Source organism: Clostridium boliviensis (assembly GCF_033342255.1).
Lineage (GTDB): Bacteria > Bacillota > Clostridia > Lachnospirales > Lachnospiraceae > Lacrimispora > Lacrimispora boliviensis.
In genome coordinates this window covers 1-57,671 of the sequence record NZ_JAWONS010000290.1, presented here as the reverse complement: position 1 = coordinate 57,671, position 57,671 = coordinate 1, and the positions used below count along the sequence as shown (strand labels likewise).

Annotated in this window: 52 protein-coding genes (1 of these 52 running past the window's edge); 44 read left to right on the top strand and 8 right to left on the bottom strand. The window is 41.1% G+C overall.

Annotated features, from left to right (window positions below; genetic code table 11):
• The 6 genes from nifS to RZO55_RS20620 form a co-directional block, all read left to right on the top strand.
• A protein-coding gene (gene nifS / locus RZO55_RS20645) for a cysteine desulfurase NifS (RefSeq protein ID WP_318066153.1) crosses the window boundary here: on the top strand, positions 1-1,122 show its 3' portion. 63 nt of this gene lie to the left of the window's left edge; only the last 1,122 of its 1,185 coding nucleotides appear in the window; its start codon lies off the left edge, out of view; its stop codon occupies positions 1,120-1,122.
• Between the two features lie 38 nt (positions 1,123-1,160).
• Positions 1,161-1,598, top strand: a complete 438-nt coding sequence (nifU, locus tag RZO55_RS20640) for a Fe-S cluster assembly scaffold protein NifU (RefSeq protein WP_318066152.1) — start codon at positions 1,161-1,163, stop codon at positions 1,596-1,598.
• A 15-nt stretch (positions 1,599-1,613) separates the two neighbouring features.
• Complete coding sequence (gene mnmA / locus RZO55_RS20635; protein ID WP_318066151.1) at positions 1,614-2,693, top strand: tRNA 2-thiouridine(34) synthase MnmA; 1,080 nt, start codon at positions 1,614-1,616, stop codon at positions 2,691-2,693.
• Entirely contained in the window at positions 2,690-3,811 is a 1,122-nt protein-coding gene (locus RZO55_RS20630) for an N-acetylmuramoyl-L-alanine amidase (RefSeq protein ID WP_318066150.1), read from the top strand. Before mnmA ends, RZO55_RS20630 begins: the two co-directional genes overlap by 4 nt.
• 174 nt (positions 3,812-3,985) lie before the next feature.
• A complete protein-coding gene (locus RZO55_RS20625) occupies positions 3,986-4,876 on the top strand; it encodes a patatin-like phospholipase family protein (RefSeq protein ID WP_318066149.1) in 891 nt (296 codons plus the stop codon).
• Positions 4,877-4,917: 41 nt separating this feature from the next.
• The gene (locus RZO55_RS20620) at positions 4,918-5,406 is read left to right on the top strand and encodes a GNAT family N-acetyltransferase (RefSeq protein WP_318066148.1); all 489 of its coding nucleotides are present in this window, start codon (positions 4,918-4,920) and stop codon (positions 5,404-5,406) included.
• Between the two features lie 57 nt (positions 5,407-5,463).
• On the opposite strand, the gene RZO55_RS20615 is transcribed toward RZO55_RS20620, so the two are convergent.
• Positions 5,464-7,545, bottom strand: coding sequence for a methyl-accepting chemotaxis protein (locus RZO55_RS20615; protein WP_318066147.1), 2,082 nt, complete (start codon positions 7,543-7,545; stop codon positions 5,464-5,466).
• A gap of 171 nt (positions 7,546-7,716) precedes the next feature.
• Positions 7,717-8,934: an argininosuccinate synthase gene (locus RZO55_RS20610; RefSeq protein WP_318066146.1), complete on the bottom strand. Its 1,218-nt coding sequence runs from the start codon at positions 8,932-8,934 to the stop codon at positions 7,717-7,719.
• 223 nt (positions 8,935-9,157) lie between these two features.
• Here RZO55_RS20610 and argC point away from each other — a divergent pair, with 223 nt between their 5' ends.
• Genes argC through RZO55_RS20580 form a run of 6 tightly spaced genes read left to right on the top strand, consistent with a single transcriptional unit; the run spans position 9,158 to position 14,439 of the window.
• Positions 9,158-10,198: an N-acetyl-gamma-glutamyl-phosphate reductase gene (argC, locus tag RZO55_RS20605; RefSeq protein ID WP_318066145.1), complete on the top strand. Its 1,041-nt coding sequence runs from the start codon at positions 9,158-9,160 to the stop codon at positions 10,196-10,198.
• Between the two features lie 32 nt (positions 10,199-10,230).
• Positions 10,231-10,677 (top strand): GNAT family N-acetyltransferase, encoded by a 447-nt coding sequence (locus RZO55_RS20600; RefSeq protein ID WP_318066144.1) that lies wholly within the window; start codon positions 10,231-10,233, stop codon positions 10,675-10,677.
• A 16-nt stretch (positions 10,678-10,693) separates the two neighbouring features.
• On the top strand, positions 10,694-11,086 hold the full coding sequence (locus tag RZO55_RS20595) for an ACT domain-containing protein (RefSeq protein ID WP_318066143.1): 393 nt from the start codon (positions 10,694-10,696) through the stop codon (positions 11,084-11,086).
• Between the two features lies 1 nt (position 11,087).
• Complete coding sequence (gene argJ / locus RZO55_RS20590) at positions 11,088-12,314, top strand: bifunctional glutamate N-acetyltransferase/amino-acid acetyltransferase ArgJ (RefSeq protein ID WP_318066142.1); 1,227 nt, start codon at positions 11,088-11,090, stop codon at positions 12,312-12,314.
• 39 nt (positions 12,315-12,353) lie between these two features.
• On the top strand, positions 12,354-13,250 hold the full coding sequence (argB, locus tag RZO55_RS20585) for an acetylglutamate kinase (protein ID WP_439100068.1): 897 nt from the start codon (positions 12,354-12,356) through the stop codon (positions 13,248-13,250).
• On the top strand, positions 13,243-14,439 hold the full coding sequence (locus RZO55_RS20580) for an aspartate aminotransferase family protein (RefSeq protein ID WP_369293246.1): 1,197 nt from the start codon (positions 13,243-13,245) through the stop codon (positions 14,437-14,439). Before argB ends, RZO55_RS20580 begins: the two co-directional genes overlap by 8 nt.
• An 84-nt stretch (positions 14,440-14,523) precedes the next feature.
• Here RZO55_RS20580 and RZO55_RS20575 read toward each other — a convergent pair whose 3' ends face one another.
• A complete protein-coding gene (locus RZO55_RS20575; RefSeq protein WP_318066140.1) occupies positions 14,524-14,757 on the bottom strand; it encodes a hypothetical protein in 234 nt (77 codons plus the stop codon).
• Between the two features lie 175 nt (positions 14,758-14,932).
• Here RZO55_RS20575 and RZO55_RS20570 point away from each other — a divergent pair, with 175 nt between their 5' ends.
• The 11 genes from RZO55_RS20570 (at position 14,933) to RZO55_RS20520 (ending at position 27,008) form a co-directional block, all read left to right on the top strand.
• Positions 14,933-15,841, top strand: coding sequence for an HD domain-containing protein (locus RZO55_RS20570; protein ID WP_318066139.1), 909 nt, complete (start codon positions 14,933-14,935; stop codon positions 15,839-15,841).
• Between the two features lie 108 nt (positions 15,842-15,949).
• Positions 15,950-16,621, top strand: coding sequence for an AroM family protein (locus RZO55_RS20565; RefSeq protein WP_318066138.1), 672 nt, complete (start codon positions 15,950-15,952; stop codon positions 16,619-16,621).
• Between the two features lie 138 nt (positions 16,622-16,759).
• Positions 16,760-17,929, top strand: a complete 1,170-nt coding sequence (locus RZO55_RS20560; protein ID WP_318066137.1) for a M20 metallopeptidase family protein — start codon at positions 16,760-16,762, stop codon at positions 17,927-17,929.
• A gap of 100 nt (positions 17,930-18,029) precedes the next feature.
• Positions 18,030-19,661: an ABC transporter substrate-binding protein gene (locus RZO55_RS20555; RefSeq protein WP_318066136.1), complete on the top strand. Its 1,632-nt coding sequence runs from the start codon at positions 18,030-18,032 to the stop codon at positions 19,659-19,661.
• Between the two features lie 63 nt (positions 19,662-19,724).
• The gene (locus RZO55_RS20550; RefSeq protein WP_318066135.1) at positions 19,725-20,678 is read left to right on the top strand and encodes an ABC transporter permease; all 954 of its coding nucleotides are present in this window, start codon (positions 19,725-19,727) and stop codon (positions 20,676-20,678) included.
• Positions 20,679-21,575 carry an ABC transporter permease gene (locus RZO55_RS20545; RefSeq protein ID WP_318066134.1) on the top strand — a complete coding sequence of 299 codons (897 nt, stop codon included), beginning with the start codon at positions 20,679-20,681 and terminating at the stop codon, positions 21,573-21,575. It abuts the gene before it with no gap.
• Between the two features lie 8 nt (positions 21,576-21,583).
• Positions 21,584-22,771, top strand: coding sequence for a M20 family metallopeptidase (locus tag RZO55_RS20540; RefSeq protein WP_318066133.1), 1,188 nt, complete (start codon positions 21,584-21,586; stop codon positions 22,769-22,771).
• On the top strand, positions 22,764-23,777 hold the full coding sequence (locus tag RZO55_RS20535) for an ABC transporter ATP-binding protein (RefSeq protein WP_318066132.1): 1,014 nt from the start codon (positions 22,764-22,766) through the stop codon (positions 23,775-23,777). Before RZO55_RS20540 ends, RZO55_RS20535 begins: the two co-directional genes overlap by 8 nt.
• A complete protein-coding gene (locus RZO55_RS20530; protein ID WP_318066131.1) occupies positions 23,770-24,774 on the top strand; it encodes an ABC transporter ATP-binding protein in 1,005 nt (334 codons plus the stop codon). The genes RZO55_RS20535 and RZO55_RS20530 overlap by 8 nt, the downstream gene beginning before the upstream one ends.
• Before the next feature lies 1 nt (position 24,775).
• Complete coding sequence (locus RZO55_RS20525; protein ID WP_318066130.1) at positions 24,776-26,029, top strand: M20 family metallopeptidase; 1,254 nt, start codon at positions 24,776-24,778, stop codon at positions 26,027-26,029.
• Between the two features lie 19 nt (positions 26,030-26,048).
• Positions 26,049-27,008: a DUF1177 domain-containing protein gene (locus tag RZO55_RS20520; protein WP_318066129.1), complete on the top strand. Its 960-nt coding sequence runs from the start codon at positions 26,049-26,051 to the stop codon at positions 27,006-27,008.
• A gap of 2 nt (positions 27,009-27,010) precedes the next feature.
• Here the strand turns inward: RZO55_RS20520 and RZO55_RS20515 are convergent, their stop codons facing one another.
• The gene (locus RZO55_RS20515) at positions 27,011-28,645 is read right to left on the bottom strand and encodes a PucR family transcriptional regulator (protein ID WP_318066128.1); all 1,635 of its coding nucleotides are present in this window, start codon (positions 28,643-28,645) and stop codon (positions 27,011-27,013) included.
• A 183-nt stretch (positions 28,646-28,828) separates the two neighbouring features.
• On the opposite strand from RZO55_RS20515, the gene RZO55_RS20510 reads away from it, so the two are divergent.
• The 16 genes from RZO55_RS20510 (at position 28,829) to mtnK (ending at position 45,364) form a co-directional block, all read left to right on the top strand.
• Positions 28,829-29,455: a cyclodeaminase/cyclohydrolase family protein gene (locus tag RZO55_RS20510; RefSeq protein ID WP_318066127.1), complete on the top strand. Its 627-nt coding sequence runs from the start codon at positions 28,829-28,831 to the stop codon at positions 29,453-29,455.
• Positions 29,456-30,167: 712 nt separating this feature from the next.
• Entirely contained in the window at positions 30,168-31,013 is an 846-nt protein-coding gene (locus RZO55_RS20505) for a bifunctional 5,10-methylenetetrahydrofolate dehydrogenase/5,10-methenyltetrahydrofolate cyclohydrolase (protein WP_318066126.1), read from the top strand.
• A 534-nt stretch (positions 31,014-31,547) separates the two neighbouring features.
• On the top strand, positions 31,548-32,282 hold the full coding sequence (locus tag RZO55_RS20500; RefSeq protein ID WP_318066125.1) for a sugar phosphate nucleotidyltransferase: 735 nt from the start codon (positions 31,548-31,550) through the stop codon (positions 32,280-32,282).
• Between the two features lie 677 nt (positions 32,283-32,959).
• Positions 32,960-33,874, top strand: a complete 915-nt coding sequence (locus RZO55_RS20495; RefSeq protein ID WP_318066124.1) for an ABC transporter ATP-binding protein — start codon at positions 32,960-32,962, stop codon at positions 33,872-33,874.
• Complete coding sequence (locus RZO55_RS20490; RefSeq protein ID WP_318066123.1) at positions 33,871-34,611, top strand: ABC transporter permease; 741 nt, start codon at positions 33,871-33,873, stop codon at positions 34,609-34,611. Before RZO55_RS20495 ends, RZO55_RS20490 begins: the two co-directional genes overlap by 4 nt.
• Positions 34,612-34,723: 112 nt before the next feature.
• Complete coding sequence (locus RZO55_RS20485; RefSeq protein ID WP_318066122.1) at positions 34,724-35,011, top strand: hypothetical protein; 288 nt, start codon at positions 34,724-34,726, stop codon at positions 35,009-35,011.
• Positions 35,011-35,637 (top strand): tetratricopeptide repeat protein, encoded by a 627-nt coding sequence (locus tag RZO55_RS20480; protein ID WP_318066121.1) that lies wholly within the window; start codon positions 35,011-35,013, stop codon positions 35,635-35,637. The genes RZO55_RS20485 and RZO55_RS20480 overlap by 1 nt, the downstream gene beginning before the upstream one ends.
• Before the next feature lie 47 nt (positions 35,638-35,684).
• Positions 35,685-36,932, top strand: a complete 1,248-nt coding sequence (locus tag RZO55_RS20475) for a DUF6365 family protein (RefSeq protein ID WP_318066120.1) — start codon at positions 35,685-35,687, stop codon at positions 36,930-36,932.
• A gap of 3 nt (positions 36,933-36,935) precedes the next feature.
• A complete protein-coding gene (locus RZO55_RS20470; protein WP_318066119.1) occupies positions 36,936-37,808 on the top strand; it encodes a hypothetical protein in 873 nt (290 codons plus the stop codon).
• Between the two features lie 202 nt (positions 37,809-38,010).
• Positions 38,011-38,865, top strand: a complete 855-nt coding sequence (locus RZO55_RS20465) for a sugar phosphate nucleotidyltransferase (RefSeq protein WP_318066118.1) — start codon at positions 38,011-38,013, stop codon at positions 38,863-38,865.
• A gap of 10 nt (positions 38,866-38,875) precedes the next feature.
• The gene (locus RZO55_RS20460; protein WP_318066117.1) at positions 38,876-39,772 is read left to right on the top strand and encodes a radical SAM protein; all 897 of its coding nucleotides are present in this window, start codon (positions 38,876-38,878) and stop codon (positions 39,770-39,772) included.
• Positions 39,773-39,847: 75 nt separating this feature from the next.
• On the top strand, positions 39,848-41,014 hold the full coding sequence (locus tag RZO55_RS20455) for a DUF6365 family protein (RefSeq protein WP_318066116.1): 1,167 nt from the start codon (positions 39,848-39,850) through the stop codon (positions 41,012-41,014).
• A gap of 78 nt (positions 41,015-41,092) precedes the next feature.
• Positions 41,093-42,790 carry a B12-binding domain-containing radical SAM protein gene (locus tag RZO55_RS20450; RefSeq protein WP_318066115.1) on the top strand — a complete coding sequence of 566 codons (1,698 nt, stop codon included), beginning with the start codon at positions 41,093-41,095 and terminating at the stop codon, positions 42,788-42,790.
• A 12-nt stretch (positions 42,791-42,802) separates the two neighbouring features.
• Complete coding sequence (locus RZO55_RS20445) at positions 42,803-43,987, top strand: polysaccharide pyruvyl transferase family protein (RefSeq protein WP_318066114.1); 1,185 nt, start codon at positions 42,803-42,805, stop codon at positions 43,985-43,987.
• A gap of 11 nt (positions 43,988-43,998) precedes the next feature.
• The gene (locus RZO55_RS20440; protein ID WP_318066113.1) at positions 43,999-44,172 is read left to right on the top strand and encodes a hypothetical protein; all 174 of its coding nucleotides are present in this window, start codon (positions 43,999-44,001) and stop codon (positions 44,170-44,172) included.
• 1 nt (position 44,173) lies between these two features.
• Positions 44,174-45,364, top strand: a complete 1,191-nt coding sequence (mtnK, locus tag RZO55_RS20435; RefSeq protein ID WP_318066112.1) for an S-methyl-5-thioribose kinase — start codon at positions 44,174-44,176, stop codon at positions 45,362-45,364.
• 173 nt (positions 45,365-45,537) lie between these two features.
• Here mtnK and RZO55_RS20430 read toward each other — a convergent pair whose 3' ends face one another.
• Entirely contained in the window at positions 45,538-46,737 is a 1,200-nt protein-coding gene (locus tag RZO55_RS20430; RefSeq protein ID WP_318066111.1) for a macrolide family glycosyltransferase, read from the bottom strand.
• 268 nt (positions 46,738-47,005) lie between these two features.
• Between RZO55_RS20430 and RZO55_RS20425 the strand changes: the two genes are divergently transcribed.
• Entirely contained in the window at positions 47,006-47,782 is a 777-nt protein-coding gene (locus tag RZO55_RS20425; RefSeq protein ID WP_318066110.1) for a MerR family transcriptional regulator, read from the top strand.
• A gap of 138 nt (positions 47,783-47,920) precedes the next feature.
• On the opposite strand, the gene RZO55_RS20420 is transcribed toward RZO55_RS20425, so the two are convergent.
• A complete protein-coding gene (locus tag RZO55_RS20420; protein ID WP_318066109.1) occupies positions 47,921-49,348 on the bottom strand; it encodes an amino acid permease in 1,428 nt (475 codons plus the stop codon).
• A gap of 97 nt (positions 49,349-49,445) precedes the next feature.
• Positions 49,446-50,168 (bottom strand): FadR/GntR family transcriptional regulator, encoded by a 723-nt coding sequence (locus RZO55_RS20415; protein ID WP_318066108.1) that lies wholly within the window; start codon positions 50,166-50,168, stop codon positions 49,446-49,448.
• 260 nt (positions 50,169-50,428) lie between these two features.
• Here RZO55_RS20415 and RZO55_RS20410 point away from each other — a divergent pair, with 260 nt between their 5' ends.
• Genes RZO55_RS20410 through RZO55_RS20400 form a run of 3 tightly spaced genes read left to right on the top strand, consistent with a single transcriptional unit; the run spans position 50,429 to position 54,207 of the window.
• A complete protein-coding gene (locus tag RZO55_RS20410; RefSeq protein WP_318066107.1) occupies positions 50,429-51,625 on the top strand; it encodes a mandelate racemase/muconate lactonizing enzyme family protein in 1,197 nt (398 codons plus the stop codon).
• Positions 51,626-51,652: 27 nt separating this feature from the next.
• Positions 51,653-53,002, top strand: a complete 1,350-nt coding sequence (locus RZO55_RS20405) for an APC family permease (protein ID WP_318066106.1) — start codon at positions 51,653-51,655, stop codon at positions 53,000-53,002.
• 17 nt (positions 53,003-53,019) lie between these two features.
• Complete coding sequence (locus tag RZO55_RS20400; protein WP_318066105.1) at positions 53,020-54,207, top strand: mandelate racemase/muconate lactonizing enzyme family protein; 1,188 nt, start codon at positions 53,020-53,022, stop codon at positions 54,205-54,207.
• Positions 54,208-54,265: 58 nt separating this feature from the next.
• Here the strand turns inward: RZO55_RS20400 and RZO55_RS20395 are convergent, their stop codons facing one another.
• The gene (locus RZO55_RS20395; RefSeq protein ID WP_318066104.1) at positions 54,266-55,807 is read right to left on the bottom strand and encodes a class I SAM-dependent methyltransferase; all 1,542 of its coding nucleotides are present in this window, start codon (positions 55,805-55,807) and stop codon (positions 54,266-54,268) included.
• Between the two features lie 263 nt (positions 55,808-56,070).
• On the opposite strand from RZO55_RS20395, the gene RZO55_RS20390 reads away from it, so the two are divergent.
• Positions 56,071-57,627, top strand: coding sequence for an SPFH domain-containing protein (locus RZO55_RS20390; RefSeq protein ID WP_318066103.1), 1,557 nt, complete (start codon positions 56,071-56,073; stop codon positions 57,625-57,627).
• Positions 57,628-57,671: the final 44 nt, after the last annotated feature.

Sequence of the window (57,671 nt, the reverse complement as noted above, 5' to 3'; positions counted from 1 at the left end):
GCCATGCTGCCTTACTTTACGGAATATTATGGTAATCCATCTTCCGTATACGAATTTTCCGGTATTTCAAAGAAAGCGGTTCAGGAATCCAGAGAGATCATCGCGAATTCTCTTGGAGCCAAGACAAACGAGATTTATTTTACAGCAGGCGGTTCTGAATCCGACAACTGGGCGCTTATTGCAACAGCAGAAGCCTATGCAGAAAAAGGAAAACACATTATTACCAGCAAAATCGAACATCATGCCGCGCTCCATACCTGTGAGTATTTAGAGAAACGCGGTTTTGATATCACGTATCTGAATGTAGATGAGAATGGATCCATAAAGTTAGACGAGCTGAAAAAAGCCATTCGTCCTGACACCATCCTCATTTCTATCATGTTTGCCAATAATGAGATCGGCACCATTGAGCCCATTAAGGAAATTGGTGAGATAGCAAAAGAGCATAATATCTTATTCCATACCGATGCAGTTCAGGCATACGGTCATGTGCCGATTAACGTAGATGAATACCATATTGATATGTTAAGTGCCAGCGGTCACAAGATTAACGGACCAAAGGGAATTGGATTTTTATATATCAGAACCGGCGTCAAGTCCAGGTCCTTTATTCATGGAGGCGGACAGGAGAGAAAGCGCCGTGCAGGAACAGAAAATGTAACGGGAATTGTAGGTTTCGGTAAAGCGGTTGAGCTTGCAGTGGCAGGAATGGAAGAAAGAACCCGCAAAGAGACCGAGCTTCGTGAATATTTAATGGAACGTGTGATGAAAGAAGTTCCATACACCAGAATTAACGGCAGCAAAAAGAGCCGCCTTTCCAATAATGTAAATTTTGCCTTCCAGTTTATTGAGGGAGAATCCTTACTGATTATGCTGGATATGAAAGGAATCTGCGGATCCAGCGGTTCTGCCTGTACTTCCGGTTCCTTAGATCCGTCTCATGTACTGTTGGCAATTGGCCTTCCTCATGAGATCGCCCATGGCTCTCTTCGTCTGACTCTTGACGAGGAAAATACTATGGAAGAGATGGATTATGTGGTGGAAGCTATTAAGGAGATCGTGGCCAAACTGCGCAGCATGTCTCCTCTTTATGAGGATTATATCAAGCATCAGGGGAACTAACAGAGGGTAGATGAATTACCGGAAATGGAGAATAGAATATGTATACAGAAAAAGTAATGGATCATTTTGAGCACCCGAGAAATGTGGGTGAAATAGAGAATGCCAGTGGCATGGGTACAGTTGGAAATGCAAAATGCGGCGATATTATGAGAATTTATCTGGATATCGATGACAACCAGATTATTCAGGATGTTAAGTTTAAAACCTTTGGCTGTGGTGCGGCAGTTGCTACCAGCAGCATGGCTACAGAGATGGTAAAAGGAAAATCAATTCAGGAAGCGATGGAGGTAACCAATAAGGCTGTATGTGAGGCACTTGATGGTCTGCCCCCTGTAAAAGTACACTGCTCCCTGCTTGCCGAAGAAGCAATCCATGCGGCGTTGTGGGATTACGCAATCAAGCATGACATTAAGATTGAAGGTTTACAAAAACCAAAGTCAGATATCGGTGAGGAAGAAGTAGAAGAAGAATATTAATGGAAATGGGATTCTATGAAAAAAGCGAAAGTAGTAGTAGGAATGTCAGGCGGCGTGGATTCTTCCGTTGCAGCCTGGCTGTTAAAGGAACAAGGCTATGACGTAATCGGCGTAACCATGCAGATCTGGCAGGATGAGGATAACGTGACTCAGGAAGAGAACGGTGGCTGCTGCGGGCTCAGTGCCGTAGACGATGCCAGAAGAGTTGCCTGGGATCTGGGGATTCCCTATTATGTTATGAATTTTAAAGAAGAATTCAAATCCCAGGTAATTGATTACTTTGTAGACGAATACCAGAGAGGCCGCACTCCCAACCCCTGTATCGCCTGCAACCGTTATGTCAAGTGGGAATCTCTTTTAAAGCGCAGCCTGGATATCGGAGCGGATTATATTGCTACAGGCCATTACGCCCAGATTGATCAGCTTCCCAACGGCCGATATGCCTTAAAGAAGTCCGTAACTGCCGCAAAAGACCAGACATATGCGCTTTATAACTTAACCCAGGAGCAGCTTGCCTGTACCCTGATGCCGGTAGGTGCCTATTCCAAGGATCAGATCAGGGAAATTGCTGACCGGATCAATCTGAAAGTGGCTCATAAGCCTGACAGTCAGGAGATCTGCTTTATTCCGGATCATGATTATGCGGGATTTATAGAAGAGAACGCAGGGGAGAGAGCGCCGGAAGGTGATTTTGTGGACTTAAATGGCCAGGTGATTGGACGTCATAAAGGCATCACTCATTACACAGTAGGACAGAGAAAAGGTCTAAATCTATCTCTTGGTTATCCGGTTTTTGTAGTTGAGATACGTCCTGAGACAAACGAAGTGGTGATCGGAAAAGGAGAGGATGTTTATTCAGGCACTCTCTGCGCCGGACATTTAAACTGGATGGCAGTTGATGGTCTTCATGGAGAAGAGATGGAGGTAATGGCAAAGATCCGTTACAGCCATAAAGGTGCAGCCTGTACCATAAAAGAATTGGAAGAGGGCGTGGTGGAATGCAGATTTAAAGAACCGCAGAGGGCGATCACTCCAGGACAGGCCGTGGTATTCTATCAGGGTGAGTATGTAGTGGGAGGAGGAACTATACTGTGATAATCAGAAAGAACAGATGGCTGTTTCTGATGGCTCTGCTGTTAAGTCTCTTCCTTCTTTCCGGCTGCGGGAAAAAGTATGAGGAAGTACAGAGGCCGGTTGTGGAAGAGGCCAATAGTGGTTTGAGCGAAGAGGAAAAGTCCGCTCCGGTGACCATTGAATACGGAGAGAGAGAGGGAACGGCTGCGGAAAAAATTTCCCACGAAGCTTCCGTGACAACAGAGACAGCTCCTGAATTTCAAAAAGCAAATGAGACGGTCTATATCACAGGCAGCGGAGTGAATGTAAGAACACAGCCTTCTGTCACCAGCCAGATAGCGGCCACTCTTAATCAGGGTGCAGCTTTAGAACGAACCGGATACAGCCAGAGCTGGAGCCGGGTTATCTATGAGAATAAGGAATGCTACGTGTCTTCCAGGTATTTATCTGCTGATAAACCAGCGGATCAGCCGGCCCAGGCACCAGTCATATCAGGAAGCGGAAATGGCAGACTGATTGCCATTGATCCGGGACACCAGGCGAAGGGAAATTCAGAGAAGGAACCCATCGGACCCGGCTCAACACAGATGAAAGCCAAGGTAGCATCCGGAACCCAGGGATCTGCTACCGGAATACCGGAGTACAAGCTCACTCTGGCAGTTTCCCTGAAATTAAAGCAGGAACTGCTCAACAGAGGTTACCGGGTCTATATGATTCGTGAAACCGATGATGTCAATATCAGTAATGCGCAGCGGGCTAATATGGCAAATGAAAGCGGAGCGGATATTTTCATAAGAGTTCATGCAAATTCCTTAAATGACAGATCCATAGCGGGTGCCCTGACTATGTGCCAGACTTCAAAAAATCCTTATAACAGCAATCTCTATGGTAAAAGTGCAGCACTGTCAAAAACAGTGGTGAATGGAATCAGCAGTCAGACCGGATTTAGAAACCGTGGGGTTCAGGAGACGGATTCCATGAGCGGAATTAACTGGTGCAAGATACCTGTAACCATTGTGGAGATGGGCTTTATGAGTAATGCTGAAGAAGATAAGAAGATGGCAACGGATGAATACCGGGACAAGATTGCAAAAGGAATCGCAGATGGTATCGATGCCTATTATGCAGGCGGAAACTGATATCCATTCCGTTTCGCAATACAGACATCTATGAAAAGCCGGGAAGCAGGCGTGGTTTAATCCATACTGCTTTCCGGCTTTTCTGTTATTTTCACCCCGTTTAAAGGTCATAATAGACCATGAAAGGGCATACATTTTCCTGAAACGTTTCTACCAGGCAAGGAGAAGAGTAACATGGCAGATTATGGGCTTGCGTTATCAGGAGGAGGAACCAAAGGAGCGATTCACGTAGGCGTTCTTACAGCATTGGAAGAAAACGGTCTTTTGCCTGACCGGATTGCAGGAGCCAGTGCGGGCAGCATAGTGGCAGGACTTTACGCTTCCGGAATGGACATCGGTGCGTTGAGAGAAAACGTAAGATGGCTGGCAAAACATGGAGATCATTATATAGATCCCAATATTCTGGGAGTTCTGTTGTTTCTGCCCCAGGTGCTGCTTCACAGAAGTCCTTCATTGATGGGGTTAATCAAAGGCAACCGGCTTTTGCATTATCTTTGCGATTTAACCGACGGACTGGAGATACAGGATTGCCAGAAGGGTCTTTTGATTCCCACAGTTGACTTAAACAGCGGAAACACCGTTGTGTTCACCAACTTATTTGAAGAGAAGGCACCTATATCTGCGCTTCGGGAGGAGAATGTGAAGTGGCAGAAAAACGGGCTGTTATGTGATATTATGATGGCCAGTTCATCTGTTCCGGCCGTGTTTTCCCCAAGGCAGATTAACGGTTATATGCTGGTGGATGGAGGAGTGACTAATAATCTGCCAGTAGATCTGTTTATATCAACAGGAGAATCCAGAGTGATGGCAGTCGATATCGGAGATACCTATGAGATGCCCAAAGATCATTCCATCATGGAAATTGCATTTCATTCGTTTTCTATTATGAGCAGAGAATTAAAAGACTGCCGTTCCAGCGGTGAAATCTTTCTTCTAAAGCCGCCAATCCCCAAGGGGGCAGGGCTTCTGACTTTTGAATACATGGAGGAATGTATGGAGAGTGGATATGTATATACGAAAAAAATGATGCCAAGGATCAGGCGTGCTCTGGAAAAAACAATTTAAATACGGTATACTATATAAAATTGACACATAGGAGGAAAAATATGGAACTGACTTTTCGACATGCAGAGGAATCTGATACATCACTGATTCTGGAATTTATCAAAGCACTGGCAGAGTATGAGAAGATGCTTGATGAGGTGGTGGCGTCAGAGGAGCTGCTAAAAAAATGGCTGTTTGATGAGAAAAAAGCAGAAGTGCTCTTTGCCCTGGCTGATGGGAAAGAAGTTGGATTTGCACTGTTTTTCCATAATTTCTCTACGTTTCTGGGCAGAGCCGGGATTTATCTGGAAGACTTGTTTGTAAAACCTGAGTATAGAGGGAAGGGTATCGGAAAAGCAATTTTTAAAAAATTAGGTGCTATTGCAAGAGAGCGGGGCTGTGGAAGACTGGAGTGGTGGTGTCTGGACTGGAATCAGCCCAGCATTGACTTTTACCGTTCCATGGGAGCCGAGTCTATGGATGAATGGACTGTTTACCGAATTGCTGGTCAGAAATTAGATGCTTTGGCGGATTCCGGGGAAAATAAATAGAAAAATCTCATAAAACAGATACCGCCGGCCTGTGATAAGGCGGCGGTATCTGTTTTATTAATATTTTTCTGTTTTAACCGGGGATCCTGGTAAGTCTGTTACTTCTGCTATTACATCCGCCGGATCACTGATCTGCTTTTTTTCAGAAACATTTTCATCCATCAGCTGAATCCAGCTGATTTCATCTTTCATAGCCTGAGCCTGGGCAGCCAGTTCTTCACTTGAAGCTGAGCTTTCCTCTGCAGTAGCCGCATTGGTCTGTACTACGGACGATACCTGGGTTAACCCGGTGTTGACCTGCTGGATCGCATCTACCTGCTCTGCAGAAGCACTTCGGATCTTCTCCATAGACTCACCAAGGAAGTCTGCCTTGTCTGCAAGGCCTTTCAGTATTTCTACAGTTTCTTTTGATAAGGTTTCTCCGTTTTCCACAAGAGATGAGGAGTGTGCCAGCAGAGAAGAGGTCTCACCAGCGGCCTCCGATACCTTGACAGCCAGATTACGGACTTCATCTGCAACAACAGCGAAGCCTTTTCCGGCCTCTCCGGCCCTTGCTGCTTCAATTGCTGCGTTCAGTGCCAGAATATTGGTCTGAAATGCAATATCTTCAATCACCTTGGTGATATTTGTGATCTGCTTTGAAGCCTCTCCTATTTCAGTCATGGCCTGGTTTAAATTCTGTATGTAGGAATTTCCTTTAGCAAGCTCTATTCCGGTCTGCTTTACATATTCATTGACTGTTGATACGGTATCCACATTTTCTTCTGAATGATGAGCCACATTGGATATGGAAGCGTTTAACTCTTCTACAGTGGCAGCCTGTTCCGTTGTACCGGAAGCTAAAAGCTGCGCTCCGGAAGAGATCTGATCTGCTCCGCTTGAAATCTGGTTAATGGAGTTTCTGAAATTTCCGAAAATGGTATTTAAATTGGTAATAATTCCATTGATCGATGTCTTAAGCTGGATAAAATCTGCTTTATATTCAGATTCAATGGTCCGGGTGCAGTCACCCTTCTCTACTCCGTCTAAAATAGTCGTTGCATCATTGATGATGGAGCGAAGAGAAGATACGGTATATTTTAGGGAAGTGGAAAGTGTGCCGATCTCATCATCGCTTACATATTCAGGAACCTCGGTATGAAGATCTCCCTGAGAAAGCAGTTCCAGTCTCTCCACCATTTTTATAATGGGATTTACAATGGGGGAGGCAATTCTCATGGCAGATATTAAAGCAATAATTAAAAATGCAACAATAAAAATGATCATGATAACAATGGAGATGTAAAATCCTTGCATAAGTTCCGATGTTTTGGCTGCTACTCCCATGGACCAGCCGTCCGTATTGGGAATGGGGGCATACCCAACGGTAAGTGCATTGCTTTTATAATGAATCTCTTCAATATCCGATTTACCAGCTGTCATGTTTTTTACCATCTTAGCGGCCTCAGAAATTGAGGAATCAGTATTGGCAGCTTCGATGTAATTATACTGTTGATTCACATTATCCTGATTCTTATGAGCAACGACAGTTCCTGTTTTATCCACGATGAATCCGTAGCCTGATTTGCCAAGGGAGATGTCAGTGATCATTTTACTAAAAGAATCGCAGGAAAGCCTGGCAAATACAATACCCTTGCTTCCGTCACCTTTGATCGGAGCTGAGAGAATCATAATCATTTTTCCAGTTGTTTTGCTTAAGAGAGGTGAAGAGATATAAGTTTCTCCTCCGGTGGATTTCTGAAAATATTCCCTGTCACTGACATCGGTTCCGTCCGAAGTAATTCCCTGGGGAGTACAAACGACGATGGAATCGAATCCATTTTCCTGTGCCAGCTGGTCCAGGTCATTCTTTAGCTGTTGTGATGCACTGGAGGTGATTCTTATTCTGTTATCCTTTGAAATTGCCTGGATTTTAGTCTTATAGATGAGTATGGAATTTTCAACCGAATGGTTGTAGGCGTTGGTGTTTTCCTGAATCCTCAGATGCATGTTATTTCTGGCATCCCGATAGACAATGATTGAATTTACAGTTCCAAAAAGCAGGGTAATAATTGTTGATAAAGCAGCGATACTGATCTGAAGCTTACGTTTAATAGAGTTTTTGGTGCCGGTGTTAGGCTTTCGTTTTTTCTGTAACATTTTTTTCTCCTGGTCTGGGTTTTATTATTTTTCATCTTTTGTTAAAATTGGTTAATATGTAATCAGAGCAATTATAAAGCAAGAGGATAATACTGTCAATTGTTCTTAATAATAAAAAACAGATACCGCCGCTGGGAGACCAGCAGGCAGTACCTGTCATAGAAAAACTTTTTATTTTTTTAATTCCTGCATCTTCATGGCACGAACCTTTAACGGAAGACCGAAAAGAGTGATGAAGCCTTCTGCATCGTGATGGTCATAGAGATCACCGGTAGTAAAGGAAGCAAGAGATTCACTGTATAAGGAGTAAGGGGAAGTTGTGCCTGCTTTTATAATATTACCTTTGTAAAGCTTGAATTTTACTTCTCCGGTTACGTATTCCTGAGTAGAGGTAACGAATGCCTGAACAGCCTCACGAAGTGGTGTGAACCATTTTCCTTCGTATACGATCTGCGCGAATTTATTTCCCATGTCTTTTTTCACTTCCGTGGTTGCACGGTCTAAAACCAGCTCTTCCAGCTGCTGATGTGCCTCTAACAGAATGGTGCCGCCAGGAGTTTCATAAACGCCTCTGGATTTCATACCCACAACCCGGTTTTCAACGATATCCACGATGCCGATGCCGTGTTTTCCGCCCAGTTCATTTAATGTTGTTATAATATCGGAAACCTTCATAGCTTTTCCGTTCACGCTGACGGGAATGCCTTTTTCAAAGGTCATAGTCACGTATTCCCCTTCTTCGGGTGCCTTTTCCGGTGATACACCCAACACCAGAAGGTGATCGTAATTCGGTTCATTAGCTGGATCTTCAAGCTCTAAGCCCTCATGGCTGATGTGCCATAAGTTACGGTCACGGCTGTAGCTGTTGTCAGCAGAAAATGGAAGATCGATGCCATGCTGTTTGCAATATTCTATCTCGTCTTCGCGGGACTGCATCGTCCAGATATCGGTCATACGCCATGGTGCAATGATCTTTAAATCAGGAGCAAGAGCCTTGATGCCAAGCTCAAAACGGATCTGGTCATTCCCCTTTCCTGTAGCTCCGTGGCAGATGGCGGTAGCTCCTTCTTTCCTTGCGATCTCCACCAGTCTTTTAGCAATAGCCGGACGAGCCATGGAAGTTCCCAGCAGATATTTATTCTCATAAACTGCATTGGCCTGAACACAGGGGATAATGTAGTTGTCGCAGAAATCATCTACAAGATCTTCTATATATAATTTGGAAGCGCCGGATAATTTGGCTCTCTCCTCCAGACCATCAAGTTCATTTCCCTGGCCGCAGTCGATGCAGCAGCAGATAACTTCATAATCAAAATTTTCCTTTAACCATGGAATGATGGCAGTGGTATCAAGTCCGCCGGAATAGGCTAAAATTACTTTCTCTTTCATATATGATTCCTCCTCAATGGTTTTTGTATTTTCCTTGTTGAACTTTCATAAATATACAACAAAATCAGGAATAATGCAAGCGTAAAATGAAAAATATAAAAATATCTTGCATAATATACAAAAGAGATGTATAATTATGAAAATCCTGGGAGGAACATTAAAAGTCCGTTGAATGAAGCGGTCAGGACTGATACACAATAGAGAATAAAAAGGAGCGATGACGATGATTAAAGCAGGAATTATAGGATCAACCGGATATGCAGGCGGTGAGCTGGCAAGACTTTTACTCCAGAGAGATGACGTGGAGATCAAATGGTACGGTTCCAAAAGTTATGTGAACCAGAATTATGCTTCCATCTATCAGAATATGTTTGAAATCGTCGGCGATTCCTGCATGGATGATAATATAGAAGCATTGGCAGAAATGGTGGACGTAATTTTTACTGCAACACCTCAGGGATTTCTGGCCTCTGTCTTAAATGAACAAATATTATCAAAAACCAAAGTCATCGATTTAAGTGCAGATTACCGGATTCAGGATGTGAACGTCTATGAAGAGTGGTATCAGATTCCGCACAAATCTCCTCAATATATAAAGGAAGCGGTCTATGGTCTTCCGGAACTTAACAGAGATAAGATTAAAAAGGCAAGACTGATTGCCAATCCTGGCTGTTATCCCACCTGTTCTGAACTTTCCATTTATCCGTTAGTAAAAGAAGGGCTGATTGATCCTGATACCATTATCGTCGATGCAAAATCAGGAACTTCAGGTGCAGGAAGAGGAGCAAAGACTGACAATCTTTACTGCGAAGTGAATGAGAATATTAAAGCCTACGGGGTAGGCGTACACAGACACACTCCTGAGATTGAGGAACAACTTTCTTATGGTGCAGGAAAACCGGTTACCATTAGCTTTACCCCTCATCTGGTTCCCATGAACCGGGGCATTCTAATAACTGCCTATGCATCTTTGACCAGACAGGTTTCTTATGAGGAAGTGAAATCCGTTTATGATCATTATTATGGAAGCGAATTTTTTGTCCGTGTGCTGGATAAAGATATGACACCCCAGACGAAATGGGTGCAAGGAAGCAATTTTGTTGATGTGAATTTTAAGATTGATCCCAGAACCAACCGGATTGTAATGATGGGTGCCATGGATAATCTGGTTAAGGGAGCCGCAGGGCAGGCAGTGCAGAATATGAATATTCTTTTCGGACTGGAGGAAAACAAGGGACTGAAGCTGATTCCCATTTTTCCGTAACTATTTTAACAACGATTGATTAGGGGTAAATTATGATAATTCGAACAATGACGATAGAAGATTATAAAGATGTTTTTGCACTCTGGTCCGGAATCAGGGGATTTGGTATCCGTGCGGCAGATGACTCCGAAGAAGGAATCGGACGTTTTCTTCAAAGAAACCCGGATTTAAGCGTGGTTGCAGAAGAGAACGGAACCATAACAGGTTCAATCCTGTGCGGCCACGACGGACGAAGGGGAACCTTCTATCATGTCTGTGTGGCAGAAGAATACAGGGAGCACGGAGTCGGTCATAAAATGGTTCAGGAAGCAGTCAGCCGTTTAAGAAAAGAGGGAATTCATAAAGTGAATTTAATTGCCTTTTGCTCCAATAATTTGGGAAATCATTTCTGGAAAAAAGAAAATTTCACCTTCCGCGATGATTTGAATTATTATGATTTAACTATCAGTGAAAATAACGAAACTAAATTTATCAGTTAAAGGGGAAAGTGAGATTATGAAATTAAAACGGATCACTGCTGACTTTACTGTATGCAAATTGAAAGGACCACAAGATCTGGCAAGTCTGAACGAGAAATCAGGATTCTGGTTCATGGGAAAGACCGATGAGGAATTGTCTCTGGTATGCGAGACAAAGTCCGTTCCGGAACATACTCTGGAAAGGGAGGATGGGTTTCAGGCTTTTCGGATTGAAGGTGTTCTTGATTTTTCCCTCATTGGTATCCTTTCTAAGATATCAGCGGTACTGGCGGATCATGGAATCGGTATTTTTGCTATATCCACCTTTCAGACAGATTACATACTTGTTAAAAAAACGCAGTACGAAAATGCTTTAGAGGAGCTGTCAAAAGCAGGTTATACCATTATCGGCGACAGGGAGGAAGTGTAATATGAAACAGATAAACGGAGGAGTAACGGCAGCGAAGGGATTTAAAGCTGCATCAACTGCAGCAGGAATTAAATATAAAAACAACCGGAAAGATATGGCGATGATTTATAGTGAGGTTCCATGTAAGGCAGCAGGTACTTTTACCACGAATATCGTAAAAGCAGCCCCAGTCAAATGGGATAAAGAAATCGTGACCAGTTCGCCATTTGCCCAGGCTGTTGTAGTAAATGCAGGAATTGCTAATGCATGTACCGGAGCAGAGGGATTCTCCTACTGCAGTCAGACAGCAAAAGCAGCTTCCCAGTGTCTTTCCATTCCGGAAGATTCCGTTCTTGTAGCCTCTACTGGTGTAATCGGAATGCAGCTACCCATCGACCGCATCACACAGGGAGTAAAGACAATGGCCGTGATCCTGGACGGCAGCGGGGAAAGCGGAACCGCTGCAGCACAGGCCATCATGACAACCGATACCGTGAAGAAGGAAGTAGCAGTTCAGTTTGAAGCTGGCGGAGCTGTCATCACCATTGGAGGCATGTGCAAGGGCTCTGGAATGATTCACCCTGACATGTGCACCATGCTAAGCTTTGTTACCACAGATGCTGCGATTTCAAAGGAACTTTTACAGGAAGCATTAAGGGAAGATATCAAAGATACGTACAACATGATATCAGTAGACGGAGACACCTCTACCAACGACACCGTTCTTCTTCTGGCAAACGGGATGGCTGGAAATAAAGAGATTACGGAAAAGAATGAAGATTATCAGTTATTTATAAAGGCACTTAATTTTGTGAATGAAACTCTGGCAAAGAAGATGGCAGGGGACGGAGAAGGCTGTACGGCTTTATTTGAAGTGAAAATTATTGGCGCAGAAACAAAGTCACAGGCTGTTACATTATCAAAATCAGTCATCACTTCCAGCCTGACTAAAGCAGCCATATTCGGTCACGATGCCAACTGGGGACGAATTCTTTGTGCCATGGGATACTCGGGAGCCTCCTTTGACCCGGAAAAAGTGGATCTGTATTTTGAAAGCGCAGCAGGAAAGCTTCAGATCATAGAAAATGGTGTGGCACTTCCCTACAGTGAGGAAGAGGCTGCTAAGATTTTATCCCAGCCGGAAGTGACTGCAATTGCTGACATCAAGATGGGAGATGCTACTGCAACTGCATGGGGATGTGACCTGACCTTTGACTATGTGAAAATCAACGCAGATTACCGTTCTTAAGAATTGGGAACAGACCCTAAGAAGGAGAGGAAAAAATAAATGGTACTGGATCAGAGCATTATGCAAAAAGCCGAAGTGTTAATTGAGGCACTTCCCTATATACAGAGGTTTAACCGTAAAACTATTGTTGTAAAATACGGCGGAAGCGCTATGGTAGATGAAGAACTGAAAAAACAGGTAATCCAGGATGTTGTCCTATTAAAACTGGTAGGCTTTAAGCCCATTATTGTCCACGGCGGCGGAAAAGAGATCAGCAGATGGGTGGAGAAAACTGGCATGGAGCCACATTTTGTCAACGGCTTAAGGGTGACGGATGAAGCCACTATGGAAATTGCAGAAATGGTTTTAAACCGGGTGAACAAAAGCCTGGTTCAGCTTGTCAATGAGCTGGGGGTTAAGGCTGTGGGAATCAGCGGGAAAGATGGCATGATGCTAAAATGCCAGAAGCGCTATTCCAACGGAGAGGACATTGGTTTTGTAGGCGACATCACAAAGGTTGATACTCAGATTATTAACGATCTTCTGGAAAAGGATTTTCTCCCCATCATCTGCCCGGTAGGCTTTGATGAGGACTTTAAAACCTATAACATCAACGCAGACGACGCAGCCTGTGCAATTGCAACAGCTATGGAGGCAGAGAAACTGGCTTTTTTGACGGATGTGGAGGGCGTTTACCGGGACTTTCAGGATAAGGATTCATTAATTTCTGAGATGTCCATCGAAGATGCTCAGGAGTTTGTAAGCGGAGGAACTCTTGGAGGCGGAATGCTCCCCAAACTTCAAAACTGCATTGATGCCATGAACCATGGTGTGTCCAGAGTACATATTATGGACGGAAGAATCCCCCATTGTCTGCTGTTAGAGATTTTCACCAATAAAGGAATCGGAACTGCAATCGTCAGTCCGGGAGAGGAGCGTTTTTATCATGCTGAATAAACAGGAATATATCGATAAGGCGGAATCAGAAATTTATAAAACTTATAACCGTTTTCCAGTCGTTTTTGACCATGGGGACGGAGTAAGGCTTTATGATACGGACGGTAATGAGTACCTGGATTTTTTTGCCGGAATTGCAGTAGCTGGTCTTGGATACAATGACGCTGAGTTTAATGAGGCGGTAAAGGCTCAGGTTGATAAACTTCTTCACATTTCAAATCTCTATTATAACGCACCGTCTGTTGATGCAGCAGGACTGCTTTTAAAGGCATCTCAGATGGATAAAGTGTTTTTTACCAACAGCGGAACGGAGGCCATTGAGGGAGCTTTAAAAATAGCCAGGAGATACGCTTATAATAAAGACGGCGGTCATGACCATGAAATCGTTGCCATGAACCATTCATTTCATGGAAGAAGCCTGGGAGCTCTTTCTGTAACTGGAAATGATCATTATCAGGAGCCGTTTAAACCCTTAATTCCAGGAATTAAGTTTGCCGATTTTAATGATCTGGAAAGTGTAAAAGCTGTAGTAAATGAAAAAACCTGTGCCATTATTTTGGAAACCGTTCAGGGAGAAGGCGGGATTTATCCTGCAACCCAGGAATTTTTAACAGGCATAAGAGAAATTTGTGATAAAAATGATATTCTGTTAATTCTTGACGAGATCCAGTGCGGAATGGGGCGCACAGGCTCCATGTTTGCCTGGCAGCAATATGGTGTCAAACCCGATGTGATGACAGTTGCAAAGGCACTGGGGAACGGAGTTCCCATCGGGGCATTCCTGGCAGCCGGAAAAGCGGCTACTGCTATGGTGCCGGGGGATCATGGAACTACTTACGGAGGTAATCCATTAGTATCTGCTGCAGCTTACAAGGTTTTAGAACTGTTTGAGAAGCGGGAAATCGTAAATCATGTAAAAGAAATTGGGGATTATCTGAGCAAAAAGCTGGAAAAGCTGAAAGAAAAGTATGATATTATTACAGCAAGAAGAGGGCTGGGCCTTATTCAGGGACTGGAATTTACCGTACCGGTTTCCCCCATTGTCAGCCAGGCATTGACAGAACAGAAGCTGGTTATAATCAGTGCAGGTACCAATGTGATTCGCTTTGTTCCGCCATTGGTAATTGAAAAAGAGCACGTGGATGAAATGGTGGAAAAACTTTCTGCTGTGCTGGAACAACAAAAATAAAGACAGTAAACTGAACTATCAGAGAGCCGATAACCGTGTAACAGGTTTATCGGCTCTGAGTTTATCAGCAGCCTCTTGGTTACGTCACTTGCGGCTGGCCTTTTTAATCAGGTCCACGCCATTGTATTCCAGGCTTTCCACACTTACAGCCTTGTGCAGTATATAATGATCAAAAAAGTTTACCGTATAGTCTGTAATAATATTTCGCATCTCCATTGCATCCCTTTCACCTCTGACAGCCTCATTAAAACAGGTAAATACGATGTCGCAATAATCTAAATGAGTAACACGGTCAACGGAGTAATAATAAGTTTCCATGGTAAATGTGAATTATTATGCGTGAACTGATTCGCACTATATCATGAATTGATTCTCGCATCAAACAGCGTTAAAATACACCTAGTGAAAAAGATCATTTTTGGAACAGCAGATTTTTCTCGTTTCCGTTATAATAAAGCTACCACGTGGAAAAAAAGAAAGGAGGCAGACGAAAATGGAAGCCGAAGACAGGATTTCTATGATTGCTGTTTTTATTGATGAACACATAAAAGAGGAGTTGACCGTACTGCAGCTGTCTGCCAGGGTGGGGTATTCCCCCGGCTATTTTACCAGATGTTTCAAAAGAAAATTCGGGATTTCTCCCATGGAATATGTAAAGCAGAGAAAGCTTTTAGCAGCTGCGAAGGAGATTGCGAAAGGAAAGCGGATTCTTGATGCAGCCGTGGACTACGGCTGGGAAACCCACAGCGGATTTACCAAATCCTTCACCTCTGTGTTTGGATATTCCCCTGTTTTACTGCGGGCAATCTATGTTCGTGATGCCTCTGTGAAAGGAGAAAAACAACAAATGGAAGCATATATAAAAACAGCACAGGTATATAAAAAACCGGAGGAATTATGGCAGATTCTGTGCCTCACATTAAAAGAAAATAAAACAGAGTATAACAATAAGAAATTAAAAGAAATTTACAAACTTGCAAAAGCATTACATGAGGGAGAGAAAAGAAAAACCGGGGAGGACTATATCACTCACCCGTTAAATGTGGCAATTATCCTGGCTGATATGGGGAGTGATGAAAATACTGTCTGTGCCGGACTTCTCCATGATGTGTGGCTGGAAAAACATAAGGAAAGAATCTCCCTTGAGGCTGGATCTGTGATAAGTGGAATTCTTTTATCTTATGAAAAATTTAAACAAACGCATGAAAGCTCTGATGACAGGGGAGTTCTGGTAGCACTTTCAGACCGCCTTCACAACATGAGAACAATTGAGTTTGTGGATCCGGCAACATGGAAAAGACGGGCGGAAGAAACGATGCGGATATTTTCTCCTATTGCATCAAAATGCTCTGATTTCCGGCTTCGTTGTGAGCTTGATGAACGTTCAGTTAAATTTCTTTAAGGTTGACAGAACCGCTGAGTGCTGATAAAATCTTTAAATTAAAAAGAGTGTATATTAATTCAATTAAAATGCATAGAAAATATTACTTTTAATGGAAGGAGAAATAAGATGAAAATTGGTGCGATTACAGTGGGACAGAGTCCGAGAACAGATGTTACAGCCGATATAATGGGTATTTTTGACGGCAAAGCAGAACTTTGTGAAAAAGGAGGATTAGACGGGCTGACAAAAGAAGAAATCAGTGAATTCAAACCGGAGGAAGGCGATTACATTCTGGTATCCAGATTGAATGATGGTTCTTCCGTAACGTTTGCAGAGCGTTTTATTCTTCCCAGGCTTGAGACAGCTATTCATGAACTTGAAAAAGAGGGAGCGGAACTTATCATGATGTTTTGTACGGGCAAGTTTCCGGATACACTGAAATCTTCTATTCCCCTGATCTATCCTTGTGACATACTGGACAGAATGGTTCCCCTGTTTTCAACTAATTCCTCCATTATTGTAGTAACCCCGTCTCCTGAACAGTTAAAACAAAGTATGGACAAATGGTCGCAGATTGTAACGGATGTAAAAGTTATTTCTGCATCCCCTTACGGAGACCGGAAAGAGATTTTAAAAGCGGCAGAACAGGCAAAAGGTTTAAAAGGAGATGTAATCGTACTGGACTGCATCGGATACAGCCAGGAAATGAAAGAGATATTTGCAAGAGAAACTAAAAAACCGGTGATTTTGCCCAGGACGCTGCTTGCACGTATGATTTCGGAATTAACTGACCGTTGATTTAACCAATTGCCTGATTCCTGTGCACATTGCTTAATTTGTCTCGAAATGACTGTGCACAAAGCTATTTACAAAGGAGATTCAGCCTGTTAGTATATTCATAATAATTTATAAATATTAATCAGGAGGATTCTTATCATGAGCGATATCTTATTCAGAGCAAAGGAACTGGAATCATATGGCATTGCAATAAGACGGCAGATTCATAAGAATCCAGAGCTTGGTTTTGATCTTCCAAAGACAATCGGGCTTGTAGAAACAGAGTTGATTTCCATGGGGTATAAGCCAGTTCGCTGCGGAACAGCCGGGATCACCGTGACTGCAGGAAAGCCAGGCAGGACTTTTTTACTCCGGGCTGATATGGATGCCCTTCCCATGAAAGAAGAGACCGGCCTGGAGTTTGCATCTGAGAACGAATATATGCATGCCTGCGGGCATGATATTCATACCAGTGCCCTTCTTGTGGCAGCCCGGATCTTAAAAGAAAGAGAAGAAGAATTACAGGGAACTGTGAAGCTGATGTTTCAGCCCTGTGAAGAAGGCGTTGCAGGTGCCCTTGACATGGTGAGGGCGGGAGTGCTTGAATCTCCTTTCGTAGATGCAGCCATGGCTCTTCATGTAGTACATGGAAAATATGGATCAGTGGGATATTCATGGGGGACAGCGTGTGCTTCCAGTGATGTATTTGCCATAACTGTAAAGGGAAAGGGCGGTCACGGAGCAGCACCTCACAACTGTGTGGATCCTATCAATGCAGCAGTACATATGCATATGGCCCTTCAGGCAGTAAACAGCAGAGAGGTTCACCCCGACGAGATGCTGGTTCTCAGTATCTGCGAAATACATGGAGGAACCGCTTCCAATATATTTCCTGAGACAGTCGTGATGAAGGGAACGATCCGGACCATGAATCCGAAAGTAAGAAGTTTTGCAAAGGATCGTCTGGTACAGATTGCAAAGCAGACGGCAGCTGTATTTCGTGCTGAAGCGGAGATAGAGTTTCTCCACGAGGGTGTTCCTCCGATGAAGAATGATACTATTCTTTTACAGGAGACTACCGGTTACATTAACCGTATTTTGGGAGAAGGCACCTGTTATGAACTTCCCCGTATGACTGGATCTGAGGATTTTTCCGTGCTGTCCCAGCTGGTTCCTTCCGTGCTCTATTGGGTAGGAACCGGATCAGAAGAAGAAGGTTATCCATACGGAGTCCACGATCCGAGAGTTACATTTGATGAAAAAAGCTTACATAAAATGGCAGCCATTTATGCAGGAACTGCTATGGAATGGCTGAGAGAGCGTTCTTAAGATAAGATTCATTAATACTGGCATAATAAACGATAGTTAAAGGCGACTATGTCTTCTTTGACTGTCGTTTTATTAAAATATAAAGAAAAGAGGAAGAATTATGAAAAAGAGAATCTTAGCAGCAATGACCGCCCTGGCAGCGGCGGCTGTCTTAAGTGCATGCGGCTCTGATCAACCGGCCTCCACAGCAGCAGCGACTGAGCAGGCCAGCACAGCACAAGAGACAGCAAAAGAAGATAAGACACCTGGGGAACCGGTATCCGGAGGCGTTTTAACCATCTCCCTTTCATCCTCCCCTAAGAATCTGGATCCCGTTAAATATACGGGAACTTACGAATCCCAGATCATCGGAACTGTCTGCGATACCCTTGCAGAATACAACACAGAACTGACTGAGATCCAGCCTGGTCTTGCAAAATCCTGGAAGGTCAGTGATGATGGACTGGCTTATACCTTTACGCTCCGGGACGATGTTTATTTCCAGCCTGGCAAATTCCAGGAAGGAAGAAAGATGACAGCAGAAGATGTAAAGTACTCTCTGGAACGTTCACTTAAGCTTTCTGCCATGAACCGTCTGGACATGCTTGACCACTGTGAGGTAGTCAGTGATACAGAAGTGGTTTGTTATCTGGCAGAGCCAAATGCAGTATTCTTAACTGCACTGACTGATGCAGGAAATGTAATCGTTCCTAAAGAAGAAGTGGAAGGCTGGGGAGATGATTTTGGTACTCATCTTGTAGGTACCGGCCCATTTGCCCTTGAATCCTTCGAACTGGATCAGCAGGCTGTATTAAAACGCAACGACAAATACTGGGCTGCAAAACCTTATCTGGATGGGGTTACATTTAAGCCGGTCAGCGACGGAAATCAGGCAGTTAACGCGCTGAGGACCGGAGAAATCAATCTGGCCACCAGCTTAAGCGGAGAAGCAGTCAAAATTGCAAGAGAAGACCAGTCTGTAGAACTGATGGAGACACCTGGGCTTCATGTAGCCTACATCTATTTTAATCAGAAGAATGGTCCTACTGCTGATATCAAAGTAAGAGAAGCAATTATCAAAGCTGTCAATGTGGATGAGCTGACTGCCGGAGTATATCAGTACAATGAGGCAAAACCTGCCAGCCTTCCGCTGCCTCCTGGTTCCTGGGGATATGACTCCGGTCTTGAATCAGAAAAGCTGGCCTATGATCCGGAAGGAGCAAAGAAGCTTCTGGCAGAGGCAGGATATCCAGATGGTTTTGATTTAAATATTTATATCTCCAACACAGAAGCAAGAATAAAAATGGCAACACTGTTCCAGGCATATTTAAAACAGAATTTAAACATCAATGTAAATATAAATACCAGTGAATGGGGAACCTTCAGTGAAATTGCAGCATCTGGAAAAGCTGATGTCTTTGCAATGTCCTGGACCTGGTATCCGGATCCTTACTTCTTCCTAAACAAGCTGTTCCACTCCAGTTCCATCGGTTCTCTTGGAAACGGTCAGGGATTTGAAAATAAAGAAGTGGATCAGTACTTAGATGAAGCCCTTCTTACAACAGATCAGGCAAAACGTACAGAACTGTATAAAAAAGCCCTTGCTGTTATTGTAAAACAGTATCCGGGAATCTTTTATGCCAATGAAAATGTAAACTGGGGCGTAAGCTCTGATGTTCAGGGTCTCATACAGAGAGCAGATGGAAAGGTTAAAATCTGTACCCCTGATATCAATGTATGGTTATCAAAGTAAGAATCAGGAATGAGGGATATTGCATATGCAATATCCCCTGTTTCAAAACATGAGAGGAGATCTATGTTAAAAACAATATTAATCAGATGTCTGCAGATCCTTCCGTCTCTCTTTGTGGTTGTCACGCTGACTTTTATCCTTACCAGAATGATCCCCGGTGACCCGGCAAGAGCGGTTTTAGGACCTCAGGCATCCGTGGAGGATGTACAGAAAATGCGTGAGACCATGGGGCTTGATCAGCCTCTTGTCAGTCAGTATAAAGATTATATGATCCAGATTGCAAAGGGAGACTTCGGGGTCTCCTATTCTTACAATCAGCCGGTCCTCGGACTGATTGCAAAAAGGATTCCCAATACCCTGCTTCTGGCATTGCCGTCGGTATTCATAGCTTTGATTGCAGGATTGTTAATTGGTGTGACTTCGGCAGTGCGTCAGGGCACATTAATTGATTATGTATTCATGGTACTGGCACTGGTGGGGGTATCCATGCCTATCTTCTGGCTGGGCCTGATGCTTGTGCTGGTTTTCAGCGTACAATTAGGCTGGCTGCCTGTACTGGGAATGGGAAGCATTTCTTTGGGAATCGGAGATGTGATCCGCCATATGGTACTGCCCTGTTTTTGTCTGGCAACCATACCCACTGCAACATTTTCCCGGATTACCCGTTCCAGTATACTGGAATCCATTCATGGCGATTCCATCCGGGCTCTCAGAGCCAGGGGAATTAAGGAATCGGTTGTGATCTGGAAATATGCATTAAAAAGTGCATTACCACCTGTAATCACGGTTCTCGGACTGCAGCTGGCAGGCTGTTTTGCAGGAGCCATTCTTACAGAAACCATTTTCTCCTGGCCAGGCATGGGAACCCTGATCGTAGGGGCAATTGATAACAGAGACTATGCCCTGATACAGGGAGCTGTCCTGGTGATTGCATTGGCATTTGTAATCATTAACATGCTTGTGGATGTGGTTTATATGATAATTAATCCCAATGTCAGCTACGAAGGAGGTTTTTAAATGGCAAAGGTGCTTTACCTGGATCAGCAGTCTCAGGAAGAGATTCTGAGAAGAGAGAGAAAAGCAAATAATGCATGGAATAAACTGAAACGAAATAAGACAGCAGTACTGGGACTTGCAGCTGTTTGTTTTATGATAGCCATTGCAGTGTTTGCACCATTTATAACTGACGGAAAGCCAAATGAAATACACCCAATTGATGCTTACCTGACTTTTTTTGAAAAAGGCCATATATTTGGAACCGATGAATTGGGAAGAGATTTATTTACCAGAATCTGCTATGGAGCGAGGGTTTCTCTCTTAATTGCTGCAGGTGCTACCATAGTAGGCGGTATTGCTGGTGTTCTTTTGGGACTTCTGGCCGGATATATGGGAGGAATTGCAGATGTGGTTGTGATGCGTATTATGGATGGAGTTCTGGCATTTCCCTTCATACTGCTTTCCATTGTGCTTATGACTGTACTTGGGTCTGGAATGATCAATGTAATTCTTGCCATTGGAATTGCTGAGATTCCACGGTTTGCAAGAGTGGTCAGAGGACAGGTGCTGGTGGTGAAACGGGAAGAGTACTGCAATGCAGGTCGAGTAATCGGAATATCCCATTTCCGTATGCTGTTCCACCATATCCTTCCCAATACTATCTCCGAAGTCATCGTTTATGCGACTTTAAATATAGCCAGTGCCATTATTTCAGAATCAGCTTTAAGCTTTCTGGGACTTGGGATCGATCTGCCCACGGCTTCCTGGGGAAGCATTTTAAGAGCAGGAAGAAATTCACTGAATACGGCGCCTCATATTGCTGCAGTATCAGGGGTATTTATCCTAATAACGGTAATTGGTTTTAATCTTCTTGGCGACGGAATCCGTGATGTGCTGGATCCTAAGATGAAAAAGTAAGGAAATATATGGAAATTAACAAGATAAAAGCAATGGCAAAACAGGCAATTGAAGAAAAAACAGATAAGCTTTGGGAACTGGCTCTCTTTCTATGGAACAATCCGGAATATAATTTCAATGAATATGTCTCCAGCAAGGCGGTGAGCGGTCTGCTTGAGACCTTTGGTTTTGAAGTGGAACGTGGGATCTGCGGTCTTGATACAGCATTTTGCGGACGTTATGACAGTGGGAAGCCAGGACCTAATATTGGTTTTCTTGCTGAGTATGATGCTGTTCCAGGTATGGGTCATTCCTGCGGTCATAATCTGATGGCAGCCATGGCTGCAGGTGCCGGTGCCGGGGTAAAGTCAGTTATTGACCAGCTGGGCGGAGCCATAACGGTATACGGAACTCCCGCAGAAGAAGGCGGAGGCGGAAAAGTGATCATGCTTGAGCGCGGGGCTTTTAAGGAGCTGGACGCTGCCATGATTATACATTCTGCCAATGAGACCGTGGTCAATGACATCTCCTATTCTGTAACGGATATCACTGTCACATATCATGGAAAAAAAGCTCATGGAGCAACCTGGCCGGAGGAAGGTGTCAGTGCACTGGAACCTTTGCTTTTGCTGTTTCAGTACATGAACGGACAGAGACTGTCATGGAATGGCAGAGGTACAATTCTGGGGGTGATTACCGACGGCGGCAGGGAACCGATCACAATACCGGAATTTTCTCAGGCAAAGTTTACAGTCCGGTCCTTTGATCAGAAATTCAAAGAAAAGATATTAAAGGAATTTCTGGAAGCCGGAGAATCCATTGCCAGCATGACAAGGACAACCTTTCAGTATGAGCAGGCAGGACACACATATGAAGATATACGCAATAATCCCGGATTGGAAGCACTGCTTGAAAAGAATTTTACTGAACTTGGAGAAACGGTAATGCCTCGAAGAAAAGAGCTGGGAATCGGGTGTACAGATGTGGGTAATATCACTCACGTAATTCCTGCACTCCAGTCATACGTAAAGGTGGTGCCTGAGTTTCGGGGGCATACCAGGGAGTTTGAAGAAGCATGCAGAAGTGCTGAGGGAAAGAAAGCTGTATTAACAGGGGCGAAGGCACTGTGCCTTACCGCACTGGATCTTCTGGCATCTCCTGAGGAGATGGAGAAGGTGAAGAGAAGCTTTGAAGAAAGGAGGGAATGCTTTGAGTGAGGCATTATTAACTGTAAAGGATTTAAAAACCTATTTTTATACATCGGGCGGTGTAAGCAAGGCTGTAGATGGAGTGAGTTTTCAGATTAACCGGGGAGAGATCATGGGAATAGTGGGGGAATCAGGATCTGGCAAAAGTGTCACTTCTTCATCCATTATCCGTCTTTTACCAGCAGGCACTGGTAAAATTGTCAGCGGCAGCATTGATTTTGATGGGACAGACGTCCTGGCTCTTAATAAAAAAGAGCTTCTGTCTTTCCGTGGTAAAGATGTTTCCATGATTTTTCAAAATCCCATGACTTCCTTATCTCCCGTTTTTAAAGTTGGACACCAGATGACCGAGTTAATCCGGACACAGCAGAAGGCAGACCGGAAGAAGGCCTATCGTATGGCAGAAGAGGCATTGATAAAAGTTGGCATAACGGATGCCAGACGGCGTATGGATTCCTATCCTTACGAACTGTCAGGCGGTATGTGCCAGCGTGTTATTATTGCCATGTCTATTTTAAGCAGTCCCAAGATGATTATTGCAGATGAACCGACCACTGCCCTTGACGTAACCATTCAGGCCCAGGTGCTGGAACTGTTAAAAGAGATGCGTAAGACTTATCAGACTGCCATTCTTTTAATTACCCACAATCTGGGAGTTGTCTGGAAAATGTGTGACAGCGTCATGGTGATGTATGCCGGAAAAACAGTGGAATACACCACGTGCAGCAATTTGTATCATAACCCCCTTCACCCTTACACATGGGGGCTTCTGGATTCTATGCCAAGGCTTGGCAGTGAATCAGAAGAAGAACTGTCCACCATTCAGGGAACACCTCCTGATTTAAGGCTTACAGGAACCTGCTGTAACTTTTCCAACCGGTGCCCCTATGCCAGTGAGGTCTGCAAGAGCGTGGTGCCGGAATTAAAAGAACTGGAGCCGGGACATTTTGTCGCCTGCCACAGGCAGTGTGAAGAAGGCGGCCTTGTACGGGGAGGTGCGGAAAAACATGAGTGAAAATTCAATCATTTTAAAGATAAAAAATCTGTCTAAGGATTTTGAGGTAAAGGGCAAAGGCCTGGGAGGGAAAAAATCGGTTCTTCATGCATTAAAAGACATCAGCCTGGATATCAGAGAAGGAGAAGTTCTTGGAATTATCGGCGAATCAGGGTGTGGAAAGTCTACTCTGGGGAGATGTCTTGTTGGGCTTCATAAACCTACCGGAGGAGAAATTCTGTTTGAAGGAAAAAGCATATTAAACGTATCTTCCAGGGAACGGTTTGAGCTATGTAAAAACATTCAGATGATTTTTCAGGACCCCTACTCATCCCTGGACCCCAGACATACAGCTGCAGACTCCGTATCCGAACCAATGCTTGTCCATAAAACGGTAAAAGGCCGGCAGGAACTGGAAAGAAAAGTTTTAGAGCTGTTTCAACAGGTGGGCCTGGACATTCAGCATATGAACCGGTATCCCCACGAGTTTTCAGGCGGACAGAGACAACGGTTAAATGTGGCAAGAGCTATTTCCATTCAGCCTAAGGTGGTTGTCTGCGATGAGCCTGTATCGGCGCTTGATGTATCCATTCAGGCACAGGTAATCAATTTATTAAAAGGTCTGCAGAAAAAGTACCATCTTACCTATGTGTTTATATCACATGATTTAAGTGTGGTAAAATACGTCAGTGACCGGATTGCAATTATGTATCTGGGACAGATTGTAGAGCTGTGCAATGGGGGAGACATTTATAAAAATCCGCTTCACCCCTATACGAAGGCCCTTTTATCCGCCATTCCGCCGGAAAGCCCGGATGAGAATAAGGAGAGGATCACACTGGAGGGAGAGGTGTCAAGTCCCATCGGAGAGAGGGAAGGCTGTCCTCTGGCCGGACGGTGTCCTCAGTGTATGGAACGCTGTAAAAAAGAAGTTCCGGCGCTTTTGCAGTATGGTGAAGAGGGACATAAAGTTGCCTGCTTTCTGTATGAAAACAGGACCGCACAGGGAGGAAGATGAGATGACAAAAAAAGAGCTGGTACAGTATGTGGAGGATCATCGTGATGAGCTGATTATGCTGGTATCACAGCTGATTCAGATAAAAAGTGAAAATCCAACCGGAACGCAGAGAGATGTGGTTGATTTTGTGGAAGCATTTTTAAAAGATGCCGGTATTGAATATAAGGAAACAGGATGCAATCCGGATTATCCCTGCGTAGTGGCAGGGTACGGAAAAGATATGGGATTATCCCTGATTATAAATGGTCATGTAGATGTAGTGCCTGCGGGGGATTTAAACCAGTGGGATTTTGATCCTTTTTCCGGTGAGATAACAGATACCCAGATACTGGGGAGAGGGACCTCGGATATGAAGGCAGGGGTGGCAGGCGCATTATTTGCTCTTTCCCTTTTTGCCAGAAAGCAGGTTCCCTTAAATGGCAATATCCGTCTTCATATTGTTTCTGATGAAGAAAGCGGAGGACAGTTTGGGACCCAGTGGCTTTGTGCCAACGGTTATGGAGAGCATGCCGATGCATGCCTGGTTGCTGAGCCGACTTCCATGAATACCATAGAGATCGGGCAGAAGGGCGGCCTGCTTTTGAAGATAAAAGCTTATGGAAAATCCGCTCATGGAAGTCTGGGGGATTTTAAAGGAGAAAATGCCATATTAAAGCTTTCAAAAGTTCTTTCCCGCGTTTCCCTGCTTTCTAAGATAGAAGGGCATTTTTCAGAGCGGCAGATAAAGCCTCTGATGGACTCCAAAATGCTTGCAGAGAGAGAGAATCACATTCCTGGACTGGGCAGAGTGATTGACCATGTCAGTACCAATGTAGGACTGATTCAGGGAGGAACCAGGCACAATATGGTTCCCGACTATTGCGAAGCGACAGTCGATGTCAGGCTTCCCATCGGAGTGAACAAAGAAGAAATTGATGAGACCTTAAAACAGATACTTGAAATCAGCGGAGTCGAGGGTGTGGAGTATGAGCTTCAGTACAAGAGTGATGCCAATTTTACAGATCATGAAGCTCCCATCGTGCTGGCCTTTAAAGAAAATGCAGAACTGCTTCTTGGAAAAGAAGTGATCCCTGCATATCAGTGGGCTTCCAGCGATGCAAGGGATTACCGTAAGCTTGGTATCCCCACAATACAGTTTGGACCCTCTAATACAGTCGGAATCCACTCTTATAATGAAACAGTCCAGATCGAGGATGTGGTCACAGCAGCTAAAATCTATGTGGCAGCTATTTGTGATTTGATGGAAATTAAGTAAAGAACATGGAGGATTTATCATGCTGATGAAACAATTGATCGAGGTATTTGATCTGCTTGACAGCAGTTATGCCAGTGGAAAACAGGTGGAAAGTTATTTAAAAGGCATCCGCAGCGATGCTGATATAGAAGTTTATACTCTGGAAGGACCAAAAGGAAAAACCGATATGGTCAAAGTGAGAATTCCGGGAAGCAAAGGGAAAAGCAAAGGTATGGATGCACCCACCATCGGATTGCTGGGAAGACTTGGCGGTCTGGGAGCAAGACCGGAGCGGATCGGCTTTGTATCAGACGGAGACGGTGCTCTGATTGCAATTTCCCTGGCAGCAAAAATCTTAGATATGCAAAACAAAGGAGATTACCTGGAGGGGGATGTGTTTATATCTACACACGTTTGTCCGGATGCGCCCACCAGAGAGCATCATCCTGTGCCTTTTATGGATTCTCCTGTGAATATGGCACAGGTAAACCGGGAAGAGGTGACGAAAGAACTGGATGCCATATTATCAGTGGACACCACAAAAGGCAACCGGATCATTAACACCAGAGGCTTTGCCATCTCACCAACAGTTAAGGAAGGATACATTCTGAAAGTCTCAGAGAGTATACTGGATCTGATGCAGATGACCACTGGAAAGCAGCCTTTTGTATATGCCCTTTCCCAGCAGGATGTCACTCCTTATGGAAACGGCCTTTATCATCTAAACAGTATTCTTCAGCCGGCAACTGCCACGAAAGCACCGGTTATCGGAGTTGCTGTTACGACCGAAGCACCCGTGGCAGGCTGTGCAACCGGAGCCACACATATCACGGACTGTGAAGAAACTGCCAGATTTATGCTGGAAGTAGCTAAAGCTTATGGCCGGGGAGAGTGTACCTTCTACGATGAAACAGAATATGAGCGGATTCAGTATCTCTATGGTAACATGGAACACTTTCAGACCCTGGGAACAGGAAATGAGTGCGACGACGATGCTTAATGCTACATATACTGAATGAGCTCCCAGGCACAGATTCCAAGGTAGAGGCGGAAGATATCGTCAACTGCCGATATCTCGCAGCAAAGCAGCTTTTTAACCAGCGTCAGCCGTGAGGTGAGAGTATTCCTGTGTATAAATAATTTCTGGGCAGTATCGGTTAAATTCAAGGAGCTTTCCAGATATGTTTTAAGTGTCAAAAGGAGCTCGCTTCTGTTTTCCTGGTCATAGGATACAAGCTCCTTTACCGTATCTGCATAAATTTTATTTATCTCATAGGAACTTAGCTGTTTCAGAACATGGTAGGCATACTGTTTGGAGTATGAATTGACCAGGGAAGTTTCCGTAAACTCAGTCTGCAGATGTAAGGTCTGCAGACTTTCTTCATATGCTTTCGCAATGGAGGAACAGGATAAATGGCACCGGCTGATTCCCAGTCTGAAAAAGGAGTGATAGTCACTTAATGCTTCCATGAGCTGAGAAACCGCCTGATTAGCCAGATCAAGTGCTTTTGCATTAGAAACCTGTTTGGAATACAGGAAAAATATTACAATACGGTTATCATGGTTACATAGAAAATATTTAAAATCCAGACGAATCATCTCATGGTTGATCCCATTGTAGAGACTTCGAAACAACCGGTTTTCTTTATCCAGACATTCAAATGTAACACAGATTCTTTTTAGCTGATAAGGAAATGAGTAAGAATCGCAGATCAGCTGAATCTCTTCAACCGATTTCTTTTTCTTATCGGTAAGCATATAAAAAAAAGAATCAAAATAATTCTTTTGTGAAAATGTTCTGTTTTGGACCTGCATGGAGGACAATTCCAATGCAATTACCGAAAAGATCTGCTTTAAAATAGCTGTGGTGGTTTCATCGATATTTGTTTTCGTATGATCAATACACAAATAATGCCTGTTATCAGGAAGCAGAAAGGTCTGAAAGCTTAGGAGTGTATTATTAAAATAAAACGATCGGTTCCCGGAAGCATCTTTTTCCGTATCCTGCTGCGATACAGTATGGTTGGGCTGTGCATGAAGCTTATTGATTTTATTAAATTCCTCCTGCTGTCTGAGCGGAATATAGTAATATAACGGAAAGTCGGAGGTAGTTGTTATCATAACAATGGAGTTTGTATAACGGGATATTTCTTCCAGCATTTTCATGATTCCTTCTTTATTAAAGTATAGCTGGTGAAATTTTTCTGTTTCTCTCAGAATAAACTGCTGCAGGAAAATCTTCTGGTCAATTAAGTTCTGGTTGATTACGCTGATGATATTGGAATAGACATGATAAAATGGTACAGAGACCAGCGGAACTCCATACTTTTCAGCCTCTTTAATCAGAGAATCAGGTATCTTGTCGAAGAAGCGCTGCACTTTTATACAGAAAGCAGTGCATTCAATAGCATGGAGATCGGCAATGATCTTCTTTTGAAGGTCTACATCGTTATAGAATATATATCCGGTGGTCAGAATGATCTCATGTTTCTTAATCCATCTTACACCATCGGGATTATCCAGAACACTGATTCCACTAATCGGTTTCTGGAGGTCCTCATCCCTGCCGATGAATTCCAGGTTATCAATTGGAGTTTCACAAAGAAACCATCCAAGAGTTAAAGGCGGATACTTCATTCCATTCTCCTTTCAAAGAGTTTCAAAAGGTTACAGTCTGTTTTTTATTAACGACAATAATAACATTGATTCTCCTGTATTACAAGGTTGCGCTGTAAAAAAATGTCGAAAAAGAGCCTTGTGTTTTTTCCTTAAGGCCGATATAATGGTAAAAAATAATGCCGGAAAGAGAGGAACATATTGATGATAAAGGATCTTACAGTTTCCGCGTTCTTAGAAGAGCTGTCCTCCAAAAAGCCAACACCAGGAGGCGGAGGCGCGGCAGCTCTTGGGGGTGCCCAGGGCGTGGCATTAGGTGAGATGGTAATTAATCTGACTCTGGGGAAAAAGAAGTATGCAGATGTGGAAGATGAGATGCAGCTTCTTCTTATAAAGCTGGAGGATATAAAGAAGGAATTCTTAAGGCTGGCTGATGAGGACGCAAGGGTATTTGCACCGTTGGCGGCAGCTTATGGGCTCCCCTCCGGAACGGAAGAGGAAAAAAAGCATAAGGCGGAAGTTTTAGAGACCCATCTTCTGGCAGCCAGTCTGGTTCCTAAGGCTGTGATGGAACAGGCACTTGAGGCGATTGCAGTCATGGATATTCTTGCCCGTAAAGGAAGCCGTCTGGCTGTGAGTGATGTGGGAGTAGGCGTAACATTTCTTCGTTCTGCACTTTTAGGGGCAAAGATGAACGTTTCCATCAATACAAAATTTATGAAGCAACGGGAAATTGCAGATAAGCTGGATCAGGAAGTAGACATGCTGGCTGAGACTGGAACAAGGCTTTGCGATGAAATTTATGCAGACGTGGAAGCTGGGTTGATATAAAATGAATAGAAAGAATGCCGCAGTAAAATTCTTAAAAATGGCTTGCTGCGGCATTTTTTATAACTTGTGAGATAGTGTGATAATTCTAAAGGGAGGATAGCGTTATATGCTTGATTCATTGTTCATATATTATCAATTTAATACATATTATTGACCTAGATCCAAAGTTTTTAATAATGTCGAATAAAGATATAATACCAATAAGCGCATCCCAAAAAAAATGTTTTATAATCTTATTATGAAAGAAATATTTATAATATAGTAGAGGGTAATACACCTATTTTGATGTGCCTTACAGCGTCATTGTAAGAAAAGGTACTACATAAATATGAGTAATTAGGTGAATTGGATATCCTGAAAATATCATAGCCGATTGATAACAATGTGTTCAAAAACATGTTTTAAACTTCAGGGGGGTAAGACCGTTTTTCGTTTGGCACAGGTAAGTAAGCCAACTATAATTTCATATTTTTCAAAGATTACTATTGAGTTTATATGCTTTAACCTAGTGCTCTTTTGAATATAGAAATTCTGACTGACCAATTAAAGATGTAAAGAACTCCTAGCGGGGATGCACTTGAGGATCAAAAAGTCGATCACTAGTTTTTGAAAGCTTTGGTTCTACGGATTTTGCCTTGAAAAATTGGTTATTATATGATGTAATGGACGGGAAATACAATGAAAATGTAAGATAAAGGAGATTAGACGTAAAGTGATAACATTAAAGGGAGCAGCTGTGTCTGCAAAAATCAGAGTAGAAGTAACGGAGCTTTTACATGGGCTTTCAGGGGCAGCACCAAAACTGGCGATTGTAAGGGTAGGAGAACGGCCCGACGATATGTCATATGAGCGTGGTGCATTAAAGAAAATGGAGAACTTCGGTTTGCAGGCAGAAAGCTTTTCCTTTCCAGCAGATATTTCAGATGAAGCCTTTCAGAAGGAATTCAGAAGAATCAATGATAATCCGGAGATAGAGGGAATTCTACTCCTCCGCCCTCTGCCAAAACAGATCAATGAACGTGAAATCGAGCGTATGATTGATCCGGATAAGGATTTAGACGGAATTTCTCCTGAGAATATCGCCCGCGTATTTGCCGGAGAGGCTGAGGGCTTCGCTCCCTGTACGGCAGAAGCAGTCATAGAGGTGTTAAAAGCCAACGATATTGACATGTGCGGAAAACGGGCAGCTATTGTGGGAAGAAGTATGGTCGTGGGCCGTCCTCTTTCCATGCTTTTGCTAAAGGAGAATGCGACGGTTACCATCTGCCATACACGTACAAAGGAACTGGAAAAAACCTGCCAGGATGCGCAGATTTTAATAGCTGCTGCCGGAAAGGCCAAGATGATAGATGCCTCCTTCGTGGGAGCAGATGCAGTTGTAATTGATGTGGGAATTAATGTGGATAACGATGGAAAACTTTGCGGAGATGTGGATTTTGATTCACTGGACGGTATTGCTTCCATGGCCACTCCTGTACCAGGCGGTGTAGGGACTGTTACAACAGCCGTTCTGGCAAAGCATCTGGTGATGGCAGCCAAAAAGCACAGAAGCAGTTGATAATAAGCAAATAAGTAAAGAAAAGGCGTCAGGAACCAGGTGGTATCACATGATATCAGGCCGGTTCCTGACGCTTTTTTTATTTATTGGCTTTTAGCTTGTTTAACATGGGTGAGTTTCTCTTTAAGAGATATGAATCTATGTGAAATAATAAATCACCCATCATGTTGATGGTGTGCAACAGTAATCTAAACATTAATTGGATAAATAGGGGATATTAAAAGTTAAAATTAACTATTGCTTATGACGTAACGTCGCATGATAGAATAAGATTAAAGAGAATAAATAGATTGACTATTTGAGGTGGGAAAGGTGGTGAGATAATACATAATTATGAGTGGAGAAGTTTTATTGAATTAAATTTTCTACTTTTTTATATTAATGAAAAAACATATAAGTAAAAGTATTGGAAAATGAAAATACAGAATATTGGAGGAGTATAAAGGGAAATTAAAAAAATGAATTATTTATGGATTAAATTAATGAATAAGTTGAATATTAGTTTTTTGTGGATCGAAAGGAAGGATTTAACCTATGAAAGGTGTTATTTTGGCTGGTGGAAATGGTAAAAGAATGTATCCATTAACGGTTGTTACAAATAAACATTTGCTCCCTATTTATAAGAAACCGATGATTTTTTATCCCATTGAGACCTTAGTTAAAGCTGGTGTTAAAGAAATTTTAATAGTAACATCTGGAGAATACATAGGGGATTTTTACAGACTTCTTCATAATGGAAAGGAATGGGGAGTAAATTTCCACTATGAAATACAGGAGGGTAATACTGGCACTGGAGCAGCTTTGCTATGTGCTGAGGATTTTGTAAAAGACGATGATTTTATTGTAATCCTTGGTGATAACATTGTTACAGAAGATGTGAAACCATATACGGAAAATTTCAAGGAACAAAAAAACGAATATAAAGCCAAAATTTTGATAGCAAAAGTAAATAATCCTGAAAATTATGGGGTAGTCGAGTTTGATGATAATAAAATTATTAAATTAGTAGAAAAACCTGAAAGACCGGCAACAAATTATGTAAATACAGGACTATGGATATTTCAGTCTGAAGTGTTTTCATTACTTAAGAATTTAAAAATTAGTCGGAGAAATGAATATGAAGCCACAGATGTTTTAAATTTTTATGCAAAGCAAGGTAAACTTTCCTATGGTATCATTCAATCAAAATGGACAGATGCAGGTACGTTTGAACAGCTCTATAATGCTACTGTTCAAATGAAGGAATTAGAGTCAAAAAAAAGCAAGTAAGCGCACTATCCGGTGTATGGGCGCCAAAGTCGATATCTATCTAACCTTCTTCTCTTGATTATAACTTAAATTATATAACATCATTTCTTATAATAATTTGCCGAGTTATTAAAGAAATAAAAAATGTCAAAACTTGCGGTGAGAAGTCTTCCTGTTTTATAGAATAAAGATTTTTTTTGTGGTAAGATTCCTTCTTATAGAAAATATAAATACGTTATCGAATTGTGGGATAAATAAAAAGAAAGCTTATAAACTCCCTGGTATACAGATAAGTATATAGATACATGTTAAAAGAATTCATTAATAAATAAGAAAGACGTGTTAATTGTTTTGTTGGACCATATCAATACACCGTTATTGTAGGTTAAATAATAAGAAAAGGCTATATCGGCTTAGCAGCCTCAAGTAAGCATTATGATATAAATAATATTTAAAAATAGTATTGCTCACGACGTAACGTAATATTGTATACTCTGGTAGAAAGAATAAGTGGAGGTGAAACCTATGGTGACTTACACAGCAGGAGAACTTGCACATAAACTCGGGGTTATAGTAATTTTAATAGGCTTGTAGCAATGATGAGTCTAATTAAATAGGGCAGTACAAGCAATTCATATGAAGAATAGAGGTATATTATAGATTAAATCGAACATTATTGGAAAGCGAGGCGTTATATAGTGAGTGATTCTATTATCTCAGTCGAGGGACTTATCAAAAAATACGGGGCTGTTTCTGCAGTTAATGGGATTAGTTTCAGCGTTAAACAGGGAGAAATTTATGGCCTTCTGGGACCAAATGGAGCGGGGAAAACAACGACGCTTGAGTGCCTGGAAGGTTTACGGAGAATTGATGGTGGTAATATAACTGTGGCGGGATGTAATCCGCGAAAGGATAAAAAAGAGATACGTAACAAAGTGGGGGTTCAGCTTCAATCTTCCTCATTCCCGGATGGAATGTTAGTCAGTGAGGCAATGGCGCTTGTTTGTGCATGGCATCAAACAGAATACCGAAGTGATTTACTAGAGTGCTTTGGCATAGAGGGTATGATCAAAAAGAAGTATCATCAGCTTTCCACAGGACAACAGCGACGCTTGCATCTAGCTCTTGCTCTAGTCAGCAATCCGAGCGTCGTTGTACTAGACGAACCGACTGCAGGACTTGATGTGGAAGGACGTGCACAATTGCACAATGAGATTCGTAAACTCAAAAAACAGAACGTAACGATGTTACTTGCAACACATGATATGGCGGAAGCGGAGGAACTTTGCGATCAGATAAGTATTGTTATCAAGGGAAAAGTTGCAGTGACAGGGACACCTTTTGATGTTACTGCCGCAAGTAAGCGTGATTCAAGAATTGCAATCCGTACGGACAGAAACAGTCTTAGTTCCAAATGTAAAATTGAAGGCGCAACCTTCTTTGGAGAAAAAGATCGTTACAGTATCTGGGCATGCAGTGATAGTGCTTTGGCAATAGGCGCTTTGATGCAAAGAGTGAAAGAGGCAAATGACTCTGTAATTGATCTGCGCGTTGAGCGACCATCACTAGAAGAAAGTTTTCTTGAACTTGTGAGCGGAGGTGAGATAAAATGAAAGCACTTTTGAAATTTCTTTGGATCCAGCTAAAAATGGATTTAAGAGAAAAAGGAACGTTGATGAATTATTATGTGGTTCCCCTTTTATTTTATATTTTAATTGGTTCGGTTTTTTCTCAACCTGAAACAAAATCAACTCTTGCAGCTACGATGATTATATTTGCGGTAACAATGGGAGCTGTTGTTGGCATACCGGGACCGCTTGTTAAAATGAGAGAATCGGGAACACTAAGGGCCTTTTCTGTAAACGGAATATCGAATGGAATGGTGACATTTGTTCATGCTATCAGCGCATTTCTTCACGTATTGATTGTATCCGTGATTATTTTTTGTACATCGCCACTAATTTTTAAGAGCGATAATCCAACATATCCCGTCTTGTTCTTTTTCGTTTTGCTGTTGTTTCTTTTTACAAGTACTGCAATTGGTGTACTTATTGGAACTGTTGCCAGAAACCAGTCGTTCGTTACGACATTTTCACAACTTGTTTTCCTGCCTTCGATTCTATTAAGTGGCATCATGTTTAACACCTCAATGCTTCCAAAGGTTCTTATGTGGGTTGGACGTATTTTTCCGGCAACTCATGCCATGCAAATGTTTAAGGGCTTGGCATTTCATAGACAAACTGATTATAGCAGTATGATAGCACTACTTGCATTGACAGCTATTGGAGTGGTAGCAATTACTTTAACATATTTAAGAATTCGGCAAATATCAAAAGGAGTACTATCGTAAGAAGATTATAAAATACAATAATCGTTGAGTATTGGCTTGATACATACTATCAATATAATCTCAACGTTAATTATACATTATACAAATATATTATATTATGGAGGGAAGTTTTATGGGTAACCTAGAAAATCAAGATTTTTCCGAAATTAGATCCCTGCTGATGAGAGCGATTAAAGATGCAGAATTTAAAAAAATGTTGATATCAGATACGGATAAGGTACTGGAAGAATACAATTTTACTGAAGTTCAAAAAATCCTCATTAAGTCACTTCGAGAGGATGATATTGATAAGCTATCACCAGAAAATTTGGAAGAATACTTTTCTGCTGATTCGGCAGTTTATACTCCGGATGTAGAAGAAGAACTTTTAATGGAAGAAGCGGGGGAAGATGATATATAATGAACAATACTGATTTAAAGTTTAAAACTGTAACGGCCAAAGATATAGATATTATTAGAACAACTGCGCTTTGTGCAAAAATAAATAAAGAAAAAGCAGCTGATATCTTGAAGGATGCTTATGAAAAAAACGATAATGATACATATATTAAGCTATCATATGCACTATTTAATCTTTGCGCAAACACATCAAATGATGCGCTGGAAAGTAAAATGAAAGTAGAAGCAGCATTATTTGCTTTTGAAGAGATTTTAGAGGATAAGCCCGATTACTGGCTCGCATGGCTTTATAAAATCAGAATATTGATGATGCTTCCCAATAATAACAAGGACGAAAGTGTGATTATAGATGAGCTGCGAGATATGATTCAAATTCAAGAAAATAGTGATTATATGCCTTATTTTATCGCACCATACTTTTTGCTTGCAGAACTCTATATGAATGCATCGGAAATTCCAAAAGCGTTGGATATCATCGAACAAGCAGAAAAATTACAAAAATGTAAAATAAGTAACTTTGCCTCCACTATACATTCGATTTTTAAGAGTTTTATTAAAAAAGCTGCGGTAATGCATTACCAGGATCTTATGCAAAGAGCCGAACATTTAGAACATGCTTTTTTTTAGAAAAGTGAAGCTGCTTATTGAACTTACGACTGCTTATAGGAGTTGCCATGAAAAAGATATTAATCATTGTTTTAAGTGAAATATCCACTGGAGAACTTACGATAGGGTATGAATTTGGTAGTAGGCTTGCAAAAAATAATTATGACGTGAAATTTTTGATTTCGCCCCAATTTGTATCTTTTCTCGATAATAGAAAAGAAAAGTATTTTGTTCTTAAAAGTGAAGAAGATGCTGCAACAAATTTTTTGCGATTTAAACAGTACGTGGAAGAATTTAAGCCGGATTATTTTTTTCTATCAGATGTATATACAACAGAGTATTCAAAAACATGGTCTGGCGTTTGTATGAAAGTCTTGAAGATGTATGGCATACCCATTATTGGTGTTGATGAATATGAGTATTTATCAACAAATTTTACTCCGGACTATTATGGGGGGATTTTTGAAAAATTACCTCCGTTGCTAAAAAAATGCGACTTTGTGGTTAGAGATTGTCCATTGAATGTACCGAGAGGAAAAAATGATGCTGTTTTTAACTTTAGCTTGTATGACAAGGATTTACATATTTCTGAATGTCGTAAACGGTTTATCCGGAGCAAGTTTGGCATATCGCAGAGTGAAAAATTAATTTTTTATGCGTCGTCATCTTGGGAAATAATCAATTTTCACCTTTCATCGTCTCTTCAGATGCTAATGAAATGGATTCCTCTTATGTTGCAGTATTACCTGCTTGAGCTGAATAGAAACGTTACCATCATTCACATTGGGCCTAAGCCTTGGGAAATAGTTCAGGGGAATAAGATTCGCTATCTTCACCACTCGTATCTAGTTCCTGAACAATTTGATGAATTACTATTAGCTTCCGATTTGTTCATTACAATTAACTCGGTTTCAGTTACGATGTCCAAAGCTGTTTTTGGTAACGTACCCTGTTTACTTTTCCAAAACAGTAAGCATATTGATTTCAAAAGGTTGGAAAAACGTCTTACGCATATGCCACAATGGTATCAGATTATGGCAAGGGAAGTTGGAGAGGTTTTTCCCTTTAAAGCCGGTTTTTTCGGGTGGTATGCTCTTCTGCAAAGTGTGATGCGGAATAACAACTATACTCAAACATATCAGGAAGTACCGGTTTTTAAAATGATTGAGGCGGTACAGTCTTTCAATGATTATCTGTTTGATATAGACAAGATAAGAGATATAAAAAAACGTCAGTCAGAATATATAAATGAACTGCAAAAAAGAGTGGATACGCCAGAGCAAATCATGGAAAAAATAAGTTTCATAAAGGGGTGAATTATGGAATTAGTAGCGCATATTAAAGATTTATATGAAAATGAATTTCAGCCGTGCCTAAATTTGCCTTCAGGGAAAAACTACAGATATCATATTAAAATGAACAACCTATTTCTGAATATGACTGGGGATATTGTAAAGTGGCAGAACCTTGAGAGCCAGTATACTAGAAAAATAATTGAATCTATACCAGAAAGCTATGTACTTAATGACTTTGTAATGGACCAGGTGCTCTTCTCTTCAAGCAGAAAAACGGAGCCAATGCATTGGACGTTTGGAGAAAATTTCAAAATTCCATATTTCCTTATAGACAGTAAATTCATAGGTACTGAAACCCTAAGTAGACGCATTGTATTATTGAAAGCGAAAGAACAGGTAGAAAAACTTTGGAAAGAAGTACAACGCTTTCCCAAACTGTCTAGTGTTTACCTGTTTATTATGCAGATTTACGATATTATATCGTTTGAGACTTTTATGGGTTCTTTAACAAGCCTTAGACTTAAATGTAACATGATCGGAGAGACTTTTGAACTGAAAAATATATCAGAGACACAATCTTCTCTGGGATTAGGGTTTTATTCAGAAGAATCTATTTTTAAAAACGGAATATTTAATGTAACTTTTATGGGATATACGAGCTTTAAGGAAAAATCTTGTGCATTCTTCTTATACCGTTGCGATGGTTCCAAAGTGAAAATGGTGGATGATGTTTTAAAAGCAAAGAGAGAGGGGAGTTCATACTATTCTGGAACGCTTATAATTGATGTTGAAACATGGTCTCTTGTTGCAGGTACGATGATGGAAGATTATATTGCAGTGCAAAACAAAAGAAGCATACGGGTTAAAAGAAATATCAAAACAGAAATTGAGCTTTAAATAATTATTTATTTACCTCTTGGAATCTATAGTAAATACTATCCTAAGGAGTTGATGGAAGTGATTTTAAATGCAAGAAAGTATGGAGCATTGTCCTGAAATTACTATATAGAGTAGCAAAATGAACTGTCGTCAGAATAGTATTTACGTACTTCACAGATAACAAAGTGGCAGGAATAAAATAATTATGGAGGGGAAGAAGATGCATGATTGTAGCGACAAAGTAGTATGTTTGATACCGTCAGCAGGCATAGGAAAACGAATGAAACCATACCGTGGTGTGAAGGAACTAACGACCATAGGTTATCGTTATTGTACAGTAGACGGTAAGATAAAAAGAGTTCCGAAAGTTTTGGGAGAGTATGTCATTGATAATATGCTTACAACAGGAGCTCAAAATGTTATTATGGTTACCAATGAACAAAAAAGTGAATTGATAAAATTTTACGGTGACGGTAGCCAATATAACGCGAGTATTGCTTATGTTTGTCAGAATACTGATTCCAAGTATTATGGTATGCCTATTGCAATCGACCAAGCGTATAGCTGGATTAAAGGTTTTACTGTATTACTTGGAATGCCGGATACGATTGTGGAACCAGATACCAGCTTTTCAATCTTGTTAAATGAGCATATTGCCCAAAATGCAGATTTGACAATCGGCGTTTTTCCTACAGACACTCCTGGAAAACTGGCACCGGTTTGTTTCGACGAAACAACCGGTAAAGTGATAAAAATCTATGACAAACCGAAAATGACTAAGGTTTTTAATACTTGGAACATCATCGTCTGGGGTCCGAAGTTTACAGAATTACTTCATGAATATGTTTTGGAATATAAAAATAGTTACAATAAAACAAAAGGAGAAGCTATTTTAAGTGATATTTTAAATATGGCGGTTGATAAAGAACTTCGTGTCTTTGCTCATTTTTTTGAGGACGGATATTGTTATGATCTAGGTGACACTGAAAAATTTGTGTCTCTAAAAATCCAGTTGGAGCATAATGAAGAGAAAACTGTTAGTGAATTATTAAACGTACATTTAATTAACAATTAGGGGGGATAAAATGAAAAGTCTGAGCGTGCATTTAACCGATAAATGCAATAATTCCTGCAATTTTTGTGTGGTGAATTCCAGTCAAAAATCGAAGGAAAAGGTAAATCAGAAGGTAATTTATAATTTTCTGAAAGAAAATGCGGGTAAGGGATATGAGTGTGTGAATCTGCATGGAGGGGAACCGACGACGATTCCGGAACTTTTAAATATTCTGGAAGACATTAGAGGGTTTGATTACCCTGCTGTTTCCATACAGACGAATGCAAGGTTATTAAAAGATTTAGAATTTGCAAAATCTCTTGTAGATAGGGGAGTTGACCTCTTTGTCGTTTCCCTACATGGGAAAGACGCTGCACAGCAAGACTACTTCACCAATGTAGAAGGTAGTTTTGATGAAACGGTAATTGGGATAAAAAATGTAATAGCTCTTGGGAAAAAAGTCAGGACAAATACCGTTGTGTGCAAACAAAATGTAGCTAATTTACGCGAGATTGTGGAGTTGGCAATAAGTTTGGGAGTGCAGCATATAAACATATCCGCTATTCATCCAGCAGGTAAGGCATTCAAAAATTTTCATCAAGTTACACCGCATTATTTTGAAATTATGGATGAAGTAAAAAAAGCAGTTGATTTTGTTGTAGAAAAAAACATCACCTGTACGTTGGAAGGCTTCCCGTATTGCGTGCTGGGGGAATATGAGAGATATATGTTGGATTGGGAACAGAATCATTTTAAACTGCTATACAGGACCACGATACTAGAAGATTATGATAAGTTCATGCGGAATGAGTCTTGCAAACAGGTAGGATGCTGTAAATATTGTGATAAGCTTCAAAAATGTGGGGGAGTTTATAAAGAGTATCTACTTTATTATGGCGCGGATGAATTTGCGGCTATAAAAGAATGAGCGAGTGTTTAAATTATGAATATCGCATTTATTGTTACGAGTTATTGGTCCTATGGGGAAATACTGATCGCTGTTATGTTTGCAAAACGAATCATAAAATCGGGCTATCATCCATATTTCTTTATTCCATCGAATCATGCTGAAATTTTGAAAAAAGAGAAAATACCTTACACACTGCTTTTTCATGGTATGGGCAAGATAAACCGCATACTTTTTCAGGATTACGTTCTAAAGTATAAACCAGGACTTGTGATTTTATCCGATTTTCTCAATTATAATTTTTGTGAAGAACATTATGGGTTAACTTATGAAGATTTAAAGCTGTTTGACTGTCCAATAGGAACTTTTGACAATTTTGATTGGACATGTCAGAAAAGAGATATGGATACCTATGGCTTTAGAGCGGCAAAGGTATCAAATGTTAATATCGATAAGTATGGCTTTAAAATAATTCCATGTCCGATTGCAAACCCGCTGAATAAAGCATGTGGCGACAAGTATTATTATTCACTAATGCAAAATGTAATACCGTATATGGAGAAAAGTAAAAAGCAGGTGCAGGAAGAACTGGGGATTGAAAAGGATAGGCCTGTAGTTCTTATTACATCAGCAATGTGGCAGGAGACCTATAAGATGTATCCACATGTCAAAAGTTTTGTTGAGGCAACGGATGGGGTATTTAATCGCCTTCTAATTTTTCTTTCGAAATATGCCCAGGTGATTCAAGTAGGTGGTAAAAAAAATGTCTCGCTTTCGAATATCAGATATATCAGTAGACTTGCACCTAGCATGTTTGATCGTTATGCAATGGCTTGCGATCTGTTCCTCACACGTAACATCACATCAACAACACTTGCAAAACTGACGTTGTCCGGTGTGCCTACTATGGTACTTTCTAATTCACTCCGATTTAAAAAGGGCGAAGTAATAGAGCCAGGTTTCCCATTGAATCCTCAGATCATGAAGGCACTTCGGTCAATGGATATGTGTTATCCTTACCGAATGTTTCCTGTAGGATGGTATCGCTTTTTGGAACCAATGCTACAGGATAACCCCTATATAGATGTTATGGAGAATGCCGAAATCTTTGATGAAGATGACGTGAGGTTCAAAATAATAGAAATACTTAAAAATCAAACGGTACGTGATGGGTTTGCAGAAAGAGCAAAGAAATATCGAGACATAGTTGCTTCTTTGGATTCGCCAGCTGAAATTTTAAGGCATATTCAAAAGAAGCTATAAAAAAAGGAAATTTTATGTGCTACAAAGTTTTGCACAAGAATCAATAACTCAAAATTGATTGATAAGGAGGAAAATATTTTGATAAGAAGCACATTTTTATTTCTTTCACCTTCGGAAACCAGTCTGCAATATCCTGGAGAAATTGCGAGTCTGCCGCTAAATTTGGGACTTGGTGTTATTTGTGGTTACCTTGAACAAAAGGGTATTACTGTTGGAATGAATGATCTAAACGTATCACTCTCACAGCTATTCGGAAATGCGGATAGAAAAAGGCTTGAAGCTGTGTATGAATACGAGCGGTTTAAAAATTATTTAAATACCGGAGAAGATGCGGAGCTTACACAACTTATTGAAGAATTGACAGTAGATATTGGGTTTGAATCCTATGATTCATACGGGGTTTCCATCGGCGCTGATTTTTCATTTCTTCAAATCCAGTTCGGTTTTCTTCTGGCGAAATATTTAAAGGTGAAGTATAAGAAGCTTGTTTTCGTCGGGGGAAACAATATTTCTTTCCTTTTTATCTTTCAAGATGTTTTCCGGGAATTATGGGAATTAGTGCTTCAGCAGTTTGAGTTTGTTATCAAAGGGGCAGGGGAACGAGTCATTTATGAAATAATTAAGAGCCTTAACAACGGTGCGGAAAATGATATTATGAAAAAGATACCAGGTCTTGTATTTTCACTAAAAGGGGGGGAGATTAAAGCAAATGATGAAATGAAACCAATTGTGGTGCGCCCGAATTGGAGTGGATTTGATATGTCTTACTACAAGCGGTTTTTGAAAAAAGATAAAGAAGGTAAATTATTACCTGAGAATCTTGTTTACTTTTTTAAATGGCCAGATACCTACACAGGAAGTCCAGGTCAGGCTATAAACCGATATAATAGAAATAGTGGAATAGATTTAGAGCCAACCCTGATTCTACCTTACATATTCAATTACAATTGCCCATATAATTGTGCATTCTGTACCCAAAGTGATTATGACAGGGGGAGCATTGTGGGGGGAGATCCAGATCAGGTCCTCAATGATATTCTTATCCTACAAAAAAAATATGATACTAAATATTTTTATTTCCTAAATAATGCATTTAACTATTCAATAAAGTTCGTTAATGAGTTCTGCCACAAAGTGATAGAAAACAATGTAGAGATATACTGGTCTGACTGCGGGCGTTTTAATAACTTAACATATGAACGGTTGGAATTAATGAAAAAAGCGGGGTGTGTCAAACTTACATTTGGTTTTGAGAGTGGAAGTCAAAAAATTATTGATTTGATTGATAAGAAAATTGATTTAAACCATGCGAAGCGTGTACTTCAATGGTGTCATGATTTGGGCATTTGGTCAGATATAGAGGTAATTATTGGCCTTCCACAGGAATTAGACGAAGATTTTGAGGAAACTTGCCATTTTATACGCGAGAATAAAGAGAATATCAATTACTTCTGGGTAAATGAGTATTTTGTAGTTCCCAACAGCTTAATTGGTCGGTATCCGAAAAGATATGGAATCGAGTTGCTGAAAGGTATAACCAATTATAAAAAACTACTTTACAAAAATCTTGAATTTTTACAAAGCAACAAAACGAATATAATGACATCCAATTCAAAGCTATATGGGTTTAATGAAATAGGTAGGCGCAGTTACAATGAAATTGTCAAAAGTGATAGGCAAAAAATTGTCGAACTTAATAAACTGCAGAACAGGGAGTTTTCTCAGGTCTCAAAATTTTACTCTGCTATAATGAACAGGGAATCAAGTTCTGATTAGGGGGAAATGGGTATGAAAATAGCGGTGTTTGGGGCGTTTGGTTTTCAAAATACTGGCGATCAATTAATAGGTATGGCAACAGAACAATTGCTGAAAGAAATTAACCCGGAACTATCCGTGGATTTATATTCTATACAGCAATTCTTTTCCTATAATAAGAAGAAAGAGGGAAATGTTCAATTCATCGGTCGCAGATATCAAAAATTTTATGACAGGTTGAATGAATATGACGCTGTTATTATCGGTGGAGGTGCATTGCTTTTACCGATACATGATTTTGATCCTTTTCTACTTTGTGAAGACAGGAAATATCCTAAAGCGGCATGGAATGCTTTAGGTAGCCAGTACACGCCGGTAAACGATCCTCGCTTTGAAAAATGGTACGGCAAAATAAAAAATGCTGTTGATAAGTTAGAATATGTGAGTGTACGTTCTCAGAGCACAAAAAGGTTATTGGAAACAGTGGGCTGCCAGACAGAAAAAATTCATCTGGTACCCGATGCTGCCAGTGGTTTACGAATAGAATGCGATGTGCAGAGTATGAATGAACTTAAAAAGAAAATAGGAGTTTCTTTTGGAAAGAAGTGTATAGGAGTTTCCATAGGACCCGAATTGCAAAAAGAACCACTTAATTCTTTTCAACAGCAGCTTGCTATCGCATTGAATGAAATCATAAAGAAAGAGCCAGACACAGACATTGTGATTTTTCCTTTTGGGCAGATATATGGAGATGTCACCGCCTGTGAAACATTTGCGGCTCTGGTACCTGGTGCAAGGTATGCAGGTTCGCATTTAACACCGAAAGAAACCTGGTGTCTTGTTAGTTTACTTGATACGTATTTGACGGTACGGTATCATGGTGCTGTGGCAGGGCTTGCACAGGGTATACCAACCATTATAATGGATTGCTATCTCAGCAACGGAATGTTAGGAAGTAAACTGAGAGATTTTGCTTATCAGTTTGGACTGGATCAATATTATTTGTCGCCTATTATAGGTATCTGCGAAAGACCAGAAACCCGTAATTTTTTTCATACAATAGGTAACCAGGATGATCTCGCTCAGCTCATACTGAACAAAATATATTTAGCAGGAATCAGCAAATCATATTGGCGGGAAATATCGGAAAAAGCACATGCTGATGTAAGAAGTCATTTCCGATCAATGTGTTCTAAACTTAATCTTTTAACAAAATAAGGAGTGATATTATGGAATATAGAAGCTTTTTGCATACAATTTATAAAGCGGTGGCACTTGGACTCTCAGTAGCTGCACTGGTGCTACTCATTTTAAACGTGGGAAGTTATAAAACATGGCTTACGACACTTTCTGTTTCTGTAATCTGTCTTACGCTTTCGCAGTTTGATAGGAGGAATAAATAGTTTGGAAAATAAAAGTTTAGAACGATTTTGCTCTCTATTAAAGAACGGGAGAATTTTCTCGGAAAACTCAAAAATTAAATTTGAGGAGATTGGAGACGGCAATCTTAACTATGTTTTTAGAGCGAGTACTGATGAGGACGGGGATAAGAAGTCTGTTATTATTAAACTGGCTTTGCCGTATCTTAAAATTGCAGGTGAAGCTTGGCCACTTACGGTTGAGCGGAATAAGATAGAGTATGAATCTCTAAAGTTTTTATCTAAATTCTGTGGTGAATATGTCCCAAAAGTATATTTGCAAAGCAAAGAAGAACATCTTTTCATAATGGAAGATTTAAGCCATATGGAAATATTGAGAAAAGGTTTGATGAATATGCAGATTTATCAAAAGCTTGCTGGACAAATTGGAGATTATCTTGCCAAAACGTTGTACTATACCTCTGATTTTGGTTTTGATTCAAGTAAAAAAAAAAAGTTGGCTGTTTCTTTTGATAATCCGGAGCTTTGCGACATAACTGAAAGGTTGGTTTTCACCGACCCGTATCAAGACAGTTTATCAAATAATATACGACCGGGTACTTATCCGATTGCATTAAAACTTTGGGACTATGATAAAGTAAAGGTTGAAATAGATGCGCTACGGTATGTTTTTATGAATACGCCGGAAGCGCTTATTCACGGAGATCTTCATACCGGTTCAATATTTGTCTCAAAAGATAATTGTAAAATATTTGACAGTGAATTTACGTTTTATGGTCCGATAAGCTATGATATCGGTTTATTTTTTGCGAACATATTATTTGACTTGTTTTATTGGGAGTATAACGGGAGAGTGTGTAGTATTGCTTTTAAACAATACCTATTATCGGTAATTGAAGATACTTGGAATTCATTTAAAATTAAATTCACCAAATTATGTAATTTGAATGACAAGAGTTATCTTCTATGTAAACAGATGTTTGTCGAAAAATATTTAAAACATAATCTTAAACAAAGCATCGGATTTTGCGCCTGTGAAATGCTACGTAGAGTAATTGGGATGGCACATGTGCCAGAACTTGACGCTATTATAGATAACACTGCCAGGGACATAGTTGAAAGATATTGTATTGAAGTAGCAGAAAAAATGCTCCTTTTACGGAATAATTTCGATGAAATTGAAGACTTTACAAACTTTGTTAAACTTAATATTTAACTATGAATGCCGTACTCCCCATATTGGATTATCTGTGTGAAGATGGATTCTCCGCCTGACAATAATACTCAACCGGAGAATCGATACATTGTTAGCCCAAATAACCTTGGATTAACTGCTTAAGTTGTCCAAGATATTGTCATCACCCTCCTATATTTATGACCGAATTATCGCTATTTATGTGCAATGAAAGTTAATATTCTATCAGTCGCTTCTTGATAACCGCCGCATGCATTAAAGTTTTCTTGCATTATTTTAAGATTTTTCATATATATTGGATCAGATAAAACCTGATTGACAGAATTAGCGACTAGTGTCGGTGAAATACAATTTTTGTCCAGACAAATTGCCAAATGAAGTGCTTCGCACCTCTTTCCCATAAAAAACTGGTCGTTTGCAATTGGTATAACAATAAAAGGAATTGCATGTTTTAACAAATCATTTGTTGTATTAGCTCCTCCGTGTATGATTGCTCCTTTGATATATTTTAACAGCTTTGTTTGAGGGATGTAGTTTCTTATTATAAAATTTGGGGGTATTTTCATATTATGCATATCAGCATTATGTGCAGACATAACAACAATGTATTCAGTATCTTTAAATGCATCAAAAAAAATTTGATATAATTTATACTCAGTTGCACCGAATATAGTTCCAAGAGAAATATATATTACCTTTTGGTTAATTAATTTGTCAAAAGGAAAATCAACGGATCCGTCGTCAGGATTGCTGGCAGGTCCCATGAAGATATAACTTGAATCATAGTATTCTGGATTTGGCATAAATGATTTTGAGGTAAATATAATATTTAGATCGCCTTTATTAAAAAACAAGTCTTGAAGCAACGGAAATTTTATTCCATATTTTAAACTGATTTTATCAGAAATTTTATGATAACAGAGTGATTGAGCTATATTTTGATAATCCACCATATTGTTGTCTTTATATGTACCAGTTAAATCATTAACCGATGCAAGGAGGGAAAACATGGAAATGGAAGGAATTTCTAGTATCTCAGATAAAATTTTACCATAAGTAAGCAAAGATCCATAAACTATATAATCGAATTTTTCCAGGTTATGTTGCTCTATCATATAATTAATGGCTGGATCGATAGAAGTTAATACCTTATTAAAAAATTCTATATAGCTTTTTGCACTAGGCATTATCTGATTTTCACATAATATTTTTTGGAACACATCACATTCATAATTGTATCGGTATATAGCTCCCGCCTGTTCGATTTTTGATTTGAATGTATCTGTGCTGTAATAGATTACTTGTTCTCCCCTTTGTGATAATTCCTCAACAAGGCCTAATGACGGATTTACATGACCAAAAAGAGGAACATCCCAAAACAATACTTTTGACATAATATCACCTCATAAAAATTTTTAATCATTTACAAGAAACTAAGTATTTATATTTTATACAACTTATTTTTTGAGTATAATACGTGACCTCGCGTTGTGTGCAATAAAATTAATTATTAATAATAAATGAATACATATTTATAAGCCAGTATTATTAATAGAAATAATACGTAAAGGTAGAGCTCCTTAGAAATGTGTTTGATATTGTTCCAGAGCACTGGTAGGAGCTTCACTATAGGTAAAAAAACTAGTCCCGAGGTGAAATAGAATGAAAGATGAAAAAAAACTATTGTTTAAAGTTGGAGAGTTAGCAAGTCTGGTGGGAATTTCCGTAAGGACACTTCAACATTATGATCAGAAAAATTTGCTGAATTCAAAGTATAACGAGAGTCATAAAAGAGTTTATAATCGGGATGATTTGTTAAAATTACAGCAGATTCTGTTTTTAAAGTCATTAGGATTTTCTCTTAAGGAAATTGATGACATCATTTCAAAGCAGGCAAATGGTGATGATTTAGAAAAAGTTTTTACAGCTCAGCGAAAAATATTATTAAATCAAATTCAAAACTTAAATAAAATCGTAGAAACACTAAACATGGCAATTGCCGAAACAAATGTTGGACAAAAAATAAGCATGGACAGAATAGTTACAATTCTGAAATTAATGAATCAAGAAAATCCCTATACATTTATTGTCCAATATTTTGATGATGAGCAGTTGAGAACAATTAATAATAGTTTGCTAAAAAACCCTGAAATACAGTGTGAGGAAAATGAGTTGTTTTCGCAGCTTGACAGTTTGTATCACCAAGGTGAAGACCCAGCAGGAATACGAGGGCAGGAGCTTGCAAAACGTTGGTGGGATTTGGTATATGAGTTTACATCTGGGGATAAGGAGATGATGAAAACACTTTTTTCAATTGGTATAGATTCTTCTAAATGGCCTGAGAATACGAAAGATATCCAGAAATCAATCGAGAGTTTTTTAGCAAAAGCATTAAACATATATTTACAGAATAATAATATATTGATTAAAGATGAATAAAAAATATATGACCTTCCATCTGGACTCCCGTTAATCGGACAGGGGGCAGCTAAATAAGCATGGAAAAAGCGTCAAAAACCAGGTGGTATCACAGGATATCAGACCGGTTCCTGACGCTTTCTTGTATTGTTTCTGTCTTTATTTCTCAGGTAGATCGGAATGATGAATTTCTTCCGAGAATTCCGTTAACAGCCTGCGGCGCTGTGCAGTATCGTCCGGTGTGCGCTCAGGACTCGGATTCCTCCGTTTTGCGTTGGCACGTACCAGCGGATAACAGGCACAGAAAAATGCAACTAAAGCCATTCCAGTGAAAAATCCTATAGTCTGTCCTTTTATGAACGGCATGCTGAACATGGCGATGAGAAGACCTGCCAGCGTAAATAAGGAGCTGTATGGGAATCCGCACAGCCGGCAGTTCCCTTCCGGTTTTCCGTTTTTTCTACGAAAACGGATATGAGTAGCCATCAGCATGATATACGTAAATAGAAGTGCAAATCCACCGGAGCTGATTAAGAATAAATAAACCTGCGGAAAAAACAGCCCGAAGTATAGAAACAGCAGCATGGAGCAGCCGGAAAACAGAATACCCCTATAAGGCACATCGGTTCTGTCTCTTAAAAAACCAGGCCCCAGACCATCTTCTACCAGAGAACGAAGCATTCTGCCGATTCCGAACATGGCAGCTACCATGGTGGACAAAATTGCGCTGATTAATATAACTGTCATGGCAGTACCCGCCCATGTCATCTGATAACGGTTTAAGGCTGTCACCATGGGGCTGACATCACCGGTTAAAGCGGATGTGGGTACCAGAAGCAGCAGAACGGAAATGCAGAGAATATAAAGGGATACCAGCCATCCTACGGTCAGATGAATTGCCCGTGGGATATTTCTTTCCTTATTCCGTGTTTCGCTGGCAGCAAGTCCGATAATCTCAAAGCCTGCATAGGTAAAAAGCACGATCAGCATGCTGCCTGCCAGGCTTTTAATGCCTCCGGGGAGGAAGGGTTCAGACCTTAATACCTGAAATCCCATTGGCTGATAACCAGGTACAAGTCCGAATACGATGAGAGCGCCAAAAAGAATAAATCCCAGGATGGCAACAATCTTTACTCCTGCAAGAATGCTTTCCAGACTGCTGAGCTGGCTGGCTCCCAGAAGATTAATAAGAGTCACGCTCAGAATTAGAATCGTTCCCAGAATCGGTATGGATATATTGGGAAACCATGTCCGAAACAGCAAAGATACAGCAGTCGCCTCGCTTGACATGGCGATTACCATTCCGGTCCAGTAAACCCAGCCAACGACGAATCCGGCGCCCTTGCTTAAATATTGTGAAGCGAATGACCGGAAGGAACTGGAGGAAGGATTGGAGACAGTCATTTCAGAAAGAGCAAACAGGATGAAATAGACCATAACTCCGCATATCAGATAAGAGAGTATAATCCCGGGACCTGCGGCCTGTATGGCTACGGATGATCCGAGGAAAAAGGAACCGCCGATTACGGTTCCCAATGCCATCAGTGTTAAGTGGCCTGCAGTCAGACCATTTGCTTTCTGTTTCATAGGGCTCCTCACTTTTTGCTTTTTGTTTTATTATTTCTTTTATTGGAAAAGTTATACCAAATAAAAAAATACAAAAAATGAGTAACGCTTCATTTCCTTATTCACTGTCCTCCATTACAAGATTGATGGAAAGAGCTTCATTATAAGCCTGTTTGCATGCTTCTAAGTCCTTGTCCAGCAGAGCTTTGTAAATTGTAACATGGTTGTCCGGATCTTCGCTGTACTTCTTTTCTATCCAGAGATTATTTTTCCTCGGTATAATCTCCAGTAAATATTGGCGGATAATATTTTTAATCAATAAAAATAAATCAGCATAAACCGTGTTGTGGCTGATGCGGAATATATGATAGTGAAATAAAAGGTCTTCTTCCACCAATATCTGTAATAAGTCCTCAGTAGCCGTTTGCTGAAAGCATTCCCGGGCTGCCAGGTATCGGTCCAGCTGCTTTTTTAAATTCTTCAGATCATGATTGGTGGCGTGAATCATGGCCAGTCTGCAGCACTCGACCTCAATCAGCATACGCAGAGAATAAATTTCATCAAATGGTTTTTTTGAAGAAAAGAAGTCTGAAATGTCATAAAAAAGATCTCCAAGAGAAAATTTCTTAATGTAAGTCCCTTCACCGACCTTTGTCTCCACAACCCCTAACGTATTCAGTTTCTGAAGTGCCATGCGTACTGTCAGACGGTTTACACCATAAAGCTCTGCCAGGCTGCTCTCAGATGGCAGTTTTTCGCCGATTTGCCATTCATCTGCAAGAATGGATTGTTTCAGGCTTTCACATACTTGTTCCACAGCTGATATATGTGTAATTTTCATTGATTTTTTATCGTTCATTTTTTTCACTCGCTTTTTTAAGTTATCACTATTTTGGCACAAAAAGTCAGATATTGCAATTCCTTTTCAAATGTACTCCTCTGATTTTGAATAAATAGAAAATGAAATTGTTGAAAATGCACAACAAAATACAGATAAAATTATACATAACATGAAAATGTAACAAAGTATTGACAGAGAGCCTGAGGTGATGTACGATTAACCTAGCGAACAAGTGAACAAACAAACAAGGAGGATGTTACATGAAGATTACAAAGGTCGATGTGTTTCAGATTAACGATCCGGAGAATCCTGTCTGGAAGCCGGTGCTGTGCAGGATCTATACGGATGAAGGAATTTACGGTGATGGAGAAGCCGCCATGGCATACGGGATCGGCTCTACAGGTGCATTTGGAATGGTGCAGGATTTGTCCAGACTGATTATTGGAATGGATCCACTGGATAATGAAGTGATCTGGAATAAGCTTTATAAGCAGACGTTCTGGGGACAAAATGGAGGGTGCGTTTTTACTGCAGGAATGAGTGCTATTGATCTGGCATTATGGGATATACGAGGGAAGTTCTTCTCAGTTCCGGTCTATAAGCTGCTGGGAGGAAAACGCCAGGATCATTTAAGAACCTATGCCAGCCAGCTGCAGTTCGGATGGCAGCCCTCCATGGAAGCTGCGTATACAACAGAAGACTACGTAAGGTATGCACAGAAAGCCGTATCTGAGGGGTATGACTGCATTAAGATTGATTTTTTTACCTACAAGGAAGATGGTACAAGCTACAGCGACACGGAGCGGACCACACTTCTGCCGCCTGAGAGGCTTCAGACAATCGTAGAACGGGTAGAAGCAGTCCGTAATGCAATTGGTCCAAAGGTGGACCTGATCATAGAAAATCATTCCTTCCTGGATGCACAGTCATCAGTACAATTTGGAAGAGCAATTGAAAAATACAATATTTTCTATTATGAAGAGCCCAACACTCCAGATCCCGTCACAACACAATACATATCAAAAAGCCTGAATTTCCCAATTGCCAGCGGGGAAAGAATCTATACCAGATGGCAGTATGCGAAATATTTCGAGAATGCCTCCTTACAGGTGATTCAGCCGGATCTTGGAACATGCGGAGGAATTACGGAAGTAAAGAAAATTGCGGATATGGCTTATACCTACGATGTGGCTGTCCAGATTCACGCCTGCGGCAGTCCGATCAGTACGGCTGCTGCACTTCAGATTGAATGTGTAATTCCCAATTTTGTAATCCATGAGCACCATATTGTGAATCTGTGCGATTTTAATAAAAAGTTATGTAAATATGATTATCAGCCGGTAAATGGTAAATTTAAGGTTCCGGATCTTCCGGGTCTTGGAAATGAGCTTTCTGATCTTGTTATCAATGGGGAAAAGGTATCGATTGAAGGGGATAAGTTGTTCTGGTCATTGTAAAGATTGCATGCGGAGGAGGTATTTAATATGGGCAAAAATGTGGTTCGTCAAGAAGAGGGGGTTCTGGGGTTTACGGAATTGTGGGCGATTGGAATTGGTCAGGTAATCGGAGCGGGGGTGATTACTCTGATCGGTCCGGCCATAGGTCTTACCGGTTATTCGGCCTGGCTGGCTTATTTTGTGGCCGTCTGTCTCGGTGCTGTCACCAATCTGCCGATTATCATTTTTTCATCTGTTACAAAGTACTCCGGAGGAGATTATTCCATCATCACGATGCTTGGGGGGCAAAAAGCCGGTGGAATGTATATTGTAGGATTTTCCCTGCAGACTCTGGGGATGTCACTATTTGCCACAGCTCTCGGCTGGTATGTAAATTCCATGTTTCCAGATGCAAATGGTATGATTGTGGGGATCTTTTTCCTCTTTTTCTTTTACTTTATTAATATGCTGGGTGTTGCAAACATGGCCAAGGCACAAAAAATAATGAGTGCGGTTCTGATCGCTTCTCTTTTACTGTTCATTATCGCAGGTGCAGGTAAGGCTGATTTCACACCGGCCTTTGATTTTAAAAGCAGTGAGTTTTTTAAAGAAGGCAGCAAAGGTTTCTGGGCGGCAGTTATGCTGTTGGTCTACTCCTGCCAGGGGTATAAATTTAATGTGAATTACGGTGCCCAGACGAGAAATGCAACAAGGAATATGCCACTATCCATGCTGGCGGTTATACCTGTTCTGCTGGTGGTTTACTGCGGTGCCGCTCTCATAGACTCCGTGGTACTTCCTCTTGAGACAGTTGCCGGCCAGCCCCTTACTCTGGCTGCTGGAGAGATTCTTCCAAAGGCACTGTTCTACGTGTTTATGTTTGGAGGTCCCATCATGGCACTTCTGACAACCATGAATTCCAGCTATGGAGCAATGTGCGGTCCCTTTTTAAAGGCTTCAAAGGATGGATGGTTTCCTGAAAAACTGGGAGCAGTGAACCGGAAAGGGGGAGCTTATGTTGTACTCACCATACAGCTGATTGTAGGGCTGATCCCGGTATTGCTTGGATTCTCAGTAAAGACCATTGTGAACAATATGATGCTGATTATGTCTGTTTATAATTTTCTGCTGTTTTATTCCCTGACAAAAGTTCCGCAAAAGATGCCGGTTAAATGGGCAAAGGCCAAAATGCATATGAGCAGTCCACTGTATTATTCCATTCTTGCAGTTGCATTTATTGTTCAGGCAATAATTGCCTGGAATTCCATGCGGTCATTAACACCGGTACTTGCTGGATTTAATATCACCGCTTTGATTATCTGCTTTACATATGCCATTTTGCGCCACAGATCTGGTAGGACGCATGTGGATACAGAAGGAATGATAGAATTAGGATAGAAAGGAAAAAAATGATTATGAAAATAAATAAAATTGATGTATTTCGCCTTCAAACAGTCGACAATCGTATGAACAGTCCAATCGGCTGCCGAATTTATACCGATCAGGGGATCTTTGGGGACGGTGAGGCCGGTATGGCTTACGGAACAGGGGGAAGTGCTGCGTTTGGCATGGTTTGTGACCTGGCGGAGCTTGTGATAGGAATGAACCCGTTGGATACGGAAGCAATCTGGGAGAAGATGTATAAAAGCACGTTTTGGGGACAGAACGGCGGTCCGGTGGTATTTTCCGGGATAGCAGCCATTGATGTGGCCCTCTGGGATATTAAAGGAAAATATTTTAATGTTCCCTGCTATGTTCTTCTGGGCGGAAAGGTGAGAGATAAACTTCGCTGTTATGCCAGTCAGCTCCAGTTTGGCTGGGGAAAAGAAGGAGAAAAGCAGCTTTGGGCTGTGACTCCGGAGGATTATGCGAATAACGCCCGTCTGGCAGTAGCAGAAGGCTATGATGCCATTAAGATCGACTTTTTTGACCGTAATGAAAAAGGAGAAAAGCTGACTTCATTAGATACTACAGGACTTCTTGACCCGAAAAAACTGAGAATGGTGAAATCCCGTATGAAAGCCGTCAGAGAGGCTGTTGGTCCTGATGTGGATATTATTATGGAGAATCATTCTTATCCGGATGCTTTAAGTGCCGTGCAGCTGGGAAGACTGGCAGAGGAATACGGGATATGGGCATTTGAAGAACCTAATACTCCTGGTATTAAAACATCAGAATATATTACAAAGAATATTTCAGTACCCATTGCAAATGGAGAGAGGATATTCAGCCGCTGGCAGTATGCTCCTTATTTTGAAAAGAATTTAATTCAGCTGGCCCAGCCGGATATTGGAAACTGCGGAGGAATAACAGAGGTAAAGAAGATCTGTGATCTGGCTTATATTTATGACGTTGCCATTCAGATGCATGTGGCAGGCAGTCCTCTGGCCACCAATGCGGCTCTTCACTTAGAAGCAGCTATCCCCAATTTTACAATACATGAGCATCATGTCTGTAACCGCATGGATACTTCAAAGGGGCTGACAAAATACAATCTCCAGCCGGAAAATGGATTCTTTACACTGCCCACGCTTGCGGGTATTGGAAATGAATTTTTGGAGTCTGCCATCAGCAGTGCACGTATGTTCCAGTCAATTGAATAGAAGGATCTGGTTAAAAACAGGCTGTGAAGCAGATTGCTCACAGCCCGTTTTGCTGAAATTATTTTTTCCTTGCCCGGATTAAATACTGGTAGGTAGTAAATGCATCCATACTGCTGGTACTGATGGAGCAGAGCTGTTCGATCAGCTTTTGCTGGGCGGGTGTGATATAGATTCTGGTAACCCCAATATCTTCAAGCTGATAACCAGCCTGAGAGAACATGCGTGTGATCTCATTTTTAGTAAAGAACCGCAGATGGGTCTTATCAAGTATTCCGCTTTCCTCATAGGTAAAGTATCCGTTTAACAGATTACTGACTACCGAAATATGCATGATATTGGGGATGCTTGCCAGTATGGCTCCGCCTGGTTTCAGATACCGTTTCATATTTTCCAGTACAGCGCCAGGCTGATGAAGGTGTTCCAGTACATCTCCAAAAATAATATAGTCGAAGTATCCTTCCTCATAATCCAGATTTTCTTCCACATTGCCCTGGGTTACAGGGAATAGCATAGATGAGATATTCCAGGCGCCTTCATCCAGTTCGATTCCGTGGGGCTCAGAAGAGGGGTATTTCTTCTTAATGGCAAGCAGGGAGGCACCGCAGGCACACCCTACATCCAGGACTCTTATGGGAGCTTCTGAAGGATCTTTAATCAGTGCCAGAATATCCGGACGTGGGAACAGGGAATAATTCAGCCGTACGTTCCATTTCTGATAAAAATGATTGTAATCGCTCCAGCGGGCCTGATTGCTTTGCTCCACACCAAAGGAGTAAACATAGCCGTGGTGGCATAAATAAGTGATTTTTTTCAGTTTAAGAAGCTGAAAAGAAAAATCCTTTTCTGTAACTTCCTGGGTCAGAAACTGTTCATCAAAGCCTCCTGTTTCGCCATAGAGATCTCTGCGTAAAAGTACGGTGTTGCAGGAAGGCATTAAAACCGGATCCATCTGTTCATCTCCGGGCAGATTGTGTTCATCAGCATAAATGCTGGCCCGGTCAATAGGGGAATTAAAATCTGTCAGACCAAAGGCGGGTCCGTTAGTGACAGCATTAACGGCTCCGATGGAATCTTCCTTATAAAGGGACATGCGCAGATGGAACAGAGCATGGGGAAGCAGTGCAGAGCCTTTTCCCAGAAATAATAAATCTTCTTGTTTATCAGTAAGCTCACTGGCTTTATTAAATGCTGCGCCAGGTGTCAGATCTTTTACAGGAATGATCCTGATTTCATCTTGCTCCTTCAGCCATTGGGAGACATCGGCTGAACTCTCATCATCCATAACAATGATCGTTTTTACATCTTCCCTGTTTAAGACGCATGTCTGTATAATTGCTTTCATCATACTTAGACCGGGGACAGAAGGAATTAAGAAAGCGGCAGCCGGTATCTGGGCTGAATGGTCCTTTTCCACGTCCTTCATACTTGCAGTCAGTCTTTTAACGTCTTTTGGACTGCTGCATAAGAACAGGCTGTGAGCGTAGCAAAGATAAGCCCGCTTGAGATTGCCGTTCAGATGATAATAATCCCCCATTTCTTCATATGTTTTATAGTTTCTGCTGTTTTTTGCAGCTTCAAGGTGCAGATCCTGAATGTCCATGAAAACTCCTTTCAAATATTCATATTTCTGTAATGTTATTACTCTCTTATCAGTATATTCTCCAGGTACATGCTGATGTGCGAAACACGGCCGGGGACAGGCATTTGATAGAAAAAACATTGCTAATAATATAAAAATCGGATAATTTGTTAAGAAAAGCTTAAGCATTGTTGAATTGAATGAAAGAGTCTAATTTGTTATAATAACTACGACTGTATTAAAAAAAAGGTCAAAATACTACACCAATAGAAGGGGAAAAGAATATGATGAGTATGAGTTTGTATTCCACAATTATTGCCGTTGTTCTGATCGCAGGTTTTCTGGCAATCCTGATGTCAGGCTATGTAAAGGCTCCGCCAGATATGGCATTTATTATTTCCGGTTTAAGAAGAAAGACAGTGATCGGAAAAGCCAGTATCAAGATTCCGTTTCTTGAACGAATTGATAAATTAAGTTTAAAATTGATTCCGATTGATGTTAAGACATCCACTGCAGTTCCTACTGCGGATTACATTAACATTCAGGTTGACGCAGCAGTAAATGTAAAAATCAGCAGTGATCCAACCCGTCTTTCTCTGGCAGCAGAGAACTTCTTAAATCAGGATACGGAATACATAGCCCGGGTGGCACGAGAAGTATTAGAAGGTAATATGCGTGAAATTGTAGGCCGCATGAGACTGGAAGAGATGGTCAGCGACCGTATGAAATTCGCGGAACTGGTAAAGGAAAATGCCATGCCGGACATTGCAGCCATGGGACTGGATATTGTCAGCTTTAATGTACAGAATTTTTCCGATGCCAATGGTGTCATCGACGACCTTGGTATTGACAACATATCACAGATCAAGAAGAAAGCAGCCATTGCAAAAGCAGAAGCAGATAAAGAAATTGCCATTGCAAAGGCATCTGCTGACAAACAGGCCAATGACGCAAGGATCAACTCTGAGCGGGAAATAGCGATCAAGAACAATGAACTTGATATTCAGAAATCTGACTTAAAGAAATACGCTGATATGAAAAAGGCAGAAGCAGATGCTGCATACCAGATCCAGCAGGAAGAGCAGCGTAAGACAATTGAAATCACATCGGCTGATGCAGATATTGCAAAGCAGGAGAAGGAAGTACTGATTAAGCAGCGGGAAGCCGAGGTTATGGAAAAGTCTCTTGATGCGGAAATCAGAAAGAAAGCGGAAGCTGATAAATTTGCCAGACAGCAGAAGGCAGAGGCCGAGCTTTATGAGCGCCAGAAAAACGCAGAAGCAAAAAGGTTTGAAAAGGTTCAGGAGGCAGAAGCCCAGAAAGCAAGTGCAGAAGCCGAGCGTTATACAAAAGAGCAGGAAGCCCAGGGTATCCGTATGGTGGGTGAAGCGGAAGCCGAATCCATTAAGGCTAAGGGTCTTGCGGAAGCCGAAGCCATGGAAAAGAAAGCTCAGGCATATCAGAAATACAACAATGCGGCTGTTGCCGAGATGATCATCAAGGTATTACCGGATGTGGCAGGTAAGATCGCAGAACCTCTGTCTCAGATTGATAAGATCACTATCATCGGAGGCGGGGAAGGCGGCAGCCTCGATTCCGTATCCGGCAATGTTCCGGCTGTAATGGCAAAGCTGTTTGAATCCATGAAGGAAACCACCGGGATTGACTTAGGAGATATCGTAAAGGCTGGAACCTATGATGCCAAGGTAAACCGGAATATTAACATCAGCGGAGTGCCGGAGATCACCATTAAGCAGGAAGATAAGACGGTGGTTGATAAAACAGAGGCAAAAGCAGATATAGATGAGGGTATAGATACAGATACAGAACCAACAGTATAATTAAGATGGCGGTATTGGAGAGAAAATCTCTGGTACCGCTTTTT

Excerpts from the sequence above, each read along its gene's own strand:
- nifU (WP_318066152.1), top strand. The coding sequence starts at position 1,161 with ATGTATACAGAAAAAGTAATGGATCATTTTGAGCACCCGAGAAATGTG.
- mnmA (WP_318066151.1), top strand. The coding sequence starts at position 1,614 with ATGAAAAAAGCGAAAGTAGTAGTAGGAATGTCAGGCGGCGTGGATTCT.
- RZO55_RS20625 (WP_318066149.1), top strand. The coding sequence starts at position 3,986 with ATGGCAGATTATGGGCTTGCGTTATCAGGAGGAGGAACCAAAGGAGCG.
- RZO55_RS20620 (WP_318066148.1), top strand. The coding sequence starts at position 4,918 with ATGGAACTGACTTTTCGACATGCAGAGGAATCTGATACATCACTGATT.
- RZO55_RS20615 (WP_318066147.1), bottom strand. The coding sequence starts at position 7,545 with ATGTTACAGAAAAAACGAAAGCCTAACACCGGCACCAAAAACTCTATT.
- RZO55_RS20610 (WP_318066146.1), bottom strand. The coding sequence starts at position 8,934 with ATGAAAGAGAAAGTAATTTTAGCCTATTCCGGCGGACTTGATACCACT.
- argC (WP_318066145.1), top strand. The coding sequence starts at position 9,158 with ATGATTAAAGCAGGAATTATAGGATCAACCGGATATGCAGGCGGTGAG.
- RZO55_RS20600 (WP_318066144.1), top strand. The coding sequence starts at position 10,231 with ATGATAATTCGAACAATGACGATAGAAGATTATAAAGATGTTTTTGCA.
- RZO55_RS20595 (WP_318066143.1), top strand. The coding sequence starts at position 10,694 with ATGAAATTAAAACGGATCACTGCTGACTTTACTGTATGCAAATTGAAA.
- argJ (WP_318066142.1), top strand. The coding sequence starts at position 11,088 with ATGAAACAGATAAACGGAGGAGTAACGGCAGCGAAGGGATTTAAAGCT.
- argB (WP_439100068.1), top strand. The coding sequence starts at position 12,354 with ATGGTACTGGATCAGAGCATTATGCAAAAAGCCGAAGTGTTAATTGAG.
- RZO55_RS20575 (WP_318066140.1), bottom strand. The coding sequence starts at position 14,757 with ATGGAAACTTATTATTACTCCGTTGACCGTGTTACTCATTTAGATTAT.
- RZO55_RS20570 (WP_318066139.1), top strand. The coding sequence starts at position 14,933 with ATGGAAGCCGAAGACAGGATTTCTATGATTGCTGTTTTTATTGATGAA.
- RZO55_RS20565 (WP_318066138.1), top strand. The coding sequence starts at position 15,950 with ATGAAAATTGGTGCGATTACAGTGGGACAGAGTCCGAGAACAGATGTT.
- RZO55_RS20560 (WP_318066137.1), top strand. The coding sequence starts at position 16,760 with ATGAGCGATATCTTATTCAGAGCAAAGGAACTGGAATCATATGGCATT.
- RZO55_RS20555 (WP_318066136.1), top strand. The coding sequence starts at position 18,030 with ATGAAAAAGAGAATCTTAGCAGCAATGACCGCCCTGGCAGCGGCGGCT.
- RZO55_RS20550 (WP_318066135.1), top strand. The coding sequence starts at position 19,725 with ATGTTAAAAACAATATTAATCAGATGTCTGCAGATCCTTCCGTCTCTC.
- RZO55_RS20545 (WP_318066134.1), top strand. The coding sequence starts at position 20,679 with ATGGCAAAGGTGCTTTACCTGGATCAGCAGTCTCAGGAAGAGATTCTG.
- RZO55_RS20540 (WP_318066133.1), top strand. The coding sequence starts at position 21,584 with ATGGAAATTAACAAGATAAAAGCAATGGCAAAACAGGCAATTGAAGAA.
- RZO55_RS20530 (WP_318066131.1), top strand. The coding sequence starts at position 23,770 with ATGAGTGAAAATTCAATCATTTTAAAGATAAAAAATCTGTCTAAGGAT.
- RZO55_RS20525 (WP_318066130.1), top strand. The coding sequence starts at position 24,776 with ATGACAAAAAAAGAGCTGGTACAGTATGTGGAGGATCATCGTGATGAG.
- RZO55_RS20520 (WP_318066129.1), top strand. The coding sequence starts at position 26,049 with ATGCTGATGAAACAATTGATCGAGGTATTTGATCTGCTTGACAGCAGT.
- RZO55_RS20515 (WP_318066128.1), bottom strand. The coding sequence starts at position 28,645 with ATGAAGTATCCGCCTTTAACTCTTGGATGGTTTCTTTGTGAAACTCCA.
- RZO55_RS20510 (WP_318066127.1), top strand. The coding sequence starts at position 28,829 with ATGATAAAGGATCTTACAGTTTCCGCGTTCTTAGAAGAGCTGTCCTCC.
- RZO55_RS20500 (WP_318066125.1), top strand. The coding sequence starts at position 31,548 with ATGAAAGGTGTTATTTTGGCTGGTGGAAATGGTAAAAGAATGTATCCA.
- RZO55_RS20490 (WP_318066123.1), top strand. The coding sequence starts at position 33,871 with ATGAAAGCACTTTTGAAATTTCTTTGGATCCAGCTAAAAATGGATTTA.
- RZO55_RS20485 (WP_318066122.1), top strand. The coding sequence starts at position 34,724 with ATGGGTAACCTAGAAAATCAAGATTTTTCCGAAATTAGATCCCTGCTG.
- RZO55_RS20480 (WP_318066121.1), top strand. The coding sequence starts at position 35,011 with ATGAACAATACTGATTTAAAGTTTAAAACTGTAACGGCCAAAGATATA.
- RZO55_RS20475 (WP_318066120.1), top strand. The coding sequence starts at position 35,685 with ATGAAAAAGATATTAATCATTGTTTTAAGTGAAATATCCACTGGAGAA.
- RZO55_RS20470 (WP_318066119.1), top strand. The coding sequence starts at position 36,936 with ATGGAATTAGTAGCGCATATTAAAGATTTATATGAAAATGAATTTCAG.
- RZO55_RS20465 (WP_318066118.1), top strand. The coding sequence starts at position 38,011 with ATGCATGATTGTAGCGACAAAGTAGTATGTTTGATACCGTCAGCAGGC.
- RZO55_RS20460 (WP_318066117.1), top strand. The coding sequence starts at position 38,876 with ATGAAAAGTCTGAGCGTGCATTTAACCGATAAATGCAATAATTCCTGC.
- RZO55_RS20455 (WP_318066116.1), top strand. The coding sequence starts at position 39,848 with ATGTTTGCAAAACGAATCATAAAATCGGGCTATCATCCATATTTCTTT.
- RZO55_RS20445 (WP_318066114.1), top strand. The coding sequence starts at position 42,803 with ATGAAAATAGCGGTGTTTGGGGCGTTTGGTTTTCAAAATACTGGCGAT.
- RZO55_RS20440 (WP_318066113.1), top strand. The coding sequence starts at position 43,999 with ATGGAATATAGAAGCTTTTTGCATACAATTTATAAAGCGGTGGCACTT.
- RZO55_RS20430 (WP_318066111.1), bottom strand. The coding sequence starts at position 46,737 with ATGTCAAAAGTATTGTTTTGGGATGTTCCTCTTTTTGGTCATGTAAAT.
- RZO55_RS20425 (WP_318066110.1), top strand. The coding sequence starts at position 47,006 with ATGAAAGATGAAAAAAAACTATTGTTTAAAGTTGGAGAGTTAGCAAGT.
- RZO55_RS20420 (WP_318066109.1), bottom strand. The coding sequence starts at position 49,348 with ATGAAACAGAAAGCAAATGGTCTGACTGCAGGCCACTTAACACTGATG.
- RZO55_RS20415 (WP_318066108.1), bottom strand. The coding sequence starts at position 50,168 with ATGAAAATTACACATATATCAGCTGTGGAACAAGTATGTGAAAGCCTG.
- RZO55_RS20410 (WP_318066107.1), top strand. The coding sequence starts at position 50,429 with ATGAAGATTACAAAGGTCGATGTGTTTCAGATTAACGATCCGGAGAAT.
- RZO55_RS20405 (WP_318066106.1), top strand. The coding sequence starts at position 51,653 with ATGGGCAAAAATGTGGTTCGTCAAGAAGAGGGGGTTCTGGGGTTTACG.
- RZO55_RS20400 (WP_318066105.1), top strand. The coding sequence starts at position 53,020 with ATGAAAATAAATAAAATTGATGTATTTCGCCTTCAAACAGTCGACAAT.
- RZO55_RS20395 (WP_318066104.1), bottom strand. The coding sequence starts at position 55,807 with ATGGACATTCAGGATCTGCACCTTGAAGCTGCAAAAAACAGCAGAAAC.
- RZO55_RS20390 (WP_318066103.1), top strand. The coding sequence starts at position 56,071 with ATGATGAGTATGAGTTTGTATTCCACAATTATTGCCGTTGTTCTGATC.